This window comes from Streptomyces spiralis, assembly GCF_014654675.1.
Lineage (GTDB): Bacteria > Actinomycetota > Actinomycetes > Streptomycetales > Streptomycetaceae > Streptomyces > Streptomyces spiralis.
This window is the reverse complement of the sequence record NZ_BNBC01000055.1, coordinates 1-57671: the sequence shown is the minus strand read 5'-3', so window position 1 is coordinate 57671 and position 57671 is coordinate 1. Positions and strand designations below refer to the sequence as shown.

Below are 57671 nucleotides of genomic sequence, written 5' to 3'. Positions count from 1 at the left end.
GCAGGGTCTCGGTGACGACGCGCAGGCCGCCCGGGAGGGTGGTCTTGCGCACCGTGCCGATGCCGCTCGTGCCCTTGATGAGGGTTTGGGTACGGGCGACGGCCCGCGCCTCCGAGGAGGTGCGGGCCGTCGCCTTGAAGCCACGGGACGTCACTTGGCGGCTTCGTCCTTCTGCTCTTCGTCGGCCTCCTCGCCCTCGATCACGGGGACGAGGGAGAGCTTGCCGCGGGAGTCGATCTCGGCGATCTCGACCTGGACCTTCTGGCCCACGCCGAGCACGTCCTCGACGTTCTCCACGCGCTTGCCGCCGGCCAGCTTGCGGATCTGCGAGATGTGCAGCAGACCGTCCTTGCCGGGCAGCAGGGAGACGAACGCGCCGAAGGTGGTCGTCTTCACGACCGTACCGAGGTAGCGCTCGCCGACCTCCGGCATCGTCGGGTTGGCGATGCCGTTGATCGTGGTGCGGGCGGCCTCGGCGGAGGGGCCGTCGGCGGCACCGATGTAGATCGTGCCGTCGTCCTCGATGGTGATCTCGGCGCCCGTGTCCTCCTGGATCTGGTTGATCATCTTGCCCTTGGGGCCGATGACCTCACCGATCTTGTCGACCGGGATCTTGACGGTGATGATCCGCGGGGCGTGCGGGGACATCTCGTCGGGCCGGTCGATGGCCTCCATCATCACGTCGAGGATGTGGAGGCGGGCGTCACGGGCCTGCTTCAGGGCGGCGGCCAGGACGGAGGCCGGGATGCCGTCCAGCTTGGTGTCGAGCTGGAGGGCGGTCACGAAGTCCTTGGTGCCGGCGACCTTGAAGTCCATGTCACCGAAGGCGTCCTCCGCACCGAGGATGTCGGTGAGGGTGACGTAGTGCGTCTCGCCCTCGATCTCCTGGGAGATCAGGCCCATGGCGATACCGGCGACCGGGGCCTTCAGCGGCACACCGGCGTTCAGCAGCGACATGGTGGAGGCGCAGACCGAGCCCATGGACGTCGAGCCGTTGGAGCCGAGGGCCTCGGACACCTGACGGATCGCGTACGGGAACTCCTCGCGCGTGGGCAGCACCGGCACCAGGGCGCGCTCGGCGAGGGCTCCGTGGCCGATCTCGCGGCGCTTGGGGGAGCCGACGCGGCCGGTCTCACCGGTGGAGTACGGCGGGAAGTTGTAGTTGTGCATGTAGCGCTTGCGGGTCACCGGGGAGAGGGTGTCCAGCTGCTGCTCCATGCGGAGCATGTTGAGGGTGGTGACGCCCAGGATCTGGGTCTCGCCACGCTCGAACAGCGCCGAGCCGTGCACCCGCGGGATGGCCTCGACCTCGGCGGCCAGGGTGCGGATGTCGGTGACACCGCGGCCGTCGATGCGCTTCTTCTCCTTGATGACGCGCTCACGGACCAGGGTCTTGGTCAGCGAGCGGTACGCGGCGGAGATCTCCTTCTCGCGGCCCTCGAACTCCGGCAGGAGCTTCTCGGCGGCCAGGCCCTTGACGCGGTCCAGCTCGGCCTCGCGCTCCTGCTTGCCGGCGATGGTGAGCGCCTGGGCGAGCTCGGGGCGGACGGCGGCGGTGAGCGCCTCCAGGACGTCGTCCTGGTAGTCCAGGAAGATCGGGAACTCGCCGGTCGGCTTGGCGGCCTTGGCGGCGAGGTCCGACTGGGCCTTGCACAGCACCTTGATGAAGGGCTTCGCGGCCTCCAGACCGGCGGCGACGACCTCCTCGGTCGGCGCCTCGGCGCCGCCCTCGACCAGCTTGATGGTCCGGTCGGTGGCCTCGGCCTCGACCATCATGATCGCGACGTCGCCGTCCTCCAGGACGCGGCCCGCGACCACCATGTCGAAGACGGCGTCCTCGAGCTCGGTGTGCGTCGGGAAGGCGACCCACTGGCCGTTGATCAGCGCGACGCGGACGCCGCCGATCGGGCCGGAGAAGGGCAGGCCGGCCAGCTGCGTGGACGCGGACGCGGCGTTGATCGCCACGACGTCGTACAGGTGGTCGGGGTTGAGGGCCATGACCGTGCAGACGACCTGGATCTCGTTGCGCAGGCCCTTCTTGAAGGACGGGCGCAGCGGGCGGTCGATGAGGCGGCAGGTGAGGATGGCGTCCTCGGAGGGCCGGCCCTCACGGCGGAAGAAGGAACCGGGGATCTTCCCGGCCGCGTACATCCGCTCCTCGACGTCGACCGTCAGCGGGAAGAAGTCGAGCTGGTCCTTGGGGTTCTTGGAGGCGGTGGTGGCCGACAGCACCATGGTGTCGTCGTCCAGGTAGGCCACGGCCGAGCCGGCGGCCTGCTTGGCCAGACGGCCCGTCTCGAAGCGGATGGTGCGGGTGCCGAAGGAACCGTTGTCGATCACGGCTTCGGCGTAGTGGGTCTCGTTCTCCACTAGCGTTTTCTCCTCGTCCTCGTCCCACTCGCCCGTGTGGCGGAGGGACGGTGGCGGAGAAGCGCTCCGTCTGGTGCGGGCCGGTCTTCGATCGAAGCACCCGGGACTCACTCCCCGGGGGCCACTACCGAGGACCGGCGGCGGCGAGGCGCGCTTCTCCTCGTTCGTCGTGCGTGACGGCGCGCTACCTGCTGTCGGTAGGCACTGTCACGCTGTGTCATACGTATGGCGTTGTGCTACCACACTACAAAGGGGCACTGACAGTCCGCACGTTTCCGTACCTTCCGCCGAGCCTCCTCTGCATACGGCGAAGGGAGCGGCCCCCTGTCGTACGGGAACCGCTCCCTTCACGGCGTCTTACTTGGCGCCCGCCGCACCACGGCGGATGCCGAGGCGGTCGACCAGCGTACGGAAGCGCTGGATGTCCTTCTTCGCCAGGTACTGCAGCAGGCGGCGGCGCTGACCGACCAGGATCAGCAGGCCACGGCGGGAGTGGTGGTCGTGCTTGTGGGTCTTGAGGTGCTCCGTCAGGTCGGAGATCCGACGGGAGAGCAGAGCGACCTGGACCTCGGGGGAGCCGGTGTCACCCTCCTTGGTACCGAACTCGCCGATGATCTGCTTCTTCGTAGCGGCGTCGAGCGACACGCGTACTCCTCATGGTTTGTGATGGGCCACCGAGTGCCCCAGGTCTTCGTCTCTGGGGAGCTTCCGTGACTCGGGAGGCGGGGATCCGCTGGGCGCGGCCTCCAGGGCCCGCAGGCTTGCCTGCGACCGGGCTCCGGGGGTGCGTACACAAACGGCCGTCACTCAGGGTACCAGGCGGTCACGGGCGCTCTCACCACGGTCCGTGAAGCCTCCTGCCGGGACCGCGCGGACCACTAGGGTGAGCGTCGATCCAGTACCCGAGTCCGTACTGGGTCCGTACTGGGTCCGTACCACGTCGGGAAGGGGTCGCTGCGCGATGGCGGAGACGGAAGCGGAGATCAAGGCACGCAAGGAACGCGAGCGCGACGAACTGTACGCCCTCGACATCTCGGGCGTGGAGTGGCACTGCGCGCCGGGCACGGAGGAGCACGAGGAGCGCGTCGAGATCGCCTATCTTCCCGACGGCGCCGTGGCCATGCGGTCGTCGCTCGACCACGACACGGTGCTGCGCTACACGGAGGCGGAGTGGCGGGCGTTCGTGCTGGGCGCGCGGGACGGCGAGTTCGACCTGGAGCCGACACCGCGGGACGGGGGCGTCGCGGCCGAGTGACCGGCGTGCGGCGGTGAACGACGGTGTGAGGGGGCGCGGCACGCGCGGTGCCGCGCCCCCTCACACCGTTCGAGTGCTCCAGTGCTTCGGTGCTTCTTCAGCGCCTCAGTGCCTGAGTGCTTCAGTGCTTCAGTGCTTCAGTCCGGCGCTGCCGTAACCGATGGCCATCAGCACCTTGTCCTTGGGGGCGTCGTCGTCGCGGACCAGTTCGCGCCGCGAGAAGAAGATCCGGCCCTGCTCCACGACGATGTCCGACTGCTCGGGGTCGCTGAGCTCGTACGCGTCCTCCTCCGGGAGCTGGAACAGCAGCAGCGGGGTCTCCTTGTCCGTGCGCGGGTTCCAGCTGACCAGGGCGGCGGGGGCGAGGGTGTCGGCGCCCGCGCGGTAGATCAGCAGCTCGTCGCCGCTCATCCGGAGCGGGTAGACCATCTGCAGCTCGCGGCCTTCGAACTTGCCACGCGTCTTGCCGGTCGTCAGGTCGAAGGCCACGATCCAGTCCGAGGGCTGGCCGCTCGCGACGTTCTCCTTGCTCATGACGTAGACCTGGGTGGGTCCCACGACCATGCCGTCGCAGTTCTCCACCACACCGAAGTACGGCCCGGCGTAGGACCGGCTGTCGCACTTGGCGTCGTATCCGGTCAGGGAGACGGTGGCGAGGCGGCGGCCCTGGTCGTCCAGCGTGATCAGGTCGGTGACCCTGCTGTCCCCGGCCGCGACGGCGAGGACGGGCGGGTCGGAGGAGGGCAGGTAGACGTCCTCGACCCCGGCCGCGACCTTGTACGTCCACAGGTTCTTGCCGGTGCGCGGATCCAGCCTCTGCACCTTGTAGGTGGTGTCCTGCGCCTCTCCGCAGCCGACCAGGGCGAGCAGTGCGCCTCCTCCGGCGAAGCCCTTGTCCTCGCACGGTGACGTCATCGTGCTGTTCCACAGCTGCTTGCCGGTCTTCATGTCGTACGCCACCGAGCCGCGCCCCCAGGCCACCGCGACGACGCCCTTGGTCAGGGTGAGGTTGGTGTTCGTGACGTAGGCGAAGGTGGCCGCGGGCATCTTGCGCTGCCACAGCTTCTTGCCGGTGTTCAGGTCGAGGAACACCACCTGGTCGCAGACGCCCTTGTCGTCCGCGCCTTCACCCTTGGGCGGCTGGATGACGACCGCGGTGCGGCCGTCGGCGGTGACGTGCCTGCTGCTGGCGCAGATGTAGCCGCCGAGGTCGAGGGTCCAGGCGGTCTCGTCGTAGTGCGGCTTGATCCGGTAACCCTCCACGCGGTTGGCGACGGCCTTGGCGAGGATCTTTCCGGTGGCCCATGTGCCGGGCGCGTAGCGCGGGTTGGCGTCGGTGGTCTTCTCCAGGTGTTCGGCGTAGTGCTCGATCACCTCCTGGCCCTCAGGCGAGGTGGGGACCTTCTCGACCGTGCTGCGGACGTCGTCCGGGCTCTGCGGGGCGGCTGCCGCCTTGTGGTCGGCGGGCGCGCCGTGGTCCCCCGCGGACCACAGGAGCCCGCCACCGACGCAGAGCGCGACGACCAGGAGGACGGCCACCGTCCCGCCGGCGACTCTGTTGCGGCGGCGTCTGCGCGCCTGGTCGGCGGCGACGGCGGACTGCGTGTAGGGGGAAGGGGGTGGGCCGAAGCTCACGTGTCGGGTACCTCTCGTCACCGAACCGGACAGCCACCACCATGGCTGCCTCGGCCGTCGTCTTGGACCGGTCACCCGGCCTGTCGTCTTGGGCCGGTCACGCGGCCCGTCGGTCTTGGACCGGTCACGCGGCCCGTCGGTCTTGGGCGGGTCACCCGGCCCGTCGTCTTGGGCCGGTCGCCCGGCCCGTCCTGTGCCGGCCGTCTCGGCCGGCCTTTTGCGGCTGGACCTCTACGGCCTGCCTGACGTCCCGGCCGGTGTTCTACGGCCGGTCGTCCCGGCCCACCACGCCGGTGCCGGTGACCTGGCTGTTGACTCGGCCGGTCACCTGACCCGACACGTCGGCCGGTCGTCTCGGCCACCGCATCAGCCGGTAGCCCGGCCCGCCGCACCAACCGGTCACTCCGCCCGCCGTCTCAGCCGGTCACCCCAGCCCGTCATACCCGCCGGCACCCGGGCCTCTTGGCTCGGCCGGCCGCTCCGGGCGGCACAACGCCCAGTTGCTTCCGGTCTGTTCTGGCCGACCGGCCCGGCCGGCGGTTCGGGCCCGGGGAGTGGTGTCGGGGCGGGGCCCGGTGCGTCGGCTCAACCAGGCGGTGTTTCCTCCTCGTTGTCTGTCCGTCAGCTCGGCTCGAGGCGCGCTGTCGTATCAGCTCGTCATCGCGCGTACGGTCGCGTAGACGTCGAAGACGGCCAGGGTCAGCGGGACCAGGGTGAGCAGGACGAAGCTCTCCGCGATCTCGAGGAAGCGGCCCCAGAAGGGGGTGACGCCGCGCCTGGGGGTGATCAGGCCGATCGCGGTGACCAGGGCGGCCGCCGCGGCGACGGCCGCCGCGAGCCAGAGGCTGCGGATGTCGAGCGCGGTGGTGTCGCCGTGCAGCGCGTCGCGCACGTACTCCAGGGGCGGGTTGAGCGCGAGGCCGATGCCGAGGAAGACGAGCGCCGCCAGGCCCGCGGACAGGGTGGCGGCGACCTGCGCGGTGTAGCGGAACAGGCCGGCGCGCATGAGCATCGCCACTCCGGTCGCCAGCGCCAGGAGCTCCGCCCAGACGTTGCTGGAGAAGCCGAGGACGATCGAGGCGCCGACGGAGACGAGCGCGCAGCCACCGACGAGGCCGACGAGCAGTTCGTGGCCGCGGTGGGCCTGCGCCGCGACGCGCTCGGCGTCGACGGGCTCGGGCGCGTTCGGCTCGCCCTCCGCGTAGCCGCCGCGCGAGGCGCTCGGCGCCTCGAAGCCGATGGGCAGCCGCGCGAAGCGCATGGACAGTCCGGGCAGGAAGGCGAGCGCGCCCACGGAGAGCGGGGCGCAGACGGCGGCCGTCTCGATGGGCCTGAGGTCGGTGAGCATCCCGATGAACGTGGTGACCAGACCGATCGTCGAGGCGGAGACGAACGCCACGAAGGGACCGTCACCGCCCGGCGAGACCAGGGTGAGCACGACGGAGGCGATCAGGACGGCCGCGCAGGCGAGCAGGAACTGGAGCCGTCCGATGCCCTCCCCGGCGGCGAGGGGCAGCAGTCCGGAGCCGCCCACGGCGATGTTCGGCAGGGCGCCCAGGCCCAGGGCGACTGCGGAGCCCCGGTCGTCGTACACCCGGGCGCGGACGCACGCGAAGACGGTCAGGAGCACTCCGGTGACGGCGGCGAGGACGCCCTGGAGGCTGTGCATGTCGTGGCGGAGCTGCGAGCTCCAGACCACGAACGCGAGCAGCGCGGGCAGGATGCCGCCGGCGACGAGGCCGGCCACGCGGGTCAGGTCGCCGTCCCACAGGGCGCGGTCGCTGGTGACGGCGGAGGCGACGGCCTCGGAGACGTCGTCGAAGACCGCGGGCGGCAGCGACTCGGCGAACGGGCGCAGCGTGAGCAGTTCGCCGTCGAGGATGCGCTGCGCGGCGAAGGAGCGGGAGCTGTCGAGGACCGTTCCGTCGCGGCGGACGAGGTGGTAGCCGACGGGCGCGCCCTCGCCGGGGCTCTGCCGGGCGAGCCGCAGGATCTCCGGGTACAGGTCGGCGACCGGTACGTCGTCGGGCAGTGCGACGTCGATGCGGCTGTCGGGCGCCACGATCGTGACCCGGCAGAAACCGAAGCCTGTGCCCGCCCCGGAAGGGGCTCCGGTGCCCGGTCCGGCGTTGGCGCCGGCCGGCGCGGAGGCCGTCATGCTCACCTGTCTGTTCCCCCTCGTCGGTGGTGGGGCCGGTCGGCACGTCGCCGCACACACCCGGCCGTGAAGATCATGTGCATGTTCCGGTGGGAGTTCGTGCGGCGTCTCCCCCGCTGCCGGCCGACGGCGCCGTCAGGACCGGAAGGTACGAGAGGCACGCGCATCGAACGTCGCGAATTGCCCTGTTTCACCAGGCGGATTCGCAACTGCTCACACAACTCCTCACGCGTCTCTCCGGCACCCTACCGCCCGCCGGTGTCAGTGGTTGTCAGTAGGATCGCGGTGCGCGATCGGCGTCCGCCTGACACGGGGCGGCGGACAGAACACCTCGGTCGGGCTAGGGAATTGGTGCGTAGTGAGCCATATCGTCGTCAAGCGCCCGCCGCGGGCACTGCCGAAGGACGTGCCCACGGACGAGATCGTGCTGCAGCCCCCGCCGGAGCTGCCGCGCGGGCAGCAGGAAGGCGCACTGATGCAGCTCCTGCCCATGCTCGGCATGGGCGGCTCGGTGGTGTTCTTCTTCAACCCGCAGGCCCAGCCCTTCATGAAGATCATGGGCATGGTGATGGTGGCCTCCACGGTCGCCATGGGCATCTCCATGCTGGTGCGCTACCGCCGTGGCAACCAGGGGCAGATGGCCGACATCCGCCGCGACTACCTGCGCTACCTGGGGCAGACCCGGCGCGCGGCCCTGGACACCGCGCAGGCCCAGCGCGACGCCCAGTACTACCTGCATCCTTCGCCTGAGCAACTGTGGGCGCTGGTCGCCGAGGGCAGCCGGGTGTGGGAGCGGCGCACCGGCGACGAGGACTTCGGGCAGGTGCGCGTGGGCCTCGGCCCGCAGTCCCTGGCCACCCCCCTGATCGCGCCGGAGACCGGCCCGGTGGACCAGCTGGAGCCGCTGACGGCCGGTGCGATGCAGCGCTTCCTGGCCACGCACAGCACCCTCGAGAGCCTGCCCATGGCAGTGTCGCTGCGCGCGTTCTACCACGTGACGATCAGCGGCGAGCCGACGACCGTGCGCGGTTCGGCCCGTGCGCTGATCGGCTCCCTCGCCTCGCTGCACTCCCCCGAGGACATGCTCGTCGCCGTGGCCGCCCACCGGGACACCGCACCGGAGTGGGAGTGGTCCAAGTGGCTGCCGCACAGCCAGGCCCCGGGCGTCGCGGACGGCGCGGGCAGCCGCCGGCTGATCACCACCGACCCGGCCGAGCTGGAGGACCTGCTCGGCACCCGCCTCCAGGGCCGGCCGCGGTTCCACCCGGCCGGGCCGCCCGTCCCCGAGCAGCCGCACCTGGTGATCGTCCTCGACGGTGTCTCCCTGTCGCCCACGTCGCTGCTGGCCTCCCCCGAGGGCCTGCAGGGTGTGACGGTGATCGAGGTCGTGCCCGGCGAACTCACCGCCGGACGCGGCGACCTCTCCGTCGTCGTACGCCCCAGGGAGCTGAGCCTGGAGTCCGCCCACGGCATGGTCTACGAGGGCACGCCGGACGTGCTGTCGTACGAGGCCGCCGAGGCGCTGGCCCGGCAGCTGGCGCCGCTCCGGGTCGCCTCGGGCGGGGACGACGACGAACCGCTGCTGGCCAATCTGGAGTTCACCGACCTGCTGAACCTGGGCGACGCGGCCTCCGTCGACCCCCAGCGCACCTGGCGGCCGCGCGCGCAGGCCGAGCGGCTGCGGGTGCCGATCGGTGTCGGCGAGGACGGCCGGCCGGTCATGCTGGACCTGAAGGAGGCTGCCCAGGAGGGCATGGGTCCGCACGGCCTGTGCGTGGGCGCGACCGGTTCCGGAAAGTCGGAGCTGCTGCGCACTCTGGTCCTCGGCCTGGCCGTGACCCACTCCTCCGAGACGCTCAACTTCGTCCTCGCCGACTTCAAGGGCGGTGCGACGTTCGCGGGCATGGCGCAACTCCCGCACGTCGCGGCGGTGATCACCAACCTCGCCGACGACCTCACGCTCGTGGACCGCATGGGCGACTCGATCCGCGGTGAGCTCAACCGCCGCCAGGAGATGCTGCGCGACGCGGGCAACTACGCCAACATCCACGACTACGAGAAGGCGCGCGCGGCGGGCGCCCCGCTCCAGCCGATCCCGTCCCTCGTGCTGGTCATCGACGAGTTCAGCGAACTGCTGACCGCCAAGCCGGACTTCATCGACATGTTCGTGCAGATCGGCCGTATCGGCCGGTCGCTGGGGGTGCACCTGCTGCTGGCCTCGCAGCGCCTGGAGGAGGGCCGCCTGCGCGGCCTGGAGACCTATCTGTCGTACCGCATCGGTCTGCGCACCTTCTCCGCTGCGGAGTCGCGTGCCGCGCTCGGCGTGCCGGACGCCTACGAGCTGCCGAACATCCCCGGTTCGGGCTTCCTGAAGTTCGGCACCGACGAGATGGTGCGGTTCAAGGCCGCGTACGTCTCCGGGGTGTACCGCACGAGCTCCCAGCAGGCGGCGGCCGCGATCGGCGGGCCGCTCCCGGTGGACCGCAGGCCGGTGCTGTTCACGGCCGCCGAGGTGCCGGTGCAGTACGTGCCGGTGCCGCAGCAGCGGCAGGAGCCGCAGCGCGAGGAGAAGGACGACGCGCTCGCGGACACCGTGCTCGATGTGATCGTGCGCCGGCTGGAGGCCCAGGGGCCGGCGGCCCACCAGGTGTGGCTGCCGCCGCTGGACAGCCCGCCGTCGCTGGACTCGCTGCTGCCCGGGCTCGCCCCGGTGCCCGGCCGCGGCCTGACCCAGCCGGGCTACGAGGGCGCAGGCCGGCTCGTCATCCCCGTCGGCATCGTCGACAAGCCGTACGAGCAGCGGCGCGACCCGCTGTGGATCGACTTCGGCGGCGCGGCCGGCCACATGCAGATCCTCGGCGGTCCGCAGTCCGGCAAGTCGACGCTGGTGCGCTCCCTCGTCGCCGCCTTCGCGCTCACCCACACCCCGCACGAGGTGCAGTTCTACGGCCTCGACTTCGGCGGCGGCGGCATGGCCGCCCTGGCCGGTCTGCCGCACGTGGGCGGCGTGGCCTCGCGCCTGGACCCGGAGAAGGTGCGGCGCACGGCGGCCGAGGTGTACGGCGTGATGACCCGGCGCGAGGAGTACTTCCGCGCCTCGGGCATCTCCTCCATCGCGGAGTTCCGCACCCGCCGCGCCCGCGGCGACATCTCGGTCACCGACCAGCCCTGGGGCGACGTCTTCCTGGTCATCGACGGCTGGGGCAACTTCCGCTCCGACTACGAGGCGCTCGAGCCGCTGGTGCTGGACATCGCGGCCCGCGGTCTCGGTTACGGCATCCATCTGGTCCTGACCGCCTCACGGTCGATGGAGGTCCGCTCCAACCTCAAGGACCACCTGATGAACCGCCTGGAGCTGCGGCTCGGCGACCCGATGGACTCCGAGTTCGACCGCAAGGTCGCGGCGAACGTGCCCACGGGCGTGCCGGGACGCGGTCAGACGCCGCAGAAGCAGCACTTCATGGCGGCGGTCCCACGGATCGACGGCCTGTCCTCCGACACGGACCTCGCGGACGCGACCACGGCCCTCGCCGTCGAGGTGACGCGCCACTGGCAGCAGCCCGGAGCCCCCGAGGTCCGCCTGCTCCCCCGCGAGTTCCCGGCCGCCCAGCTCCCGCCGGGCGACCGCTTCCCGAACCGCGGCGTCTCCTTCGCCCTGGACGAGGACAACCTCGAGCCGGTGTTCGTGGACTTCGACCAGGACCCGTTCTTCCTCGTCTTCGGCGAGAGCGAGTCCGGCAAGTCGAACCTGCTGAGGCTGCTCATCCAGCGCCTCACCGAGCGCTACGACGGCGACAGCTGCAAGCTGTTCGTGGTCGACAACCGCCGCTCGCTGCTCGGGGTGACCCCGTCCTCGCACCTGGCGGAGTACATCCCCATGTCGAGCCAGATGCAGCACCACATGGACGCCCTGGCCGACCTGATGCAGCGCCGCACACCGACCTCGGACGTCACCCCCGAGCAGCTGCGCGACCGCAGCTGGTGGCGCGGCCCCACGGTCTACGTGATCATCGACGACTACGACCTGGTCTCCACCTCCAGCGGCAACCCCCTCGCCGTCCTCACGGAGATGCTCCCCTTCGCCCGCGACGTCGGCGTCCGCTTCATCATCGCCCGCTCCACGGCGGGCGCGAGCCGCGCCGGCTACGAGAACTTCATGCAGCGCATCAAGGAACTCGGCGCCCAGGGCGTGGTCCTCTCCGGCGACCCGAACGAGGGAGACCTCCTGGGCGGCATCCGCCCGCGGCCGATGCCCGCGGGACGCGGTGTGTTCGTGTCGCGGCGGCAGGGGAGGCCGTTGGTCCAGGTGGGGTTGATGCACGGCGCGGACTGAGCGGTCCGGACACACGAACGGGGTGGGCGCCTCCCGTGCGCGCCCACCCCGACGTGTTTCTCGGCTGCCGGCCTACCGGAAGTAGCTCGCGGCCTGCTTGTCGCCCTCCATGTAGTCACCGCCGGCCGTGTGGACGACGTGACCGATGCCCGTCAGGGCGGTGTGGATGTCGTTGGCTTCCTTGTCCCACTTCTGCAGCTTCTCGTGGAAGGTGCCCTGGGCCTCGCCCTCCCAGTACTGCAGGCTCTGCACGACCAGCTGCCGGAGCTCGTGCAGGTCCCGCTCGAGCGTCTTGGCCTGGTTACCGATCTGCGTGGCCGCGACGTCGAGCCCGTTGTAAGTGACGCTCAGCCCGTCGGCGTTGTTTCCCATCTCTGTCTACCTCGTCTCGCTCGTGTCTGCCTGATGGATGCCGGCTGCCCGGCCGATTCCGTGTAGCCGCCCGTGTCAGTACGAGCTGAAGGGAGAGACCGTCGGCGCGCCGTCGTGAACGTCGATCCGGTTCACCGACGCACGCACGTCGTCTTCCTTGCTGTCCTTGATGTGACGCGTCTTGGTCATCGCCTCGATGACGTCACCCAGGATCTTGCCGATGTTCTGCAGGGACTCGTTGATCTCGTACTGCTTCTTGTCGAACGCGGCACGACCGATGCCCTGCCACTGTCCCTCGAGACCGTCGATGACCTGCTGCAGGCTGTGCACCCGGCTGCGGATGCCGTCGTACTTCGTGTACATGTCGTTCTGCAGCTTGACTACTGCGGCGTCTTCGAGCTTCTGCTTGCCGGCCATGACCAGCCCGCCCTTCCTCTGTCTGTTGTCCGGTCCAACTGTGTCGGCTCAGCGCCCGGATTGGCGAAGAGCACGCATGGGGTGCCTGTCGGCACGTTCTCTCTCGAGCCCGGTCCGACGGGCTGCCGAAGTCTGTCGTCCGTCCCCGGCACGCTCAACGTGCGCGCCGTGCCCGCATGACGGCGAAGCCACCGCCACCGATCACGACGACCGCCGCGGCCGCGCCGAGTGCGATCCAGAGCGTGCTGCTGTCGTTCGACGATCGCGCATTTGATCCTGCCGCAGATGTGCCGCCGCTCGTACCGTTTTCCGGGGCCTGTGACGAGGCTGATGCGGAAGCGGGGGCGGAGGCGGACGCCGAGGGTGCCGGGCTGGCCCCGGCCTTGGCCAGCAGGTCACCGCCGCCGTTCTCCTCGGCGAGAGGGTCGACGTCCGGAGGGCCCGGGTCGTAGTGGGGGTTCTTGAGAACGTTCTTCGGCCGAACCGCTCCGTAGCCGAGGTACGAACTCGGGTTGTTCCTCGCCCAGCTGCGTCCGGCCGTGTCGAGCAGGGCCCGGGTGACCTGGTTCACCGTCCAGTCGGGGTGGGCGGACCAGATCAGTGCGGCGGAGGCGGAGGCGATGGCGGCGGCGGCACTCGTACCGTTCTGGTTGTCGCAGTAGGAGCGGAAGGTGGCGTCGCACCAGCCGGGGAATCCTTCGCCCGGCGCTGTCAGATCCACCCAACTGCCGTGTGAGGAGAACTTCGACACGTTGCCGGATGCGTCCATCGAGGAGACGCCGATGACGTAGGGAAAGCCGGCGGGAAAGTCGACCTGCCCCTTGCCCCGCCCATCGTTGCCGACCGCCGCGATCAGCAACTTGCCTTTGGAGGCCGCGTACTTGACTGCCTCTTCCTCCGTCGGGTCGGGCACTCCTCCGTACGACATGCTGATGATCTTGGCATCGGTGTCGGCGGCCGCTCTGATCGCCTGCCAGGACTCGGGGCTCTTCTTCGCCTCCGCGCCTTTCAAGCCCTTGATGTCGATACGGTAGGGAACGATCTTCGCACCCGGAGCCAGCCCCTTGATGCCGCCGCCGGCTCCCGTGCCGGCGATCAGCTCGGCCATGGTCGTCCCATGGCCGGCGAAGTCGTGCGTGGCGTGGTAGGCGACCGACTTGGGGACCTCGTCCGCCAGGACCTGTCCCCTCAATGAAGGCGTGTCCGGATTCACACCGGTGTCTATGACAGCCACCTTCACGCCCTTACCCGTGCTGACCTTCCACATCTGTTCGGCCTGCATGGGCTTCAGGTACCACTGCTTCGACTGTTCGTCGGCGGTCGCGCTCGGGGCGAGTCCCACGCTCAGGGCGGCCAGGGTGCCGACGATCGCACCCACCGCACGCACGCGGCTGCCGCGGCGCCCCCCGCGGAGCCTTGCTCGCTCGGTTCGTCGGCTGGTCCCTGACTTCATGCTGCTGTACGTCCTTGTCCGCGCTCAGTTGCTGACCGGCGGCACGTCGCGCCGCGGCTGGGTGGGCAGATGTCGCTCGTTCTCTTCGTCGTCCCCGTGGTCAGGGCGCGGCGCTCGCTCCGCCTTCCGCCCGTCATCACCCTGTCGGTGGCTGCCCGAGCCGCGTACGAGACCGGCGCCACCGCGCGTCATGCCATTGCGCTCGGCCCGGGCAACGGAATTGCGTGTGGCGGGCCTTCCGCTGATGTCCTCGGCTCCGGCCCCTCCGGCGCGGCCACGAGACGCCGACGCGCCCGCCCCCGTGCCCGGCCGCTGAGTGGACTCAGGTGTTCCGAAGACACCACGTGCAGTGGCCCGCCCGGTCGCCGACCGGGATCCCGCCGTTTCCTCGGCTCCGATGACCGTGCCGCGAGGAAGCCTCGATCCGCTGCCCTTCGCCGATGCACCGGGTGACGCCGTGGGGCGCCCCCCTACGACACCGTTCGCACGCCCGGCACCGGTGGTCGGGCCGCCGGTGGCTCGCGGCGCTGCGCTGCCGCCGACGCGCGGGGTGCCGCCGGTGACAGCTCGTTCGGAAGGGGTCGAAGGCTTGGCTCCGGTCGGTGTCGCCCTGCCGATCGACTGACCGGCGGACGTTGCGCGACCCATCTGATTCAGGGGTCCCCGTGCCAAAGAGCGCCCTGAGCTCTGAGCACCCGGGCCGGATACGCCGGTTCGGCCCGGTGCGGACACAGGGTTCCGGAACCCGCCCGCTCCACCGGGGCCCCTGCCCAGGATGCCGTTGGGCAGCGGGGCCCCGGGGCCGCCGAACACATTGGTGGGACCGCCGTCGGAGACCGGCATGCCAGTGGCGGGCGGTGTGTGAGGGGCCGGAGGGGTCGTCACGGGGGGAGGCAGGGTGCCCACATTGTCGATATTGGTGCCGACCGGCGTACCGACAGGGACATCGGGTGGTGCGGTGTGCTCCGTGATGTGCCGTGCCGGATTCGTGGGGTCGACAGCACCGTGACTGATGGCAGGGAGAGTTGACCCGACCTCAGTGTGCCGGCTGGGAGCGGTGGCCGAGCCCGTCCCTTCTGTCCTCGGGCTGGAAACGGGCCCCCCGTCATCGTGGTCGGTCTTCCTGGGCTTCGGCACTCCCACGTTCGGCATGGCATCGAACGTCGGAGCCTTCTCGCGCACGGCAGTCAGCTGCTCGTTCGAGACCGCGTAGTAGGACGCCAGCCGGTTCATCTGGTTGATGGCTTCCTGGCGGTCCTTCTCGACCCGTACGGCGGTGGCGTAGCCCTCCTTGTCCGCCGCCTTCTCGACCTCGGTGAACTGATCGGGTCGCTTACGGTTCGCCTGTGTGTCACGAGCGGGCATCGCGCCCCGCACGGACGCCAGACCCACGGCGGCGGCGGTGAGCTGGTCGCCGGCCCCTCCGGCGAAGTCGCTGAGCTGATGCGCCTTGCCGACAAGCGTGCCGCCCCACTTACGGAAGGCGTCGCCGGACTCTCCGACCCAGTGGACGTGGTCGATGTGCCCCGACAGCTCCTCGGCGGCCGACTTGATGGCGTCGCGCGCGTCCCACAGCGCCTTGCCGGACGACTCCAGGTCCTCCGGGTCCGTCTGCTCGACCATGTCGAGCAACTGGTTGAGGCCGAGGTGGGTGCCGCCGAAGTCGGTGCTGTGCGACACGACGCTCGCGTACGGGCTCTGCTGGGCGGCCGCCCGCAGGGCACCGTTCACCAACCTGGTGAGAAACCCTCCGCCTTGCGGGAGGTCGTCGGCGGTACGGGTGAAGTCCGTGTAGTTGTTCTGCGTGGAGACCCGGTCCAGGTCGGCCTTGTGGTCGTCGGTCATGAGAGCGTCGCACCGCCCTTCGCGTCGTTCGAGCCCGGCTTCGCCTGGATATCCCTGATGTGCGCCTGGATTTCCCAGAAGCGCCGACGCTGGTCCTCTTCGAGTTTGTCGAAGCCGTGTTCCGCACCCCGCACGGCGATCCCGATCGCCTCGATCTGCAGATGCAGGACCTTGGACAGTGAGGTGAGCTCCGTGTGTACGCCGTGGTACTGCCAGTACAGGTCGTGCGCCTCAGGGAAGACGCTCTCGCTCCCCGCGCTCAGAGACGACAGCTTGATCGTCTGGGCGCCCACCTTCGTCGGGTTGCCCGCCGACTCCTCGAGGTTGCGCAGGACGGCGTCGACCCGACTCACGAACTTGCTCAGCGCTTCGCCGCTGGCCTCCAGGTTCGCCTGCCGGGTGGGCGACACACCCCCCACCATGTCTGCCGGAAGCACGACGCTCCTCCCCGTTTCCCCGTTCACCACATCGGCCGACGTGGCCGGCCAACCTCCGTACGATCGCAAACCGAGCCACGCGTCACAACGTGTTTCCCACTCTAGTCAGCATGCACATGGGGACCAACCGGGCTATGTCTCAACCCAGTTGCAAGACTGACTCAGACACGATGCTTTGCCCGGTTTGTCGTCAACGACGGAACAGGTCGATGCAATCTCCACCAAATTTCCACATGCGAGGCCGGCATCGGTGGACTCCTCCCGGCGAAGCTCCCCGTGGCCTCGGGGATCCCCCGAACCTTCACGGTCGACATTGGGTGCACAACGGACGTGACGCGGATTTTCCTCGAGGCAGGTTGCTAATTTGACCGAACACTGCAGCATCGGAACGGCAGCATCCGCCCGCACGTACAGCGAAGGCCAGGCACACGGGGGAAGGGGACCACCATGGCGTGGGACGAGTGGGAGCAGCTCAAGTCACAGGCGGCCGAGCGACAGTCGACCCACATGCGCATCAACCATGTGCCGGTCGAACCCGGTGGCGGAGGAACCGGATCGGGTGATCTGGTGGCCCACGAGGATGACTTGGGCGCTGTCGGGCACGAGGCGTTCATCCTGTTCGACAAGCTCGACAAGCGGGCCAACGTCCCGGTGACCGGCAAGGGCGGAACCGGCTCCACGTCGCAGGCGGCCGCCGCGCTGAAGTCGCACACCTTCGCCACGGGCGCCGCCCTGGACAAGACCGCCGAGATGTGGACGTCTCAGGTCAAGTCCGTGCTGCAGGCCTGTGCGCACATCTCCAACCACCTGGACTACAGCAAGAAGCGTCACTCGTCGGACGATGTCCAGATCGCCGCCGCCCTGCGCAACAGCGACGGCTCCACCGTGTCCGTGTCGAAGCTCAACGAGTACTTCAAGTAGGGGAAGCACCGATGGCTGTGAACTTCACGGACCTCATGGAAGTCGACCTCGGCAAGCTCGAAACCGCGGTCACGGACTGGAAGAAGACCGTCGACAGTCTGAAGACGCTGGCGGAGGACGCCCGCACGGGGATGCAGGCCAAGTCGGACAAGGCCCGCTGGGCCGGGGTCAACGCGACGGTCACGCGGGAGTTCATCACCAAGACCACCAAGGAGGTGTCGGACCTTCACACCGAGGCGAACAGCATCTACCAGGTGCTGGACGACGGGCACAGGGAACTGGTCTCGCTGCAGAAGCAGCTCCAAACCGCCGTCAGTCATGACGCGACCCAGCTCGGGGTCCGCGTGGAGGACATCGGCGGCGGGAAGGTCCGATGCTTCTTTCCCCATGTGCGTGGTGACACGGACGAACGAACGCAGGAGCAGCTCGACTCCAGGCAGAACCTGGAGAACCGGATCAACGACATCCTGTCGCACGCCGACGAGATCGACGCCTCCGTCGCCCGCGCGCTGGCCAAGAGCCACGGCAACGACGCGCACAACGCCGGCCACAGCACGTACGAGTCCCTGAACGACGCCGAGGTCGAGCGCGCCCTGGAACTCGCCCGCAAGGGCGACAAGATGTCCGACGCGGAGCTGACGGAGCTCAATCGCCTGCTGCGCTTCAACTCCCGGGAGAAGGACGGCGAGTTCGCCACCGAGTTCTACCAGGGGCTCGGCGGTCCGGAGAAGGCTCTGCAGTTCTACGCGGAGATGTCCATCGACGGCACCGACGCGGACGCGACGAAGACGCGCCTGAACGAGGTGCGGGACCTGCAGAAGGTGATGGGCTACACGCTGGCCAACGCCACCGACCCCGATCACAAGCAGCATCTGTCGTCATCGTGGAACTCGGAGTTCCGGCGTCTGGGCACCCAGCAGATCGGCTGGCAGCCCGGCCAGATGAACAAGCCGTACGGCTATCAGGTGCTCGGCGGCCTGCTCCGTTACGGCAACTACGACGCGCGGTTCCTCACACCCATTGCGGAGCACATCACCCAGCTCCACAAGGAGGACCCGTACCGCTTCCTGATGAACAAACCCGCGGGCAGCCCGGACATCTACGGCTTCAACCCGTCGGGGAAGCTGGGCACCGGCAACGACCCGCTCAACAGCGTCCTGGAAGCGCTGGGGCACAGTCCCGAGGCCTCCGAGAAGTTCTTCACCCAGACGCCGACCGCCTACAACGAGGACGGCACGGTGAAGACGGGCGGCCACCTCGGCTTCGACTCGTACCTCGATCTGTTCACCGACAAGGACTTCGAGTGGACGATCGACACGAACGACACGAACGTCCTCGCGGACGAGGACAAGACCAAGCGCGCCCTGGGCTTCGGCCCCGAGGCCCTCGGCCACGCCCTGGAGGCGGCGACAACGGGCCGGCCGTACGACAGCGACGCGGCCGCCGACGCCATCAAGCACACTGAGGCGCGGGCGCAACTCGTCAGCCAGATCGTCGACAAGTTCGGTCAGCATCCTGAGCTCATTCGCCACAATGAGAATGGTGATCTGGAAGACGCCAAGACGGGGCCTCTCTACGCAATGCGTGGGAGCCTTGGAGATATCACTGCGGAGTACATGGCCGACTTCCAGCAGTCGCTCGCACGGTCCAAGGGCGATCCGTTTGATACGTTCGGGGTTTCCGCGGAGCTGGATCCGACCTCGGCGCACCGTTTCCTGGCGGAAGTCGGCCAGGATCCGCACGCATACGCGTCCATCACCACAGCTCAACAAGCGCAGACAGCGCACATCGTGAATGAAGTGATGAACGGGAGTAGTCACTCATCAGTCTCCGACGCCGAACGACTCAGGGATGCGACATATCCGGGTGGCGTGATCGCGGGCATCATGAGCGAGTCGCGGGCTGACGCCGTCCTTGACTACCACGCGGCCTCGGACAAGGAGTTCAACGAGGCTGCGGCAGACAAGCAGAAGTGGGTAAATCGCATCTTGGGCATGGGGATCGAGAAGGTCGGCGAGCGGGTTCCCATCGCCGGCGCCCCCCTCGAATGGGCCTCGGAGGACATTCAGGAGTCCATCATGAAGAGTATCGAAAAGGACTCGTCGGAACAGGCCGAGGCGGATGCTACGGCAACGTACGATTCAGGGCGACAGGCAGCAAGGGACTCGGCAATGACCGCCGTTGACATCGCCACACGCGGTAAGGGACTGGACGCAGACACCCGCAACGACCTTATGAATGCCGCAGCGAACGGCGCGGACACGGGGCACACTACTGGTGCGAAGATGGAGAGCGCAGGAGACGCATCGTGATCCGCGACAAACGAATCGTCATGCTAGGTGTTCTCGTGGGACTGCTGCTCAGCGGCTGCTCCGAGGGAGAGAAGAAGAGCTACACCGTGCCGGAGAAGCTTTGCGGCGCAGCCGTGGCTCCTGATCTCACCAGTGCTCTGCTTCCCGCAGGCGACAAACTGCGAGTAACGCAGTCAAGCTCAGGCGGGCCCGCGACGCACGAGTTCTGCGACGTGCTGGTGGACGGAAATATTGAGCTGGCGATCAAGGGAGTGTGGCGGCCGTCCGGGACCACTGCAAAGCAGGCGGCGGACAAGGAGCTGGTGTTCAATTCCCGCTCGACCGACGGTGGCCGATTCGCACTGTCTGACGACAAAGCCTTTACCGTGGTCGACTGTAAGAACACGGAGCACAAGGCCGAGAGGTTTTCGTTCGAGGTAACTGTGGCCCACCCCACGGGGGATATCAGCCAGAAGATGCAGCGTTTTCTGGCCGCGTTTTCCGAGGCCTATCACACGACACTTCCCTGCCAAAGCTGACATGCGAGGCGGCAATCCCAAGCTGTTTCCTTGCCGGAAACGTCAATCGTATGTCCTGCGCGGTGTGTCCGCTTTTGCCGTGATGACGGTGGCAGTCGGTTGTTCGTCAGGCGAGGCGACCAGGGAATTCACCATTCCCAAGAACCTGTGCGGCGTGTCGGTGCCGACCGATGCGCTCTCCCGTCTGCTGCCCGCCTCCGGCGAGAACCTCGACGTGCAGCAGGACGGAGACATCGATGAAGGGAACGAGCTGTGCGTGCTCTCCGTCGACGACACCCAGGTACTCATGGTCAGCCGCGAACGAATCAACACGGGTGACTCGGCCGAGCACGTTCTGATCAGTCGAGCACGTGTCTCACAGCAGAAGACTGCGGACGACGGCGCCATCGCGTATGCGAATCGCGCGGCCGTGTCGCTGATCAAGTGCCGGGGTGCCGGCATCGAGGTCGAGGACATCAGCACTTTCATCAAGGTACTCAAACCGGCCCGGTCCGACGAGACGGCGATGAAGGACCTGATCACTGATTACACAGCGACTTACAAGAAGCAGCGACCATGCCTACCGGGCTCTTGAACCACCAGCTCTTCGCCGGCCGCTAGGTCACGCAGGCACATCTACTTCGAACCTTCGTATCGGACAATCCGCCCACAAAGAATCCCGTCCCCGGCAGGAAGCGCTGTCAGGTCAATGTCGACGGCAAGATCGCATTGATGGCCAGTCAAAAATGGTGGCCCATACGGACTCGCGGCGACGCTCAGCACTCCCCCGCCCGGCTGGATACCGCATACGAGTACTCGGGCATCGTCACCTTCGCCTCGTCCCCCGGTAGGCCCGGGGCCACTGTTTCCGCGTCGTCCGTGTGTGTGCGGGTGATGTGCACGCAGAAGGTCTTCGCGGCACCGCCGGCCGTGACGCGGTAGGACGCCTCAGTGGCTGTCGTCGGACCGGTGAGGGAGGCGTCCACGCCGTACTGGGGGGTCGGGGACTTCGGGGGCCGACGGGTTGATCGATGTGCGCCAGGCACGTACTCGGAAGGCTTTGACGCAGGCCATCGCCACCAGGACGGCGAACAGGATGAAGCTCGTGGTCGCCATCGTCGTCACGAGACACCGCCCGCGCGGCCGCGCCTCCGTCGTGCGTCTCGTACCGCCACCGCTGTTCCCCCCAGGCCCGCCACCGCGACCAGGCCGCCGATGACCACGTAGGTGCCGAGGCGGGTGTCGCGTTGTTCGGGGGTTTCGCCGAAGTGGAGAGGGGGGACGGAGGGGGCCTCGGCTCGGGTGACGCCGCCTTCGGGGTGGGGGGACTGGACCGGGTGGGCCGGGTCGACGTCGGTGAGGGCCTTGACCGGGTCGACCACGCCCCAGCCGACCAGGCGGTCGTGGCCGGGGATGGAGCGTTCCGCGGTCTGTTCGATCTGGGCGACGATCTCGCGGGCCGTCCACTTCGGGTACTTGGCCTTCAGGAGGGCGGCCACCCCGGCGACGTAGGGGGCCGAGAAGCTCGTGCCGTTGTCGGAGCAGTGGCCGCCGCCGGGAACCGTGGAGATCATGTCCACGCCGGGGGCGGCCACGCCGACGAAGTCTCCGGACTGGGAGAAGGAGGCGCGTTCGTTGTTGCGGTCGGAGGCGGCCACCGCGAGGACGCCCCGGTAGGACGCCGGGTAGGTGATCTTGACGTTGCCGCCGAGGCCGTCGTTGCCGGCCGAGGCGACGACCACCACCTGGTGGGCGAGGGCGTCGTCGACCGCCTGTTCAAGCCTGGAGTCGGGTCGCACGGCGTTCGCCGTGTCCTGGGAGATGTTGATGACGTCGGCACCCACGTCGACCGCGTGCTTGATGGCCTGCGCGAGGGTCGCGGCCGTGCCGTCGCCCTCCGCGTCGTTCTGTTTGATCGGGATGATCGTGGCGCCGGGTGCCAGGCCCACGAAGCCGGTGCCCTTGGCGGGGCGGGCGGCGATGATGCCGGCGACGCGCGTGCCGTGGCCGACGGTGTCCGTGGTGCCGTGAGGGCTTCCGCGGTCGATCTTCTCGCCCTTGGCGTTCTTGGTGGGGAGGTTGTTCATGCCTTTCGAGGCGTCCACCGCGTGCCGCAGTTGCGGGTTCTTGACGTCGACTCCCGTGTCGATCACCGCGACCCGGACGCCCTTGCCCGTGGACTGGGCCCACAGTTCGTCGAGGTTGACGCGTTGCAGTGCCCAGGGGCGGCCCGTGTACGGCTTGGCCGGGAACGTGCACTGGCCGTCGTCCGCGTGGGCGGCCGTCGCGGGCAGGGCGATGGCCGAGGTCGTCGCCGTGAGGGCGGTGGCGGCCGTGATCAAGGCCGCCCTTCGGCCTGCCGTGCCTGCCGTGCCTGCCGTGCGGGGTTCCTGTGCCTTGCGGAACGGGCGTACCTTCAGCATCAGTTCGTCTCCTCTGCCGCTACGAGCCCTGCGGCTGGCGGGCCGCCGCCTCCGAGAGGCGCGGGCCGGTCGGCAGGAACGTCGACCACTCGATGGGCACGGGAGTGGGGTTCACCTGGGCGTAGCCGAGCCGGGTCTGGGCGATCCGCGCCTCGTTCAGCTCCGACTGGCGCTGCTGGGCGGAGGTGCCGATGCCCTTGTCGTCGGTGGCGCTGTCGCTGTTGGACTGCAGGGCGTAGCGCAGGCCCGTGTCGGTCACCAGGAAGACGCCGCCCGCGTTGGTCTCCTGGCCCTGGAACTGGCGGAAGAGCAGGCCGGAGCCGGCGGTGACGTAGGCGCTGGAGGAGCCGGTGGGCAGTTGTGCCGGGAAGTCGGTGCCCACCCAGGTGGACAGGGTCGTGCGGCCCTTGGCGCCGACCGCGCGCAGGACGTTGCAGACCGTGTTGCGGCCGGTGGTGGCGCTGGTGCCGTCGTTCACCGTGCGCGGCTTGTACGTCGGCCAGGTCTTGTCCGCCATGAACGTGGTGCTGTCGGTGACCGCGCCGGGGCTGACCTGCTGGGCCTCGCCGGCCTGGCCGACGGCGACCAGGGCGCGGCTGTTGAGCAGCAGTGTGGCGGTGAACTCCGAGATGCGGGCCACGTGGCCGCGCAGCACCACGTAGTACTGCATGCGCCGGCCGTCGTAGGCCTTGATGACCATGCCGACCTTGTCGTAGCGGTCGTACTGCTGAAGGCCGCTGAAGGCGCCCGCCTTGGCGCCGGGTGTGCCGTCGCTCGTGGGGATGGTGGGGATGGCGATGCGGTCGCCCGGGTGGAGGGTGTCCAGCCATTCCTGGGAGACCCGCTGCGGGGCGCGGCCCTGGGTGTCGAGGGCCTTGAGGAGTTCCTTGTCGGCCGGGTCGGCCAGTTGGTAGCGGTAGCCGCGCGCGTCGACGACGTACTGGCTCTTGCCGTCGGGGCCGACGACGTACATCAGGTCGCCGCCCTTGAGCCGGGCGCTGCCCTCGGTCCTGGACCACTCCTTCTGGGCGAAGACGAACGCCGCCTTCTGGATGGCCCGGCCGCCGGCGCCGGGGCGTTCGCAGACCGCCCAGCGCTTGGCGGTCTCGGCCTCCTGCGGGGAGGGCAGGCGGTCGGGTGCGTAGGGGATGCCGATGGTGGCGCCGTGCGGGGGTTTGCCGCTGTCGAGGACCTTCTCGTCGACGGTGATGACGCTGTCCTTGTTCGGGTCGAGGAGAAGCTTGGCGGAGGCCATGTTCAACACCGGGTGCAGCTGGGTCTGTTTGCCCGTCTTGAGCACCACGTACCGGGTCGTGGAGTCGCTGGCGACGATGACGTGCTCCCCCGGTGTGTCCCAGCCCTTGGGCGCGGTCGGGCTGAACAGGCCGATGCCGCCGAACACCGCGAGGACCACGACGCCGACGACGACTCCGGGCACCACGGCGCCCAGCGGCTTGGGAGCGGCCTCCTCGGAGCCCGACGGCGAGGGCCGGAGGAAGGACGCGAGCATGCGCCGCTTCGCGAAGGTGTAGGCGTTGAGTTCGTCCCGCCGTGATGCCATCTGTTTTCGCTCTCTCCCCGTGCAGAGCTGTGAAGGGGTGGTGGAGAATGCGCGCGCTCCGTGCCCCGCCCCTTGGCTGCCTCTGGTGCCACGACTGTCAGCACCGGCCCCTACTATGCCTGTTGTGGGGTGCTGCCCGTGGCACGGGTAGGGTGCAGGGGCCCGGAAGGGGCCGTGCACGAGAGTTTTCGGGAGAGTTCGGGGGTTTTGCAGTGATGGCTTCCGCAACACGGGCCCGGTCGCGATCGCAATCGGGATCACGATCGGGCGACGGCAGGCGGTCGGGCTCGCGTGCTCCCCGCTCCGCCGGGCCGTCCGGGGCGCGGTCGCACGGTCCCGTCGCGCCCTCCGGGACGCGGTCCTCCGGCTCCCAGGGTCCCTTCGCACCGCATCCGACATCGCGCTCGGGGCGTGGCGGTTCCTTCGTGCGCCAGCGGCTGGTGCTGCTTGAGCTGGCCGCCGCCCTGGTGCTGTGCGGCTGGGTGGTCGGCCCGTTCGCGCTCGTGCCGTCGGCCGTGGTCGCCGTCGTCCTCGTGGCGCTCGCCTTCGTCCGCCGCCGGGGGCGTTCGCTTCCGGAGTGGCTGGGCACCGTGCTCGCGCTGCGGGCGCGCAAGCGGCGGGCGGCGAGCACTCCGGTGCCGCCGGGCACCGAGTCCGGTTTCGCGCCGGCCTTCGAGTGCGACCCCAGTCTGCGGACGTGTTCCTACGGCGGCCGGGACCGGCGGCCGGTGGGGATGGTCGGGGACGGGACCTTCGTCAGTGCCGTGGTGCAGGTGGAGGCCGATGTCACCGCGCTGCGGGCGGAGCGGGGGCGGCAGCCGCTGCCGGTCGGGCTGGTGCGGGACGCGCTGGAGGTGGACGGGATAAGGCTGGAGTCGGCGCAGGTGGTGCTGCACACCCAGCCGGCGCCGGCGCTGCACCTTCCGCAGCACTCGGTGGCCGTGACCAACTACGCGCCGCTGCAGGAGCAGACCGGCGCCCCCGCGGTGCGTATCACCTGGATCGCGCTGAAGCTCAATCCGGAGCTGTGCCAGGAGGCGGTGGACGCGCGGGGCGGCGGGCTGGTCGGGGCGCAGAAGTGCCTCGTGCGCGTGGCCGATCACCTCGCGAGCCGGCTGACCGGCGCCGGGTTCCGTGCGACCGTCCTCAACGAGGAGGAGCTGACCGCCGCCATCGCCACCTCCGCGTGCGCCAACCCGCTGGTGACGGCGGAGGCCGGGCGGACCGAGACGCGGGAGCGGCGGACCGAGGAGTCCGGGCGCAGCTGGCGCTGCGACAACCGCCGGCACACCACGTACTGGGTGCGGCGCTGGCCGCAACTCGGGGGCCGCGGGCCGTCGTTGCCGCAGCTTGTGGCAGCCGTCACCAGTGTGCCCGCGCTTGCCACCACGTTCAGTCTGACGCTCTCCCCCGGCGAGCGGCAGGCGACGGCGCTGTGCGGGCATGTGCGGGTGACCGGACGCAGCGACGACGAACTGGTGGCCGCGCGGCGGGCCTTGGAGGACGCCGCACGGCAGGCGAGCGTGGGGCTCGCCCGCCTCGACCGGGAGCAGGTGCCCGGCATGCTCGCCACGCTGCCCCTGGGAGGCGCCCGGTGAGTTCCAGTACCCCCATGACTCCCATGACCTCCACGACCTCCACGACCTCCATGAACTCCATGAGTCCGGCGAGCCCGAGCAGTCCGGTGAACAGCCCGGTGAACAGCCCGATGAGCCTCGTGAACCCGCAGGCACCCGGTGCGCCGGATCCCACCGCGTCCTCCGTCGCCGAGCGGATGGGCGGGCGGCTGCGCACCGGTCTCGGGCTGATCGGTCCGCGGCACGGACGGCACGCGCTGTCGGCGGAGCAGGTGGACGCGCTCGCGCTGCCCATCGGTGACGACGGTGTCGTCATCGGCGTGGACCCGGAGGGACAGCCCGCGGTGCTGGGGCTGAACCGGCCCACGCCGTACGACGTCGTGCTCATCGGCAGCCTGTGGACGGCACAGGTCCTCGCCCTGCGGGCGGCGGCCACCGGAGCGCGCGTGGCCGTGGAGACGGGCCGGGCACAGGCCTGGATGCAGATGGTGCACGCCATGGGCGGCGGGCAGAACGGCCTGGCGGTGTACGAGGTGGGCCGGGTCCCCCCGCAGGGCGCGTCGGCCGGCACGCCCGTGCTGGTGGTGCGCGACTGCGGCATGCGACCGCCCCGGGGCCGAGTGGTCTCGGGTCCCTGGCAGTCGGTGGTGACGCTGCTGCCGTACCTGAGTCCGGTCGCGCCCCGGCTGATACGGCAGGCGCGGCTGGTCGGCGTGCAGCGGATCTCGCCGGACGAGGCGGCCGAGCTGGGCCGCACGATGGCGCTGCCGCGCACGGACGTCGAAGCCCTGCCGACGCTGCCCGACGGCGTCACGCTGTGGTGCGGCGACCGGGACCGGCAGTACGTGATGACGCAACCCACCGACGCCGAGATCGGACTGCTGGGCACGCCCCGCCGCATGGACTGAGCGGGTCCACCGCATGAACGTGGACTGAACGGGTCCACCGCTGACCGGCGTTGTCGACCGACAGTGTCGGGAGACTTTTTCCGTCGACCTTGTTGACCGACATTGGGGGATGTTGACCGGTTTGGCCGGTCGTCCGTGCGCGTCCGCGGGCGAGTTGGGACCGGGCCGGGTTGGTGTGGAGGGGCACGGAGCGCCGGACGGGCCTGCCATGAGCCTGCCCGTGGTGATTAGGCTGGGACCGGGCGCCACATCAGAACCCGCGGCTGGGCCGTCGGCGCTCCGGGGGAGGACCGGGCGGACCACACGGCCGGACAGGCCGGAATGGTTCCGGTTCGGTCGACGTACGACCGCTCGCGACCGATCCCGTACGACACGAACGGTCGCCCCAGCACGGCATGAGGGTGCTCGACCACACCAGGAGGAACTGTGAACAGCGATCGGGACGGGATCCGCGGGGGCTGGGCCACACCCGGCGATGACCAGTCCGACGCGGAGTCCGCCATCGAGACGACGGGCGAGTTCACCATCGACTACGCGCCACCCGCCTGGTACACGCAGAACGCGTCGGGCCCGGCCGGCGAGGCGCCGCAGCCCCCGGCACCGGCCCCGGCGCCGCCCGCGACCCCTGCGCCGCCTCCGCCGGTCGGTCCCCCGGTCGAGCTCCCGGGTCCGCCGCCGAGCAGCGGCTTCCAGTCCTCCTGGGCGCCCACGCCCGCACCCGCCGCCGCCCCTGTGGCGCCGGAGGCGGAGGACGCCGCCGGGAGCGGTGACGTCGTCAGCGGTGCCACGATGCGTATCTCGGCGGCAGCTCTCAAGCGGGAGTTCGCGGAGCGCGACGCGGCGCAGCAGGCTGCCGCGCAGGGCGCGGGGGCCGAGGAGGGCGCTGCGGAGCGCGAGGGCCGGGGTGGTACGGAGGCGCCGGTTCCCGGAACGTCCGACGGCGGCACCGAGGGCGCGGAGGACGAGCAGAGCCCGGAGGGTTCGGAGGTCCCGGAGAGCTCGGGGGACGCCTCGGTGGGGGCCGACGAAGAGCGTTCGGACGACGACTCCGAAACCGAGCCCGCTCCGGCCGCGGGTACCGACGCGGACGCGGAGACGGCTACGGATGTCGAGGCGGACGGCGACACCGACGCCGACACGGACGCGGCCTCCGGCATCACCGACTCCGATTCCGGCGTTCCTGAGCCCGTGACCGCCACGGCCGATCCGGCCACCGGCATGGACACCGGCACCGGCACCGGCACCGAAGGCAGCACCGACGGCGACCGCGAGGGCGGTGACCCGGAGGCAGCCGGCCGACCCGCCGACGACGTGCAGGACGCCGTCGCTCAGGCGGCCGCCCCCGCCGACGCCACCGCGGGCGGCGACGTCCAGGACGCTCCGGCTGCCTGGGGTCCCCCGCCGGCGCCCCAGGACGCGGTTCCGCCGCTGCCGCCGTCGTACCAGCCCGCCGCTCCCGCTCCCGCGGCCCAGTGGCCCGCGCAGCCCCAGCCGCAGGCCCCCGAACAGCCCCCCCAGCAGGCCCAGCAGCCGATGCCGCCCCAGCAGCCGCCCTTCCAGCCGCAGGCGCCGCAGCCCGCGCCCGCCGCCTGGAACGCGCCCGCGGCACCGCAGCAGGGTGACGCGCCCACTCCCCCGCCGCCTCCGGCGGGTTACGGCTTCCCGCAGCCGACGCCGCCCGGCCCGGCGGCGCAGGGCGGCGGCTACGGCTTCCCGCAGAGCGGTCAGCCCGGCGTCGGCCCCGGTCCCGGCGCGCAGGCTCAGGGTGGTTACGGCTTCCCGCAGCCCGGCGGTTACGGCTTCCCGCAGCCGCCCGCACAGCCGGGGCACCCCGCACAGCCCCCGCAGCCCGGACAGCCCGGACAGCCGCAGGCCCACCCCCCGCAGCCCTCCCAGCCCTCCCAGCCGGGTCAGCCGCAGCCCCAGCAGCCCGGCGGGCAGCAGCAGCCCGAGACGGCGCACCCCCCGGCCGATGCCCCGCAGGGTGCACCCCAGCCCGGGCAGCCCCAGGGCTCCGTACCGCAGCCTCCGCAGCAGCCCGTCGATCCGCGGGCCGGTGCCGGGTGGCCGCAGCCCATACAGCACGACCAGCGGCAGCCGACCAACCCCGGGGCCGCACCGCTCGGTTACACGGCGGCCGTGGAGCTGTCCTCAGACCGGCTGCTCAACAACAAGAGGCAGAAGGCCCGCAGCGGCCGCCCGGCCGCGGCCGGCTCCCGTTTCCGCATCGGTGGCAAGAAGGAGGAGGCCGAGCGCCAGCGGAAGCTGGACCTGATCCGGACGCCGGTGCTGTCCTGCTACCGGATCGCGGTGATCAGCCTCAAGGGCGGTGTCGGCAAGACGACCACCACCACCGCGCTGGGCTCCACGCTCGCCACCGAGCGGCAGGACAAGATCCTCGCGATCGACGCCAACCCGGACGCCGGTACGCTCGGCCGCCGGGTGCGCCGGGAGACCGGGGCCACCATCCGTGACCTCGTGCAGGCGATCCCGTACCTCAACTCCTACATGGACATCCGGCGGTTCACCTCCCAGGCCCCGTCGGGTCTGGAGATCATCGCCAACGACGTCGACCCGGCGGTGTCCACGACGTTCAACGACGAGGACTACCGCCGCGCGATCGACGTGCTGGGCAACCAGTACCCGATCATCCTCACCGACTCCGGCACCGGTCTGCTCTACAGCGCCATGCGCGGCGTGCTGGACCTCGCCGACCAGCTCATCATCATCTCCACGCCGTCCGTGGACGGTGCCTCCAGCGCCAGTACGACGCTGGACTGGCTGTCCGCGCACGGCTACGCCGACCTCGTCGCCCGTTCCCTCACCGTGATCTCGGGGGTGCGCGAGACCGGCAAGATGATCAAGGTGGAGGACATCGTCGCCCACTTCGAGACGCGCTGCCGGGGCGTCGTCGTGGTGCCCTTCGACGAGCACCTGGCCGCCGGTGCCGAGGTCAACCTCGACATGATGCGGCCGAAGGTGCGCGAGGCGTACTTCAACCTCGCGGCGATGGTCGCGGAGGACTTCGTCCGCCACCAGCAGTCGCACGGGCTGTGGACCTCCGACGGCAACCCGCCTCCGGTCGCGGCCCCGCCGCTGCCGGGCCAGCCCTTCCCGGGCCAGCCGGGCCAGCCCTTCCCCGGACAGCCCGGCCAGCCGCAGCCCTACGCCGCCCAGCCCCACCCGGGACAGCCGTACCCAGGGCAGCCGCAACAGCCGTACCCGGGACAGCCGCAGCAGCCGTATCCCGGACAACCGGGCCAGCCGGCGCCGGGTCAGTACGCCCCGCAACAGCCCGGACAACCCGGTCAGCCGTACCCGCCGCAGCCCGGACACCCCGGTCACCCCGGACAGCCCATCCCGGGCCAGCCCCCCGCCCCTGGCGCCCAGCCGGGGCAGCCGGGCCAGCCGGGCCAGTTCGCGACCCCGCCGCACCCCGGCCAGCCGTACGCCCCCGCACCCCACCCCGGCTACCCGCAGGCTCCGCAGCCCGCGCAACCTCCGCAGGGCCAACAGGGCCAACAGGGCCAGCAGGGCCAGACCCCGCCCCCTCCCCCGCCCGCACCCCAGCAGTGACCCGGCGGCCTCCCGCAGGCCGCCGCTCACCCGCCCACACACTCCCGAGGCCCGTGCCCTTCCCCAAACGGCGCGGGCCTTCGCGCGTTCGCAGACAGAACCGGCGGAAATCCGCCGCCACGCCCTCACCAGGGAGGCGTCAGAGGTCTCCACCAATGTGGGTGACATCGCGGTCAACTCGTTATTTCCGCAGGCCACATGGGGTTTGACATACCGTTGACGCGCGCAGACTGCCGCTGATAGACACTCAATCCATCCCGCCGGCGTCAACCGATCAAGCTCAAACAAGCACGTTCAAGCCTGTTCACAACTGTTCAAGCCGCCCCGCGCGGGGCCACACCTCCGCGCGTGCGATGACGCGAGGTCACCGAGCCATGAACACACAAGATCAGCACGGCAGAGGACGCACAGGCCCCCGCCCGAGGAGGGCACGGCTTCTCGCCGCCACGGGCGCCGCCGCGCTCGTCCTCGCGTCCGGGCTCGCGACCCCGGCGGCCTCGGCCGCGCCGCAGGCCCGGGCGGCGCAGGGCGCTCAGGCCCAGGAGGCCGCGAAGGCCCAGAAGGACGACAAGAGCGGCGGCAAGGTCCTCACCGTCGCCGTCGCCCAGAGCGTCGACTCGCTCAGCCCCTTTCTGGCGGTGAAGCTGGTCAGCACCAGCATCAACCGGCTGATGTACGAGTACCTGACCAACTACGACCCCAAGGACGCCCACGCCATTCCGGGTCTCGCCACCAAGTGGGAGGCGTCGCCGGACAAGCTGACCTGGACCTACACGATCCGCAACACCAAGTGGTCGGACGGGCAGCCGGTCACCGCCGAGGACGCGGCGTGGACGTTCAACAAGATGATGACCGACGAGGGCGCCGCCACCGCCAACGGCAGCTTCGTCGGCAACTTCGAGAAGGTCACCGCGCCCAGCCCCACCCAGCTGGTGATCAAGCTGAAGAAGCCTCAGGCCACGATGACGGCGCTGGACGTGCCGATCGTGCCCAAGCACGTGTGGGAGAAGGTCACCGACTTCTCGAAGTTCAACAACGACAAGAGCTTCCCGATCGTCGGGGACGGGCCGTTCGTCCTGACCGACTACAAGGCGGACAGCTATGTGCGGCTGAAGGCCAACAAGGACTTCTGGCGGGGCGCGCCGAAGTTCGACGAGCTGGTCTTCCGGTACTACAAGGACCAGGACGCCGCCGTCGCCGCGCTGCGCAAGGGCGAGGTCTCCTTCGTCGCCGGCTCGCCGTCGCTGACGCCCGCGCAGGCCGCCTCCCTCAAGAGCGACAAGAACATCCACGTCAACGAGGGGCCCGGCCGCCGCTTCTACGCGCTGGCCACCAACCCGGGCGCGCAGGCCAAGAACGGCACGAAGTTCGGTGACGGCGACCCGTCCCTGCTCGACGAGCGCGTACGGCACGCCCTGTTCATGGCCGTGGACCGCAAGGCGATCGTCGACAAGGTCTTCCAGGGCCACGCGGTCGAGGGCCAGGGCTACATCCCGCCGCGCTTCTCGACGTACTTCTGGAAGCCGTCGTCCGGGCAGGAGCTGGCGTACGACCCGGCGAAGGCCGGGCAGCTGCTCGACGAGGCGGGGTACAAGAAGAACTCCGACGGCAAGCGCGTCGGCAAGGACGGCAAGCCGCTGAACTACCGGGTCCTGTGCCACGCCACCGACCCCAATGACAAGGCGGTCGGCAAGTACCTCCAGGAGTGGTGGGCCAAGCTGGGCATCGGGATCACCCTGGACTGCCTGGACAACGTGACCGACCCGTGGCTGGCGGGCAAGTACGACCTGGCCTTCGACGGCTGGTCCGTCAACCCCGACCCGGACTTCGTGCTCTCCATCCACACCTGCGACGCCCGCCCGCAGACCCCGAAGGACACCGGCGCCACCGACAACTTCATCTGCGACAAGGCCTACGACGACCTGTACGCCAAGCAGCTCGCCGAGTACGACCCCGCCAAACGGGCGGACCTGGTCAAGCAGATGGAGTCGCGGCTGTACGACCTGGGGTACATGAACGTCATGGCCTATCCGAACGCGGTGGAGGCCTACCGCACGGACCAGATCAAGTCGATCACCACCATGCCGTCGTCGGCGGGCAACATCTACGGGCAGGACGGCTACTGGAGCTGGTGGTCCGCCGTTCCGGCGGACTCCGGGGACTCCTCGGACGGCTCGTCGTCGACGGGCGTCGTGATCGGGATCGTCGCGGGTGTCGTCGTGCTCGTGGGCCTCGCCGTGCTCTTCACGGTGCGCCGCCGGGCCACGGCAGAAGACCGCGAATAGGTGCAGGTATCCATGACCGCTGAAGCAACACCCTCGCTGGTCGAGGACGCGGCCGCCACCGGCCCGGCGAAGTCCGGGCCGGCGGGGGCCGGGCGCGCGCCCCGGGCGCGCACCACCACCGCGTATCTGCGGTATGTGGCGGGCAAGCTGGTCGGTGCGGCCGTCTCGCTGCTCGCCGTGCTCGTCACCAGTTTCTTCCTCTTCCGGCTGATCCCGGGCGACCCGGTGAAGTTCATGACCGGTGGCCGCCCGGTGTCGGCCGAGCAGATCGCCGCCTACCGGCGGGAGTTCGGGCTCGACCTGCCCATGTGGCAGCAGTTCACGGAGTACTGCGGCAAGGCGCTGACCGGGGATCTGGGCACCTCGTACCAGTTCCACGTCCCCGTGATGGACAAGATCACGGAGGCGCTGCCCAACACCCTGGTGCTCACCGGCACGTCCTTCCTGCTCTACACCGCCCTCGGTATCTTCCTCGGCACCCGCTCGGCCTGGCGGCACGGCGGTCTCGGCGACCGCCTCAACACCGGGCTGGCGCTGACGCTGTACTCCATCCCGTCGTTCTGGCTGGGGCTGCTGCTCATCATCGTGCTGTCGGTCGGCGCGGGCCCGGTCCCGGGCCTGTTCCCGACCGGGGGCATGGAGTCGGGCGGCAAGGAGGGCTTCGCGTACATCGTCGACGTCGTCCACCATCTGGTGCTGCCGGTGGTGACGCTGGTCGCGGTGGAGTACGGGCAGACGCTGCTGGTCACCCGGTCGGCGCTGCTGGACGAGATGGGCAGCGACTATCTGACGACCGCGCGGGCGAAGGGCCTCAGGGACGACCTGGTGCGGCGCCGGCACGCCGTGCCGAACGCGCTGCTGCCGACCGTGACGCTGATCTTCGTCAATCTCGGCCGGACGGTGGCGGGTGTCATCCTCGTGGAGACGGTGTTCTCCTGGCCGGGGCTGGGCGGCCTGTTCTACCAGGCGCTCAGCGTGCCCGACCTGCCGCTGGTGCAGGGTCTGTTCTTCGTCTTCGCCTCGGCGGTGATCCTGATGAACACCCTCGCCGACCTCCTGTATCCGCTGCTCGATCCGAGGGTGGGCCGATGACGACCGCCGAGACCACCAAGACCCCCGCGGCACTCGGTCCGCGCGCGCTCGCCTGGCGGCGGCGCCGGGCCTCCGCCGCGCGGTTCTGGAAGGAGTACCGCCGGCACCGCGCCGGTGTGTTCGGGCTGGCCGCGCTGGTGCTGTTCGCGCTGGTCGCGCTGACCGCGCCGCTGACCGTCGGCTCGGACGTCTCGAGCGTGACGGACGCGCCGGGGCGGCCGCTGGAGAGTCCGAGCGGGCACTTCCCGCTGGGCACCGACCAGTTCGGGCGGAACCTGCTGGGCCTGGTGATCTGGGGATCGCGGGTGTCGCTGCTCGTGGGGCTGCTCGCGGCCGTGCTGTCGGTGGCGATCGGGGCGGTCATCGGGATCACCGCCGGGCACTTCCGCGGCTGGTACGCCACGGTGATGATGCGGGTCACGGACTGGTTCCTGGTGATGCCGACGCTGGTGCTGGCCATCGCGCTGGCCACCGTGATGTCCCGCTCGCTCGGCACGATCGTCCTGGCGATCGGCGTGACCACGTGGCCCACGACGGCCCGGCTGGTGCGGGCGCAGACGCTGGCGGTGGAGTCACGGCCGTACATCGAGCGCGCCAAGGCGCTCGGCGGCGGGCACTGGCACATCATGTCCCGCCATGTGCTGCCCAACGTCATGCCGCTGGTGCTGGCGCAGACGACCCTGATCATCTCCTCCGCGATCCTCGCCGAGGCGACGCTGGCCTTCCTCGGACTCGGGGATCCGACCGTCGTGTCCTGGGGCGGGCTGCTGCAGGACGCGCGGGAGGCGGGGGCGGTGAGCTCGGGCGACTGGTGGTACCTGGTCCCGCCGGGCGTCGCGATCGCCGTCGTGGCCCTGGCGTTCACGCTGTGCGGGCGTGCGGTGGAGTCCGTTCTCAACCCCAGGCTGGGGGTGTCCCGTTGAGCCTGCTCGACGTCCGGAACCTGGAAGTCACCTACCCGGGCGGTGCGGCCGCCGTCCGCGGGGTCGATCTGACCGTCGCGGCGGGTGAGAAGCTCGGCATCGCGGGCGAGTCCGGCTGCGGCAAGTCCACGCTGGCACTGGCGCTGTTGCGGCTGCTGCCGGTCGGGGCCCGGGTCGGCGGGCAGATCCTGCTGGACGGCGAGGACGTGCTCACGATGAAGTGGGGGCAGGTGCGCGCGGTCCGCTGGGCGGGCGCGTCGATCGTCTTCCAGGGCGCGATGCACTCCCTCAACGCCGTGCACCGGGTCGGCGACCAGATCGCCGAGCCGATCCTGCTGCACCGCAAGGCGACCCCGGCGGGTGCGAAGAAGAAGGCCGGTGAGCTGCTGGAGCAGGTGGGCCTGCCGGCGGCACGGGCGAGCGCGTATCCGCACGAGCTGTCCGGAGGGCAGCGGCAGCGGGTGATGATCGCGATGGCACTGGCCTGCGATCCGCGGCTGATCGTCGCCGACGAGCCCACCACCGCGCTGGACGTGATGATCCAGGCGCAGATCCTGCGGCTGATCGAGGAGCTGGTCAGCGAGCAGGACGTGGGCCTGATCATGATCAGCCACGACCTGGCCGTGCTGTCCGACACCTGCGACCGGCTCGCGGTGATGTACGCGGGCCGGGTGGTGGAGGAGGGCCCGGCCCGCCAGGTCTACGACGGCGCCAGGCACCCCTACGGCAGGGCCCTGTCGGAGGCGTTCCCGAGGATCGGGGACCCGGCGTCGCGGTTCGCGCCGCGCGGTCTGCCCGGTGACCCGCCCGACCCGGCGGCGGTGCCGGCGGGCTGCGCGTTCCACCCGCGCTGCCCGGTCGCGCTGGATGTGTGCGCGACCGAGGACCAGATGCTGCGGGAGGCCGGAGAGGGCCGGCGGGCGGCGTGCGTGCACGTGGGTGGCGACGGCGTCGCCGCGCCCGCGCGCCCGGCGACGGCGCAGGACGAGCAAGTGAGGAGCAGCACCACATGACGGGCACGATGACGGCCACGCCACCGCTGCTGAGCGTCGAGGGCCTGCGCATCACCTTTCCGGGCCGCAACGGCGCGCCGCCGGCCCGGGCCGTGGACGGGGTGGACCTGGACATCCGGCCCGGCGAGATCGTGGCGCTGGTCGGCGAGTCGGGCTGCGGCAAGACGACGCTGGCCCGCTCCCTGCTCGGGCTCGTCCCGCCGACGGCGGGGCGTGTCACCTTCGACGGCGCGCCGCTGGACTACTCCTCGCGGGCGCTGAAGGCGTACCGCAAGCGGGTCCAGCTGGTCCTCCAGGACCCGAGCGGCTCGCTCAACCCACGGCACACGGTGTACGACGCGGTCGCCGAGGGGCTGCGCATCCACGGCTACGGCGGGGACGAGCGGGCGGCGGTCGCCGAGGCGCTGTCCCGGGCGGGGCTGCGGCCGCCGGAGCGTTTCTTCCTGCGCTATCCGCACGAGTTGTCCGGCGGGCAGCGCCAGCGGGTGGTCATCGCGGGCGCGCTGGTCCTCCAGCCCGAACTCGTCGTCGCCGACGAGCCGGTGGCCTCCCTCGACGCCTCGGTACGCGGTGAGATCCTGGCGCTGCTGCTGCGGCTGCGCGACGAACTCGGGCTGTCGGCACTGGTGGTGACCCACGACCTGGGTCTGGCGTGGAACATCGCGGACCGGGTGGCGGTGATGTACCTGGGCCGGATCGTGGAGACGGGCGAGGTCGAGCAGGTGCTGACGGCACCCCGGCATCCGTACACCCAGGCCCTGCTGTCCGTCCTGCCCGAGGCCCCGGGCGATCCGGTGGTCCTCACCGGCGAGCCGCCCGACCCGTCCCGCATCCCCTCCGGCTGCCGCTTCCACGCACGCTGCCAGATCCTGGCCGGCGGCGAGGCGGCCCGGGCGGGCGTCGCCGACGCCTGCCGCACCCAGGATCTGCCCGTCCTGACCGGGACCGCCGGGACCCAGGTGGCCTGCCACTGGGCCCGAGCCCGGACAGGCGAGGAAGTGGTCGCGGGGGCAGGAACCGAAGCAGGGGCCGGGACGGCCGCCGAACAGCAGTGAACGGGGGTGGGGCCCACTCGGGCCCCACCCCCCTGGCTGCTGTTCGCCTACGACTGCTGTCCGTCTACGGCTGCGGTCCGTCTACCGCTGCAGTCCGTTACCGCTGCAGTCCGTCTACGGCTGCTGTTCGTCCGCCGCGATGATCTCGCGGCACTTCTTGACGTCCTCGGCCATCGTCTCGAGCAGGGCGTCGAGCGAGTCGAACTTGGCCTGGCCGCGGACGAAGGCGAGGAAGTCGACGGCGACGTGCAGGCCGTACAGGTCGAGGCCGACGCGGTCGATGGCGTACGCCTCGACGGTGCGCTCGGTGCCGTCGAACTGCGGGTTCGTGCCGACGGAGATGGCGGCCGGCATCGCCTCGCCCTGGGCGTGCAGATAGCCGGCGTAGACGCCGTCCGCGGGGATCGCGGTGTGCGGGAGCGTCTCGACGTTGGCGGTGGGGAAACCCAGATCGCGGCCCCGCTGGGCGCCACGGACGACCACGCCCTCCACGCGGTGCGGGCGGCCCAGGATCTCCCTGGCGCCCGTGACCTCGCCCTCGGCGACGAGACGGCGGGTCAGGGTCGACGAGAAGGGCTCTCCGCCGCCCGCCTCACCGGTGACGTAGAGGTCGACGACCTCCACCTCGAAGTCGTAGAGCTTGCCCTGCTCGGTGAGGAACTCCACGTTCCCCGCCGCCTTGTGGCCGAAGCGGAAGTTCGGGCCCTCGACGACCGCCTTGGCGTGCAGCCTGTCGACCAGCACCTTGACCACGAAGTCGGCCGGGGACAGCTTCGAGAACTCCGTGGTGAACGGGAGGACGAGCACCGCGTCCACGCCCAGCTCCGCCATCAGTTCGGCACGGCGGTGGTGCGGGGCGAGCAGCGGCGGGTGGCTGCCCGGGCGCACCACCTCGCTGGGGTGCGGGTCGAAGGTGACGACGACGGTGGGGACGCCGAGCTGTCGGCCACGGTTCACGGCGTGCTCGATGATGAGCTGGTGGCCGCGGTGGACTCCGTCGTAGGAGCCGATGGTGACGACGCTGCGCCCCCAGTCCTGGGGGATGTCCTCCAAGCCACGCCAGCGCTGCACTGTGACCGCTCCTCGTCGAACCCGTGTCCGTGTTGTTTCGGTTGCCTTGTTGCGTTGCCGCTTCGGTTGTCCGCAGGTCTAAGGGTGCCATGCCCGGCGTTCCCCGCCCGCATCGGCATCGAGGCTGTGACGGGGCGCACGTCCCGGCGCCGCGCGGCTCAGGCGAGGACGGACACGCCCGCCAGGTTCTCGAGCGTCCGGCGGGCGCTGGGGCCCACCACCGCCGCCCAGTCCTGCGGGGTCTCGGTCAGCCAGCCGATCACCCGGACGGCGAAGCCCGGCAGGTACCGGCCCAGCTCCACCAGGGCGCGGTCGAACACGGACGCGCCCTCGGGCGTGCGCACCAGGAGCAGGCCGACGCGGTGCACGAGGTCGCGGAGGTCCTCCTCGGCGCTGGGGGCCGCGGCGTGCAGCACCGCGTCCAGCACGGCCGGGTCGTCCTCATGGGCCAGGAGGAAGTCCAGGAGTTCCCGGCGTGGCGCGGGGTCGGCCGGAACAACGGGAGCCCGGGTGGCCGCCCCGGGCGTGCGGAGGGTGGTGCCCGGGGCGGCCAGCACGCCGCCCAGGGCCGCGCGCAGCCGCACCGGACCGTCCTCCAGGAGGCCGGTGACCAGGGGGAACAGCACCGCGCGGGCCGCCGCTCCGGCCGGTGCGTGGTGCAGGCGCCGGTCCACGTACGCGGCCACGTGCCCCGTGATGCCCGGCCTCCGCCTCACCGTCTCGCGGACCAGGGCGGCGATCCGGCGGGCGAGCGTGGGCGTGGTGACGTCGACGAGGGCGCGCAGCACCTCGGCGGCGTCGGCGTCGGGACCGCGCCGCAGCCGCTCGCCGAAGGCGGCGAGCACCGCCTCCGGGTGCGTGGTCAGGGCGGGGGCCAGCGCGCCGGGCGGCAGGTGCGGATCGCCGGCCGCGAAGTGCCGCAGTGCCTGTGGCAGGTGGCCGGCGCGGGTGTGCGGATCCCCTACGAGCAGGGCGAGCGCGGCGCCGTGCAGGGCCGAGTCGGCGGGACGGGCGAGCACGGTGAGGGCGGCCCGGCACAGCAGTTCCCGGTCGGCCTCGGTACGCGTGTGCGGGGCGGTGCGCAGTGCGTGGGCGACGGCCGCGGCCCGCCGGTCGGGACGCTCGTCGTGCGCCCACCGGTCGACGGCCCGGCACAGCGCGGCCGGCTCCTCCTCGGCGAACACGGCCAGCAGTTCCTCGGCCCGCCGGTGCGCGCAGTCGGCCAGCACCTCGGTGAGGTCGTCCAGGGCACGGTCGCGGTGCGTGTACAGCAGCGCCTGGGCGGCCGTGGCCACGGTGGCGTGCGGGGCGCCGGGCAGCGGCCGCTCGTCGTCGAACCAGCGGATCAGATGCGGTTGTACGGCGGCGGGGTCGGCGGCGAGGAGGTGCGCGACGGCGTCGAGATAGCGGGCGGGCGCGGCGCCGGGGCGGTGGGCCCGCGGCGGCTGGGGCTCCTGGGACACCCGATGCGACGCGGAGGTCCCCCCTGAGTCCGTGTTCCGTGGGGCGCCGTCGGCGAGCAGGAGGCGCCGCAGCAGGTCACAGCGGTCGGCGTCCGGGAGGTGCAGCGCGGTCCAGAAGCCGGGTCCGAAGCCACGTGGCTGCGGCAGGTCGCACTGCGTGCGGACCACGATCCGCTCGGCCAGCAGCCGCAGCACACCGGTGTACGGCGACGCGTCCGGCACCCGCAGCAGCACACCGGCGAGCAGCCGGGACGCCCACCAGGAGTGCGGGTCGGTGTCCAGGGCGCACACCAGCTCCTCCAGCCGGACGGCCAGTCGGCGCGTGCCGTGCTGGCGGGCCAGCAGGAGCAGGGCCTGGACGACTGGGCCGATGCGGTGGTGCGGGACGGGCAGCGGATGACGCGGCTCACCGGGGATGTGCCGCCGGTGGACCAGGACCCGCAGCGCCTCGTCCAGGTCGAGGTGGATGCCCTGGATCCAGTCGGCGAGTTCCTCGTGCGCGAAGCGGTAGCCGTCGCCGGCCGGGACGAGCAGGCCCTCGGTGAGAACAGCGGACGCCCAGCCGGTGCCGCCGCCGAGGTGGGCGGGCGCGGCACCCCACGGGAACACGGCCTCGAACGTCTCCCGGTCCACCTCGCCTCTGCCCGGTCCGAGGCTGCGGCGGGCGGCCTCGTGCACCTGTCCGGAGACCTTGGCCGCCAGGCGCCGTACGGCGGTGCCGCGCAGGCCGTTCTGCGCGGCGAGGCGGACGGCGACGCGCAGGCACATCAGGTCCAGATGGGCCGCGAGGACGTCGGCGCGGTCGAGCCGGGGGTGGGCCGGGGAGTCGGGCAGGGCCGCGCGTACCTCCCCGAGGAGCCGGATGGTGAGGGGGTGGCGGGCGTCGGCGTCGACGAGGGATCCGTCCGGGAGGCCGTACCGGTCACGGGCCTCGCGGGCCTCCTCGGAGGTGAGGTCGCCGAGGCGGAGACAGGGCGGGAGGCCGGGGGTGGCGTCGGGGCCGTGGCCGGCCGCAGCGGCCTCGCGGATCGCGCCGGCGGTGCCGGGTGCGAAGGGGATGTGGAGCAGGTCCGGCGGGAACTGCGCGCCCGCGCCCTCCCAGTACTCCTCACGGCAGGCCACCACCAGGCGCGCCCCCGTGCCGCGCAGCCACCTCGCGGTGCCCTCGGTCCACTCGGCGAGCCGGTGGGCCACGGCCGAGGGCATCTCCTCGGGGCCGTCGAGCAGGAGCAGCAGCGGCCGGCCGTGGTCGCGGGCGAGGCGCGCGACGCGCTCCGGGGTGAGGTCGGTGAGCTGGGTCGGCAGGGGCGCCCGGGCCGCGGCGACGATCCGGGCCGCGCGGTCCAGCGCCCGGCGCGCCGCGTCGGCGATCGAGACATCGGCGCCGTCCAGGTCGGCCCCGCGCAGCCAGATGGTCGGCGCGGGCGCGTCGCCGCGGGCCCTGCGCCCGGCGAGCGCCGCGAGTTCGGTCGTACGGCCGCTGCCGGGCGAGCCGACGAGCCCGAGGACGAGCGCCGGGCTGTCATCGAAGGCGCCCAACTCCCGGACGACGGCCGAGCGTTCGACGGGCCGTGCGGCGGGACCGGGCGGCGTGGAGGAGTGTGAGGCCCATGCGATCGGAGAGGTCCATGTGGCAGGCGGTGCCGACGGTGCCGACGGTGCCGACGGCGGAGTTTCGCCGGCCTGCGGTGGGCGTACGGGGGCTGGGACCGGCTCCGGTGCCGTCGGTTCGCCGGGGAGCGCGGTGGAGGCGGCCCGGCCAGGAGTCGTCGCCTGGGCGGGATGTGGGTCCGCGGCCGTATCGGCCGGCCGCACGGCGTCGCCGGGGCGCGGGGAGGCGGCAGCCCGGCGTGGCGCCCTCGGCCGGGTCGCGCCGGGCTCGGGAGCCGACCGGTCCGCGACCGTCAGGCCGGTCGGTGCCAAAGGGCCCGGCCGGCGGCCGGGGCTCGCCGGCCCGACGAGGCCGGACGCGGACGTGAGCTGACGACTCCGGGGGTCGCCCGAGGAGGGGTCCGGAGGCGGGGCGTGGTGCGGGAGGGCCCCCCGGGGGCCGTCCTGGGCCACCGAGGTGGCCGTGAGTTCGAGTACGCCCGCCAGGTTGAGGTCGGGGCCGTAGGCGGGAACCGTGGCCGCGTTGCGGGCGAGCAGATCGGCGAGCGGGTGCCCGGCGGTGCCGTCCTCCTCTGTCCGGGCGGGGCCGGGGGCGCGCGGGCGCAGCGGCACCGCGAAGCCGGTGTCGCGGTGGCCGCTCTGCAGCGCCGTACCGAGGACGGCTACCACGGTGCCGGTCGCCAGGTCGAGCACCGGTCCCCCGGCCGCCCCTCCGCCCAGGCGGAGGGCGTCCTGGCCCGCCGTGCCGATCGCCAGGTCCAGTGCGCCGTCCAGGAGATGGAAGCGGTCCGTGGCCGAGTACGTCACGGTGGCCGTGCCCAGCACCCGGGCCTCGCGCCAGCCGCCGGCCGCGATCCGGACGTAGGCGCCGGTCTCCACACCGTCCCGCACGGTGACGGGCAGCGGCTCCAGGCCGAGTCCCTCGGTCCGGACGAGCGCCAGGTCCAGCTCGGGCAGCGGGATCACGTCGGCGGCGGTCACCACGCAGGACCGGTCTCCGGCCCCCGCGACGTGGAGCACGAGGCGGGCGAGTCCGTCGACGGCCTCGTGGCTGGTGATCACCGTGCCGTGGTGGTCGGCCGCGAAGCCGGTGCCCCGGGGCCGCCCCGCCAGGTCGCGCACGCGGACCAGGGAGGCGTCCAGGAGACGGTCACGGGCCGCGGCGGTGTCCCGCTGCGCGGTCGCGGCCGCCGGCTCCGGGCCGCTGCGGGCCGCGCGGACCGCGGCGTGCCGGCCGGGGCCGCTCCCGGGGGTCCGTGCCGCCATGGTCCAACCTCCCCGCCCGTGCCGTCGTACGGCTGTGCCCTCCTCTTCGGCGGTGGGCACCGATTCGACGGTAGGCACCGAATGATCAGCGGGAAAGATCGCGTGGTGAACGCGCCCCCTTGCACTCCCTCGGTTCACTCCGAGCGCCTGCACGGTCGGGTGAATAGCCGAGGCCGGCTGGATACACCCTAGGGGTGGGGGAACCGAGGGGGGACCGTGGAGCGGCGGCTTGGAACACCCCGTGTCCGCCGCTCCACGGGCAGAGATCCACTCGGTGCGTCAGCCGAAGACGGCCAGGCTCTTGGCCTTGCCCCGCTGCTCCTCCACGAGCGCCAGGAAACGGCCCTCGGGGCCGAAGACGGCCACGGCGCCGGTGCCCGCGTACTCCTCGGGCATCTCCAGCCGTACACCGTTGGTGAGGAGCTTGGCCCGCCGGGCGTCGACGTCCCAGCGCGGGAAGGCGGCCGCGGCGGCCTCGGCGATCGGCATGACGGTCAGCTCCTGCTGGAGCTGGTCCAGCGTCTTCGCGGCATCCAGCTTGTACGGCCCCACCCGGGTGCGGCGCAGTGCGGTGAGGTGGCCGCCGACACCGAGGTCGGCACCCAGGTCGCGGGCGAGGGCGCGGATGTAGGTACCGGAGGAGCAGACCACCGAGACCACCAGGTCGAGCACGGGAGTGCCGTCCTCGGCCACGGCGTCCCGGATGTCGTACACCGTGAACGAGGAGACGGTCACCGGGCGGGCCGGGATGTCGAACTCCTCGCCCTCCCTGGCCCTCTTGTACGACCGCACGCCGTTGATCTTGATGGCGCTGACCCGGGACGGCACCTGCATGATGTCGCCGGTCAGCTTGGCGATGGCGGTGTCGACGGCCTCCCTGGTGACCTTGGAGGCGTCGGTGGAGGAGGTGATCTCCCCCTCGGCGTCGTCGGTGACCGTGTTCTGGCCGAGCCGGACGGTGCCGAGGTACTCCTTCTCGGTCAGCGCGAGGTGGCCGAGGAGCTTGGTGGCCTTCTCCACTCCGAGGACGAGCACGCCGGTCGCCATCGGGTCGAGCGTGCCGGCGTGGCCGACGCGGCGGGTCTTGGCGATCCCGCGCATCTTGGCGACGACGTCGTGCGAAGTGAAGCCCGACGGCTTGTCGACGATGACAAGGCCGTCGGGCGGGGTGGGCTTGCTGGTCATTCGGTGGTGTCGTCCGTCTCGTCGGTGTCGTCCTCGGAACCCGGCTTCCGGTACGGGTCGGCTCCACCGGCGTACGCGGCGCCCGCGGACGCCTCGCGCACCTTGGCGTCGGACTGCCGCGCCTTGTCGAGGAGGTCCTCGATGGTCCGGGCGGTGTCCGGAAGGGCGTCCGCGACGAAGGTGAGGGTCGGGGTGAACTTCACTCCGGCGGCCCGGCCGACCTCGGAGCGCAGGATGCCCTTGGCGCTCTCCAGGCCGGCGGCGGCGGCCTTCCGCTCCTCGTCGTCGCCGTAGACCGTGTAGAAGACGGTCGCCTCCCGCAGGTCACCCGTGACCCGGGTGTCCGTGATGGTGACGTGCGAGCCGAGCCGCGGGTCCTTGATCCCGCGCTGCAGCTTCTGGGCCACCACCTCTCGGATGAGGTCCGCCAGCCTTTTCGCCCGCGCGTTGTCGGCCACTGGTCCGTCTCCCGTTCTTTCCTGTCATGGTGCTGTGGTCTGGTCGTCAGTCGTCTTCGCCGTGGAAGCGCCGCCGTACGGACAGCAGCTCCACCTCGGGGCGGCCGGCGACCAGCCGTTCGCATCGGTCGAGTACGTCTGTGAGGTGCGCCGCGTCGCCGGAGACCGCGGCGAGACCGATGATCGCTCGCCGGTAGAGGTCCAGATGGTCCACCTCCGCCGCGCTCACCGCGTACTTGCGCTGAAGCTCGGCGACGATCGGGCGGACGACGGAACGCTTCTCCTTCAGCGAGTGGACGTCGCCGAGGAGCAGGTCGAAGGACAGAGTCCCCACGTACATGTGTGTAACCGGTTCACCCGCCGGTACGGGATCGATGGCCCCTTCAGCCGTGCGGCCGGGGACATCAAGAAACGGTACCGCGTACCCGCCGATGGCTCGAGAGGGTTTCGGCGCCGTGGGTGCGGCCGCTGCCGGGGGGTTTCCGCCCCCGGCAACGGCCGACCGGCCGGCGGAACCAGGTTCCGCCGGCCGGCCGGTGCCGGGGCGTCACGCCCGCGGCTTCTCGCGCATCTCGTACGTCGCGATGACGTCGTCGACCTTGATGTCGTTGAAGTTTCCGAGGTTGATACCACCCTCGAAGCCTTCGCGGATCTCGGTCACGTCGTCCTTGAAGCGACGCAGGCCCTCGATGGTGAGGTTCTCCGCGATGACCTTGCCGTCGCGCAGCAGGCGGGCCTTGGTGTTCCGCTTGACCTCGCCGGAGCGGATGAGGACACCCGCGATGTTGCCCAGCTTGGACGACCGGAAGACCTCGCGGATCTCCGCCGTGCCGAGCTCGACCTCCTCGAACTCCGGCTTGAGCATGCCCTTGAGGGCCGCCTCGATCTCCTCGATCGCCTGGTAGATGACCGAGTAGTAGCGGACGTCCACGCCCTCGCGCTCCGCCATCTGCTGGGCACGTCCGGCAGCGCGGACGTTGAAGCCGATGACGATCGCGTCGGAGCCCATGGCCAGGTCGATGTCGGACTCCGTGACCGCACCGACGCCGCGGTGCAGGACGCGGATGTCGACCTCTTCGCCGACGTCCAGCTGGAGCAGGGAGGACTCCAGCGCCTCGACCGAACCAGAAGCGTCGCCCTTGATGATCAGGTTCAGCTGCTGGACCTCGCCGGCCTTCAGCACCTTGTCCAGGTCCTCCAGCGACACGCGGCGCGTGCGCTTGGCGAACGCGGCGTTCCGCTCGCGGGCGGCGCGCTTCTCCGCGATCTGGCGGGCCGTACGGTCCTCCTCGACCACGAGGAAGTTGTCACCCGCACCCGGGACGTTGGTCAGGCCCAGGACCTGGACCGGCGTCGACGGGCCGGCCTCGGCGACGTTGTTGCCGTTGTCGTCGAGCATGGCGCGGACTCGGCCGTAGGCGTCGCCGACGACCATGGTGTCGCCCACGCGGAGCGTGCCGCGCTGGACGAGGACCGTGGACACGGCACCACGGCCGCGGTCCAGGCGGGACTCGATCGCGATGCCCTGTGCGTCCTGGTTGGGGTTCGCACGCAGGTCCAGCGCCGCGTCCGCGGTGAGGACGACGGCCTCCAGGAGGCTGTCGATGTACAGACCCTGCTTGGCGGAGATGTCGACGAACATGGTGTCGCCGCCGTACTCCTCGGCCACCAGGCCGTACTCGGTCAGCTGACCGCGCACCTTGGTCGGGTCCGCGCCCTCGACGTCGATCTTGTTGACCGCGACCACGATCGGCACGTCGGCCGCCTTGGCGTGGTTCAGGGCCTCGACCGTCTGCGGCATGACGCCGTCGTTGGCCGCGACGACCAGGATGGCGATGTCCGTCGACTTCGCACCGCGGGCACGCATGGCGGTGAACGCCTCGTGACCCGGGGTGTCGATGAAGGTGATCGCCCGGTCCTCGCCGTTGACCTCGGTCGCGACCTGGTAGGCACCGATGTGCTGGGTGATGCCACCGGCCTCGCCCGCGATGACGTTCGTCTTGCGGATCGCGTCGAGCAGTCGGGTCTTACCGTGGTCGACGTGACCCATGACGGTCACCACCGGCGGACGGACGACCAGGTCCTCCTCGGTGCCCTCGTCCTCGCCGAACTCGATGTCGAAGGACTCGAGCAGCTCACGGTCCTCCTCCTCCGGGCTGACGATCTGAACGGTGTAGTTCATCTCGCCGGCCAGGAGCTGCAGCGTCTCGTCGGAGACGGACTGCGTGGCCGTGACCATCTCGCCCAGGTTCATCATGACCGCGACGAGCGACGCCGGGTTGGCGTTGATCTTCTCCGCGAAGTCGGTGAGCGACGCACCGCGCGACAGGCGAATGGTCTCGCCGTTGCCGCGAGGCAGCATCACGCCGCCGACCGACGGGGCCTGCATGGCCTCGTACTCCTGACGGCGCTGCCGCTTCGACTTGCGGCCACGCCGGGCCGGACCGCCGGGACGGCCGAAGGCGCCCTGCGTGCCACCACGGCCGCCGGGACCACCCGGACGACCGCCGAAGCCGGGACGGCCACCGCCGCCACCGAAGCCGCCGCCACCGGGGCCACCGCCGCCGGGACGGCCGGCGAAGCCGCCGCCACCGCCCGGACGACCGCCGCCGCCACCACCGGGACGGCCGGCGAAGCCGCCGCCGCCGCCGGGACGACCGGCACCGCCGGGACGGCCCGCACCGCCCGGACCGCGACCACCGGGGCCGGGGCGCGGGCCGGCAGCGGGACGCTGCGGCATCATGCCGGGGTTCGGACGCGGACCGGCCGGGCCGGGACGCGGACCGCCCTGCGGACGGGGCATCGAGCCCGGAGTCGGGCGCGGACCACCGGGAGCCTGCGGACGCGGACCGCCGCCCTGGGCGCCGGGCGCCTGCGGACGGGGACCGGCACCGGGACCGCCGGGCCGCGCGCCCTGCGGACGGGGCGCCTGCGGGCGCGCCATGCCGGTGGAGCCACCGGAGGTGAAGGGGTTGTTGCCCGGGCGCGGACCGGCCGGACGGGCACCGGGACGCGCGCCCTGGCCACCGGGACGCGGGGCGCCCTGGCCGGGACGGGCAGCCTGGCCCTGGCCGCCGGGACGGCCGGTACCGGGCTTGGGGGCACCGGGACGGGCGCCGGGGCGCGGACCCTGTGCGGCGGCCGGGGACGGAGCCGACGGCGGAGCGGTGAACTCCGGGGTGGTCGGCGCGGCCGGGGCCGGACGCGGCGCGGGCTTGGGGCCCGGCACCGGGCGCGGGCCGGGGGCCTGCGCGGGAGCAGCAGGAGCCGCCGGCGGCTGCGCCGCGGCGGGCTTGGGGGCGGCCGGCGGCTTCGGGGCAGCCGGACGGGCCGCCTGCGCCGGGGACGGCGCGGCGGGCCTGGGGGCGGCCTTCTTCGGGGCACCCGGCTTCGCGGCGGACCTGCCGCCACCGTTGCCCTGCTGGAAGGCGTCAGTCAGTTTACGTACTACAGGCGCCTCGATCGTCGAGGACGCCGATCGGACGAATTCACCGAGTTCCTGGAGCTTGGCCATGACGACCTTGCTCTCCACACCGAACTCCTTGGCGAGTTCGTAGACCCGGACCTTAGCCACTTCGCTCCTTTGAGGTCCGGGTTGCGGCCGGACCGTCGCTAGTTCATGGGCGTACTCATCGCGTACTCATCGAGTGCTCATCGCAATCTCGACCTGCTTTCGACTCGCGAGGTACCAGGCCGCACGGGGTTCCGTGCGACACGTCTTCCTTACCGTGTTGCCTGCTCGGCAACTGTTGCCCGCTCGACGTACCGGCGCAACGCCTTTGTGTCGAGCGCTCCCGGGGCGCGCAACGCCCGCGTGAACGCCCGGCGGCGCACCGCCTGGTCGAGACAGACCAGGGCGGGGTGTACATACGCACCCCGGCCGGGCAGCGTACCGCGAGGATCAGGGACGCACGCGTCCTTGATCGCCACGATGCGCAGCAGATCCGTCTTGGCCGCTCGTTCCCGGCACCCCACACAGGTGCGCTCAGGGCATGCTCGGGCCTCGGTCCGGCCAGACACCGCTAAGTCTACCTCCCCGTACGCACCTCACCCCTTTGGGGCAGGAATCGAACGGTTGTTGTTATGACTACGTCAGCACTGTGCGGTCCGGATCTATTCCCGGACCGCACAGCTCGATCTTCGGCTCTACTCGGCGGTCTGCTCGGTGTCCGGGCGGATGTCGATGCGCCACCCGGTGAGCCGGGCCGCGAGGCGGGCGTTCTGGCCCTCCTTGCCGATCGCCAGCGACAGCTGGTAGTCCGGCACGGTCACCCGGGCCGACCGGGCCGCCATGTCCACGACCTCCACCTTGGAGACCCGGGCCGGGGACAGCGCGTTCGCCACCATCTCGGCGGGGTCGTCCGACCAGTCCACGATGTCGATCTTCTCGCCGTTCAGCTCGCCCATGACGTTCCGCACCCGGCCGCCCATGGGGCCGATGCAGGCGCCCTTGGCGTTCAGACCGGAGCGGGTGGAGCGCACGGCGATCTTCGTACGGTGACCGGCCTCACGGGCGATCGCGGCGATCTCGACGGAGCCGTCCGCGATCTCCGGCACCTCCAGCGCGAAGAGCTTCTTCACCAGGTTGGGGTGCGTACGCGAGAGGGTCACCGAGGGACCGCGCACGCCCTTGGCCACCCGGACGACGTACGACCGCAGGCGCATGCCGTGCGGGTAGGTCTCGCCGGGGACCTGCTCCTGCACCGGCAGGATGGCCTCCAGCCTGCCGATGTCGACGAGCACGTTCTTCGGGTCGCGGCCCTGCTGGACCACGCCGGTGACGATGTCGCCCTCGCGGCCGGCGTACTCGCCGAGCGTCGCGTCGTCCTCGGCGTCGCGCAGCCGCTGCAGGATGACCTGCTTGGCGGTGGTGGCGGCGATACGGCCGAAACCGGACGGGGTGTCGTCGAACTCGCGGGGCTCCTGCCCCTCCTCGAGGTCCTCCGGGTCCTCCTTCGCCCACACGGTCACATGCCCGGTCTCCCGGTTGAGCTCCACGCGCGCGTGGCGGCGGCTTCCCTCGGTGCGGTGGTAGGCGATGAGGAGGGCCGACTCGATCGCCTCGACGAGCAGGTCGAAGGAGATCTCCTTCTCCCGGACCAAGCCCCGCAGGGCGCTCATGTCGATGTCCACGGCTACGCCTCCTCCTCTTCCTTCATGTCCTTCTTGTCCTTGCGGTTGAACTCGACCTGCACGCGCGCCCTGGTCACGTCCGGGAAGCCGAGTCTGCGGGTGGTGGCCTTGCGGCCCTTGACTCCGGGCACTTCGAGGTCGAGGCCTTCGTCGTCGACCTTCAGGATCCTGGCCACCAGCTCGCCGCCCTCGGTCAGCTGGAAATTCACCAGCCGGCCGGTGGCGCGCAGGTAGTGCCGGTGTTCGGTGAGGAGGCGCTCCGCGCCCGGGGTGCCGACCTCGAGGGTGTACTCCCCCTCGCCCATCGCGTCCGTCTCGTCGAGCTTCGCCGAGAGCGCGCGGCTCACATCGGCGATCTGGTCCAGGTCGGCCCCGGTGTCGGAGTCGACGACGACGCGCAGCACACGCTTGCGTCCGACGGAGTCCACGGCGATCTCTTCGAGATCCAGGCCCTGGGATGCGACGAGCGGTTCCAGCAGTTCTCGCAGCCTCTCGCTCTGGGTGGTGCTCATCCGGGTGACTCCTCGGCCGCGTGTGCTGTTGTGGGATGGTCGCGTGTCTGGTCAAAGGGTATCCGGTTCGAAGGGGTGTTGCCGTCCACCTGGCCAGGGGTGGTGCCGCTGAGTCCTGCCCGTGGGGTGCGCGGGTACGGTGATCACGGGCAAGGGCCTGCCTGCTCCGTTCCGTACGCACCCGAGGACGTCTGCCGTGCCGTTCCCCTCACCCTCGCGCGCCGCCGCCGGGCCGCGCAGAAGGAGCCTGCTCGCCTCGGCGGCGGGAGGCGCCCTGCTCGTGGGCTCCTCTGCCGGAGGCCTCGTCGGCTGTTCCGCCGGGGGCGACGACTCCGGCGGGGCGGGCAGCGGTCCGTCGCTCGCCGACCGGGTCCGCGCGGATGCGGCCCGGGACAGCCAGGGGCTGGTGCGGCGGTACGACGCCGTGCTCGCCGCGCATCCGGCGCTCGCGGAGCGGCTGCGGCCGCTGCGGGCGGAGGTGGTGCGGCACGTGGCCGCCTTCGGCGGTGCGGGGCCGGAGTCGCCCGCGGCCTCGTCGCCGACGGGTACGGCCCCGCCGGCGCCCTCCGGGACGGAGGGGATCGAGGCGGCGGCCGGAGCGGAGGGGTCCGAGGGGCCTTCCGGCACCCCCGCGGCGTCGTCCGCGGTGCCCGCGAAGCCGAAGGACGCCCTCGCCGAACTCGCCGCCGCCGAAAGGTGGCTCGCCGACCGGCGGACGGCCGCGCTGCTGGAGGTGCCGGGCGAGCCGGCGCGGCTGCTGGCCTCGGTGGCGGCGGCCGGGGCGGCGCACGCGTTTCTGCTGACGAACGAGGACGACGGGGGCCGGGACAAGTGAGCACGGCGACGCAACAGCAGCTCAAGGCACTCCAGGCGGCGCTGGCCGCGGAGCACGCGGCCGTGTACGGCTACGGCGTGGTCGGCGGCCGGATCCACAGGGAGCGGCGCGCGGACGCCCGGGCGGCGTACGACGCCCACCGGGCGCGGCGGGACGCGCTGGTGCGCGAGGTGAGGGACCTGGGCGCCCGGCCGGTGGCCGCGGCGGCGGGTTACGCGCTGCCGTTCCCGGTGCCGGACTCGGCCGCGGCCGTCCGGTTCGCCGCCGAGCTGGAGGACCGGGTGGCCGGGGTCTACTCCGACCTGGTGCGGGCCTGCGACGGCGAGCGGCGGCGCGAGGCCGCCGGGGCGCTGCGGGAGGCGGCGGTCCGGGCGGTCCGCTGGCGCGGCGAGAGCGTAGCCTTCCCTGGTCTCGCCGAACGGGCGGGGGCCGGTACGGCGTCGTCCGGCAGCCCGTCGGCGACCCCGGCGCGGTGAGGCGGACGGGCGGCGCACACCGGCGATGCAGGAGGCGCCCCGGCGCACGGCGACAGGAAACACGTCCACGCGTCCACGCGTGGCGGACCGCGGTCCAGGAAGGAACGACTCGCGCATGGCTTTCGAACCGCCGCAGCGGCTGGTGCGGGCGCTCGGTGAGACGGCACCGGACGGTGACGACTGGTTGGAGAAGCTGCCCGAGTTCGCGGGGCAGGCCGTCGCGGCCGGCGAGTTGACCGCCGAGCGGGTGCAGGTGCCCGGCGGGCGCAGCAGTCTGGTGGTCCTGGTGCGCACGGCGGACGGGACTCCCGCGGTGCTGAAGCTGGCTCCGCCCCGGGCCCGCCCGGAGAGCGAGCGGGCCGCGCTGGCGCACTGGGCCGGGCGGGGCGCCGTACAACTCCTGGCGGCGGACCTGGGCGAGGGGGCGCTGCTGCTGGAGCGGCTGCACCCGGACGTCTCGGTGCGGTCGCTGCCGGAGGCGCGGGCGCTGCTGGAAGCGGCGGGCACACTGCGGCGGCTGTGGGTGGAGCCCCCGGCGGGCGAACTGGCGCACTCCTTCGAGACGGTCGAGGAGCGGACCGGGCGGCAGGCCGGGGCGATGCGCACGAGCGCGCGGACGGACGACGAGGTCGCACCGCTGGTCGACGCGGCGCTCGCGGCCCGCGACGAGCTGCTGGCGGCGCCGCCCGAGCGGCTGCTGCTGCACGGCACGTTCCGGCAGAGCAAGGTGCTGGCCGGGGACCGGATGCCGTGGCTGGCCGTGGGGCCCGATCCGGTGGTCGGGGAGACCGCCTTCGACCTGGCGCGGCTGGTCCGCGACCGGGTGGAGGACCTGATCGCCTCACCGTCCGGGGCGGCCACCACCCGGCGCCGGATCAAGCGGCTGGCCGAGTCCCTGGAGGTCGACCGGGACCGGCTGCGGGGGTGGACGCTGTTCCGGGCGGTGGAGTCGGGGGTGCGGGCCCGCCGGGTGGGACGCCGGAAGGACGCGGAACTCCTGCTGGAGTTCGCGTCCTGGCTGTGAGTCCGGGGCCGGTGCCGCTGCGGGACCTGCCCGCGGCGGCACCGGTCGCCCGACGCGGCGGAGCCGTCAGGCCGTGAGGCGGGCGATCGCCTCGGCCACCGGGAGTTCCTCGCGTTCGCCGGTGCGGCGGTCCTTCAGTTCCACGACGCCCTCGCCCGCGCGCCGGCCGGCCACCAGGATCTGCGGGACGCCGATCAGCTCGGCGTCGGTGAACTTCACGCCCGGGGAGACACCGGCGCGGTCGTCGACGAGGACGCGGACGCCGGCGGCGGCCAGCTTCTGCGACACCTCGAGCGCCAGCTCGGTCTGCAGGGCCTTGCCCGCGGCGACCACGTGCACATCGGCCGGGGCGACCTCCTTCGGCCAGACCAGGCCGTGCTCGTCGGCGTGCTGCTCGGCGAGCGCCGCGACCGCGCGGGAGACGCCGATGCCGTAGGAGCCCATGGTGACCCGGACGGGCTTGCCGTTCTGGCCGAGGACGTCGAGCTTGAGGGCGTCGGTGTACTTGCGGCCGAGCTGGAAGATGTGGCCGATCTCGATGGCGCGGTCGAGCTTGAGGCCGGTGCCGCACTTCGGGCAGGGGTCGCCGTCGCGCACGACCACGACGTCCACGTACTCGTCGACCTCGAAGTCCCGCCCGGCGACCACGTTCTTGGCGTGCGTGTGCTCCTTGTTGGCGCCGGTGATCCACGCGGTGCCCGGCGCGACGCGCGGGTCGGCGATGTACTTCACCTTGGCCAGGCCCTGCGGGCCGACGTAGCCGCGGACCAGGTCGGGGCGGCCGACGAAGTCCTCCTCGGTGACCATCTCGACCACGGCCGGGGCGAAGTGCGCCTCGAGCTTGCCCATGTCGACCTCGCGGTCGCCGGGCACGCCGACGGCGACGATCTCGCCGTCCACCTTGACCAGAAGGTTCTTCAGGGTCGCGGAGGCGGGGACGCCGAGGGAGGCGGCCAGGGTCTCGATGGTGGGGGTGTCGGGGGTCGGGATGTCCTCGGCAGCGGGCACGCCGGAGGCGTCGACCGGCTTCACCTCGTACGTGATCGCCTCGGTGTTGGCGGCGAAGTCGCCGTTCGGGCAGTCGGCGAAGACGTCCTCACCGGCCTCGGCCGGGGCGAGGAACTCCTCGGACTTCGAGCCGCCCATCGCGCCCGCGGTGGCCGCGACGATGCGGTAGTCCAGGCCGAGACGCGCGAAGACGCGCTGGTAGGCCTGGCGGTGCAGGGCGTAGGACTCGGCGAGGCCCTCGTCGGCGAGGTCGAAGGAGTAGGAGTCCTTCATCAGGAACTCGCGGCCGCGCAGGATGCCGGCGCGGGGCCGGGCCTCGTCCCGGTACTTGTTCTGGATCTGGTAGAGGATGACCGGCAGGTCCTTGTAGGAGGACGCCTGGTCCTTCACCAGCAGGGTGAAGATCTCCTCGTGGGTGGGGCCGAGGAGGTAGTCGCCGCCCTTGCGGTCCTTCAGGCGGAACAGCTCGCCGCCGTACTCGTCCCAGCGGCCGGTCGCCTCGTACGGCTCCCGGGGCAGCAGGGCCGGCAGCAGCACCTCCTGCGCGCCGATCGCGTCCATCTCCTCGCGGACGATCCGCTCGACGTTCGCCAGGACCTTCTTGCCCAGCGGCAGCCAGCTCCAGACGCCCGCGGCGGTGCGGCGGACGTAACCGGCGCGGACCAGCAGCTTGTGGCTGAGGACCTCGGCGTCCGCCGGGTCGTCGCGCAGAGTCTTCGCCATCAACTGGGACATGCGCTGGACCGGTGCGTTCGCCATCGTTCTCGTACTCCTGCCGGATGCGGGTCCCCCCGCTCGAGCGGTGCCCGGAGTGGGGGAAGGTGATGGCTAGGAGGTTAGCCGGGTGGGCTGCGGCGGTGGAAATCCGTTTAGCCGCGACCGCCCGTCCGGCGGCGCAGCGGCAGCGGGGCGCCCATCACGGCGTAGGGCTTCGGCGCGCTGGGGAAGAAGACCTGCCGGGCCAGGTCCACGTAGCCCAGGGAGTGGTAGAGGCCGCGGGCCGGGCTGTCGGTGTCGATCGCGGAGAGGATCGAGCGGGGCTCGTCGGCGGTGTCGGTGATGGCGGTGATCAGGGCGCGGCCGATGCCGCGGTTCTGGTGCCGGGGGTGGACGTGCAGCTCGGTGATGACGAAGGAGTCGTCGAGCCAGTCCTCGTGACCGCGGGCGCGCAGATACGGTTCGACGACGGTGGACCACCAGTGGGTGCGGTCGTTGGGCATTCCGTAGACGAATCCGGCGAGCCGCCCGTCGGCGGTGGTGGCGCCCAGCGCGCGGGCGCCCCGGCAGGTCATGTGGCGCAGCACGATCTGGCGGCGTACGGCGACCTCGTCGGGACCGAGTCCGAAGGCGACGGCCTGCACGGCGAGCGCCTCGTCGACGCGGGCCGGGAGGTCGAGCGGTCCGATCACGACGTCGTCGGGGCGGTGGAGGCCGTGACCGGGAAAGTGCACCATGCCGGGGAGACTACCCGGCTCGCACCGGCCCCAGAACAGCGCGGCGACGCACGGCCGGAACAGCGGGCGCAGGAAGCCGCGGCCGGAACCGCAGGCACGGAGAGCCGCGGCCGGAACGGCGGGTGCAGGCAGCCTCGGTTCAGAACAGCACGCTCATGAACGCCCCGACCTCCTGGAAGCCCACGCGCAGATACGTCCGCCGGGCGGCCGTGTTGAAGTCGTTGACGTAGAGGCTGACCACCGGGGCGACGTCGGCCAGGGCGTAGCGCAGCACCGCCGCCATGCCGGGGGCCGCGAGGCCCCGTCCCCGGTACTCCGGCGCGACCCAGACGCCCTGGATCTGGCAGGCCCGGTCGGTCGCCGCGCCGATCTCCGCCTTGAACACGACCTTGCCGTGCTCGTCGAGGCGGGCGAAGGAGCGGCCGGAGCCGACGAGTTCGGCGACCCGGGCCTGGTAGAGCAGGCCGCCGTCACCGGCGAGCGGGGAGACGCCGACCTCCTCGGTGAACATCGCCACGCAGGCCGGCATGATCGTCTCCATCTCGTCCTTGCGGACGCGGCGGACCAGGGGGTCCGGGGCGATGTCGGCCGGCATGCGATCGGTGACCATCAGCGGCTGGTGGGCGCGCACCTCGCGGGCGGGCCCCCAGCTGGGTTCCAGCAGCCGCCACAGCTGGGTGGTGGGTTCGGCGGGGCCGACGATGGAGGAGCAGCGGCGGCCGGTGCGCCGGGCGCGGTCGGCGAAGGCGCGTACGGCGCGCGGGGTGGCGCAGATCGGGACGAGGTTGGCGCCCGCGTAACACAGGGACGTCAGCATGCCGTCCTCGTACCAGCCCCACATCTCACCGCCGAGCCGCCACGGGTCGAGGCCGGCGACCTGGACCCGGGAGCGCACGAAGGCGTTCGCGACCGGCTCGCGGTCGAGGACGGCGAGCGCGGCGTCCAGGTCGCTCGGTTCGAGCACCCGTGAGGTGGTCTGGGTCAACACGTGTGGGGGCCTCATGCTGGGGTTCCGCTGATCTCCGCACTGTACCTGGCGAATCCGAGCGGCGCTGCCCCCCATGAATGCCGGGGCCACTGGCCCTGGAATGTAGCAGTTCATCCTGTTTTGGGTATGCGTTCCTCAGGCGCAGGCTTGGTCAGGCGCGGCTTGCGGATTGCGGTGATCACGGTGGCATCTCGCCGGACGACGGTCCGGGACGACGAAGGGGTGGGGCCATGAGCGCGGCGAGCGCGGCACTGGAGCCCGACTTCCCCCTCGCGGTCCTGCACGACCTGGGCACCGGCGTCCTCACCATCGACCCCGAGGGCCGCATCACGTACGCGAACCCGTGGGCCGAGCGGCTGCTGGACCGGCCGGCGGAGCGGATGCTCGGCGAGGACGCCCACGAGCTGCTGCACCGGCGCCTGGACGGCAGCCCGGTGCCGCGCGAGGAATGCCTGATGCGGATCCCGCTGGAGGACGGCCGGTCCGCCCAGCAGGGCAGCGAGGAGTTCTTCCTGCGCGCCGACGGCACGACCGTGCCGATCATCTGGACGACCACTCCCCTGCTGATCCAGGGCCGCCGGGCCGGGCTGGTGGTCGTCTTCAACGACTTCAGCATGTATCGCGCGGCCGAGGAGCAGGCCGCCGCCCACACCGCGGCCCTGGAGGAGCTGACGGCCCGGCTGAACCTGCTGGCGGACGTCTCCTCGGTGCTGATGTCGACCCTGGACGCCTCCGGGAGGATGCGCCGGCTGCTGCGGGTGCTGGTCCCGGGGCTGGGCGACTGGGCGTCGGTGGCCCTGTGCTCCGAGCGGTCCGGGACGCTGGAGCGGGTCGCCGTCCTCTCTCCCGGGCATCCGCGCCGGGCCCGGCGGCTGGAGGGGTCGCTGCCGCTGCTGTCCTCCGCCTCCCGTGAGGCGGTGGAGCGCCTCATCGCCGCCGACGAGCCCGTGGTGCTGACCGCCGAGGAGCTGCTGGATCCACAGGCCCCGCTCGCCGCGACGCACGGGAAGCTGTTCGAACGGCTCGGCGGCCACTCGGCCGTGGTGGTGCCGCTGTGCGCCCGCCGGAACCGCTACGGGATGCTGACCGTGGGGCGCGCCGAGGACTCGCCCGCCCCGGCCAAGGCCGAGATCCGGCTGCTCGCCGACATCGGGCGCCGGGTGGGGCTGGTGCTGGACAACACCCGGCTCTACCAGGAGCAGCGCAACGTCGCCGAGACCATGCAGCGCCAGCTGCTGGCGCCGCTCCCGCAGGTGGACCATCTGCGGATGGCGGCCCGCTATCTGCCCGCGCAGAGCGCCATGGAGATCGGCGGCGACTGGTACGACGCGTTCCTGCTCGCCGAGGGCGTGATGGCCCTGGTGATCGGCGACGTGGTCGGCCACGATCTGAAGGCCGCCGCGCACATGGCGGAGGTGCGCAACATGCTGCGCGCCCTGGCGTGGGACCACCAGAAGCCGCCCAGTCTGATCATGTGCCGCCTGGACGAGGCGGTGACGAACACGAGTGACGCGCCCATGGCCACGCTCGTCTTCGCGCGGATCGAGGGTCCCGAGGGCGGCCCGTGGCGGCTGAACTGGGTCAACGCCGGGCATCCGCCGCCGCTGCTGGTCACCCGGGACGGCGACACCCGGTTCCTGACCGCCGGGCACGGCCCGCTGATCGGGATGAGCGCCACCCTGCACCTGGGCCTGAGCTGGCCGGACGCGTACGAGTACCTTCCGCCCGAGTCCACGCTGCTGCTCTACACCGACGGTCTGGTGGAGAGCCGCGGCCGGCCCATCGACCTGGGCATGGCCACGCTCCGCCACCACGCGTCGGTGCTGGCCCGGCGGCTGACCGAGAAGACGGTGGACGACTTCTGCGACGCGCTGCTGGAGCGCGTGAGGCCCAGCGGCGACGACGCGGCCCTGCTCGCGCTGCGGCTGCCGGCGACCGGCGCGGGCGCTCCCGGCGACGTGAGTCCGCCGCCGCCCCCGCAGTCGCCGTTCACCAGTCCGGCCACCCCGGACCGGGCCGCGCCCGGCTCCGTCCAGGAGGACGCTCCGGTGGAGGACCCGACGAGCCGCGTGCGGGAGGAGTGAGCATCTCGGGAGCGCGGACCCGGGCCGGTGCGCGGTACGGGGCTCAGCCCGCAGCCGTGCATCTGGCTCGGCCCGCAGCCGTGTACGGGGGTCAGCCCGCGACCGAGACCTCCGGCTCGCCGGAGGCCACGCCGTCGGCCTCCATCTGCTCGGCGATCTTCATGGCCTCCTCGATCAGGGTCTCCACGATCTTCGCCTCGGGGACGGTCTTGATGACCTCGCCCTTCACGAAGATCTGCCCCTTGCCGTTGCCGGAGGCCACCCCGAGGTCGGCCTCACGGGCCTCGCCGGGACCGTTGACGACACAGCCCATGACGGCGACCCGCAGCGGCACCTCCATACCGGTCAGCCCGGCCGTGACCTCCTCGGCGAGCTTGTAGACGTCGACCTGGGCGCGGCCGCAGGACGGGCAGGAGACGATCTCCAGTCCGCGCTGGCGCAGCCCCAGCGACTGGAGGATCTGGAGGCCGACCTTGACCTCCTCGACGGGCGGGGCCGACAGGGAGACGCGGATGGTGTCGCCGATGCCCTGCGAGAGCAGCGCGCCGAAAGCGACGGCCGACTTGATGGTGCCCTGGAAGGCCGGACCGGCCTCCGTGACACCCAGATGCAGCGGATAGTCGCACTGGGCGGCCAGCTGCCGGTACGCCTCGATCATCACGACCGGGTCGTTGTGCTTGACGGA

Annotated in this window: 43 protein-coding genes (1 of these 43 running past the window's edge); 18 read left to right on the top strand and 25 right to left on the bottom strand. The window is 71.5% G+C overall.

Annotated features, from left to right (window positions below):
• The 3 genes from IE318_RS37515 to rpsO form a co-directional block, all read right to left on the bottom strand.
• Positions 1–154: the beginning of a M16 family metallopeptidase gene (locus IE318_RS37515; RefSeq protein ID WP_030177467.1), read on the bottom strand. Its footprint begins 1226 nt before the window's first position; only the first 154 of its 1380 coding nucleotides appear in the window; it begins with the start codon at positions 152–154; the stop codon falls past the left edge of the window.
• Positions 151–2370: a polyribonucleotide nucleotidyltransferase gene (locus IE318_RS37510; protein ID WP_189907395.1), complete on the bottom strand. Its 2220-nt coding sequence runs from the start codon at positions 2368–2370 to the stop codon at positions 151–153. The genes IE318_RS37515 and IE318_RS37510 overlap by 4 nt, the downstream gene beginning before the upstream one ends.
• A 357-nt stretch (positions 2371–2727) precedes the next feature.
• Positions 2728–3015, bottom strand: coding sequence for a 30S ribosomal protein S15 (gene rpsO, locus IE318_RS37505; RefSeq protein WP_053664877.1), 288 nt, complete (start codon positions 3013–3015; stop codon positions 2728–2730).
• A 316-nt stretch (positions 3016–3331) separates the two neighbouring features.
• Here rpsO and IE318_RS37500 point away from each other — a divergent pair, with 316 nt between their 5' ends.
• Entirely contained in the window at positions 3332–3625 is a 294-nt protein-coding gene (locus tag IE318_RS37500; RefSeq protein ID WP_189907394.1) for a DUF397 domain-containing protein, read from the top strand.
• 129 nt (positions 3626–3754) lie between these two features.
• Here the strand turns inward: IE318_RS37500 and IE318_RS37495 are convergent, their stop codons facing one another.
• Both IE318_RS37495 and eccD read right to left on the bottom strand, forming a co-directional pair.
• Positions 3755–5260, bottom strand: coding sequence for an outer membrane protein assembly factor BamB family protein (locus IE318_RS37495; protein WP_189907393.1), 1506 nt, complete (start codon positions 5258–5260; stop codon positions 3755–3757).
• Positions 5261–5909: 649 nt separating this feature from the next.
• Positions 5910–7418: a type VII secretion integral membrane protein EccD gene (eccD, locus tag IE318_RS37490; protein ID WP_189907392.1), complete on the bottom strand. Its 1509-nt coding sequence runs from the start codon at positions 7416–7418 to the stop codon at positions 5910–5912.
• A 358-nt stretch (positions 7419–7776) separates the two neighbouring features.
• Between eccD and eccCa the strand changes: the two genes are divergently transcribed.
• Positions 7777–11751, top strand: a complete 3975-nt coding sequence (eccCa, locus tag IE318_RS37485; RefSeq protein ID WP_189907391.1) for a type VII secretion protein EccCa — start codon at positions 7777–7779, stop codon at positions 11749–11751.
• Positions 11752–11823: 72 nt separating this feature from the next.
• Here eccCa and IE318_RS37480 read toward each other — a convergent pair whose 3' ends face one another.
• From IE318_RS37480 to IE318_RS37460, 5 genes are all read right to left on the bottom strand, one after another.
• The gene (locus IE318_RS37480) at positions 11824–12123 is read right to left on the bottom strand and encodes a WXG100 family type VII secretion target (protein ID WP_030177479.1); all 300 of its coding nucleotides are present in this window, start codon (positions 12121–12123) and stop codon (positions 11824–11826) included.
• Positions 12124–12198: 75 nt separating this feature from the next.
• Entirely contained in the window at positions 12199–12540 is a 342-nt protein-coding gene (locus tag IE318_RS37475) for a WXG100 family type VII secretion target (RefSeq protein WP_030177481.1), read from the bottom strand.
• Between the two features lie 154 nt (positions 12541–12694).
• Positions 12695–13927 carry a S8 family serine peptidase gene (locus IE318_RS37470; RefSeq protein ID WP_373311396.1) on the bottom strand — a complete coding sequence of 411 codons (1233 nt, stop codon included), beginning with the start codon at positions 13925–13927 and terminating at the stop codon, positions 12695–12697.
• 90 nt (positions 13928–14017) lie between these two features.
• On the bottom strand, positions 14018–15838 hold the full coding sequence (locus IE318_RS37465) for a hypothetical protein (RefSeq protein WP_189907389.1): 1821 nt from the start codon (positions 15836–15838) through the stop codon (positions 14018–14020).
• The gene (locus IE318_RS37460; protein ID WP_373311395.1) at positions 15835–16248 is read right to left on the bottom strand and encodes a DUF2563 family protein; all 414 of its coding nucleotides are present in this window, start codon (positions 16246–16248) and stop codon (positions 15835–15837) included. The genes IE318_RS37465 and IE318_RS37460 overlap by 4 nt, the downstream gene beginning before the upstream one ends.
• A 474-nt stretch (positions 16249–16722) precedes the next feature.
• Between IE318_RS37460 and IE318_RS37455 the strand changes: the two genes are divergently transcribed.
• The 4 genes from IE318_RS37455 to IE318_RS37440 all read left to right on the top strand — a co-directional run bounded on the left by IE318_RS37455 (position 16723) and on the right by IE318_RS37440 (position 20600).
• The gene (locus tag IE318_RS37455) at positions 16723–17196 is read left to right on the top strand and encodes a hypothetical protein (RefSeq protein ID WP_189907387.1); all 474 of its coding nucleotides are present in this window, start codon (positions 16723–16725) and stop codon (positions 17194–17196) included.
• An 11-nt stretch (positions 17197–17207) separates the two neighbouring features.
• Positions 17208–19508, top strand: coding sequence for a hypothetical protein (locus tag IE318_RS37450; RefSeq protein ID WP_189907386.1), 2301 nt, complete (start codon positions 17208–17210; stop codon positions 19506–19508).
• Positions 19505–20026 (top strand): hypothetical protein, encoded by a 522-nt coding sequence (locus IE318_RS37445; RefSeq protein ID WP_189907385.1) that lies wholly within the window; start codon positions 19505–19507, stop codon positions 20024–20026. Before IE318_RS37450 ends, IE318_RS37445 begins: the two co-directional genes overlap by 4 nt.
• 64 nt (positions 20027–20090) lie before the next feature.
• On the top strand, positions 20091–20600 hold the full coding sequence (locus IE318_RS37440; RefSeq protein WP_229904012.1) for a hypothetical protein: 510 nt from the start codon (positions 20091–20093) through the stop codon (positions 20598–20600).
• A gap of 526 nt (positions 20601–21126) precedes the next feature.
• Here the strand turns inward: IE318_RS37440 and mycP are convergent.
• Together mycP and eccB are read right to left on the bottom strand one after the other, a co-directional pair.
• Positions 21127–22428 carry a type VII secretion-associated serine protease mycosin gene (gene mycP, locus IE318_RS37435; protein WP_189907384.1) on the bottom strand — a complete coding sequence of 434 codons (1302 nt, stop codon included), beginning with the start codon at positions 22426–22428 and terminating at the stop codon, positions 21127–21129.
• Between the two features lie 19 nt (positions 22429–22447).
• Positions 22448–23989 (bottom strand): type VII secretion protein EccB, encoded by a 1542-nt coding sequence (eccB, locus tag IE318_RS37430; RefSeq protein ID WP_189907383.1) that lies wholly within the window; start codon positions 23987–23989, stop codon positions 22448–22450.
• Positions 23990–24204: 215 nt separating this feature from the next.
• Here eccB and eccE point away from each other — a divergent pair, with 215 nt between their 5' ends.
• From eccE to IE318_RS37390, 8 genes are all read left to right on the top strand, one after another.
• Positions 24205–25587, top strand: coding sequence for a type VII secretion protein EccE (gene eccE / locus IE318_RS37425; RefSeq protein WP_229904011.1), 1383 nt, complete (start codon positions 24205–24207; stop codon positions 25585–25587).
• A gap of 176 nt (positions 25588–25763) precedes the next feature.
• Positions 25764–26474 (top strand): hypothetical protein, encoded by a 711-nt coding sequence (locus IE318_RS37420; RefSeq protein WP_189907400.1) that lies wholly within the window; start codon positions 25764–25766, stop codon positions 26472–26474.
• Between the two features lie 426 nt (positions 26475–26900).
• A complete protein-coding gene (locus IE318_RS37415; RefSeq protein WP_189907382.1) occupies positions 26901–30050 on the top strand; it encodes an SCO5717 family growth-regulating ATPase in 3150 nt (1049 codons plus the stop codon).
• 374 nt (positions 30051–30424) lie between these two features.
• Complete coding sequence (locus IE318_RS37410; RefSeq protein ID WP_189907381.1) at positions 30425–32335, top strand: ABC transporter substrate-binding protein; 1911 nt, start codon at positions 30425–30427, stop codon at positions 32333–32335.
• A 12-nt stretch (positions 32336–32347) separates the two neighbouring features.
• On the top strand, positions 32348–33427 hold the full coding sequence (locus IE318_RS37405) for an ABC transporter permease (protein ID WP_189907380.1): 1080 nt from the start codon (positions 32348–32350) through the stop codon (positions 33425–33427).
• Complete coding sequence (locus IE318_RS37400) at positions 33424–34350, top strand: ABC transporter permease (RefSeq protein ID WP_189907379.1); 927 nt, start codon at positions 33424–33426, stop codon at positions 34348–34350. Before IE318_RS37405 ends, IE318_RS37400 begins: the two co-directional genes overlap by 4 nt.
• Positions 34347–35363, top strand: a complete 1017-nt coding sequence (locus tag IE318_RS37395; protein WP_189907378.1) for an ABC transporter ATP-binding protein — start codon at positions 34347–34349, stop codon at positions 35361–35363. Before IE318_RS37400 ends, IE318_RS37395 begins: the two co-directional genes overlap by 4 nt.
• Before the next feature lie 8 nt (positions 35364–35371).
• Positions 35372–36418: an oligopeptide/dipeptide ABC transporter ATP-binding protein gene (locus tag IE318_RS37390; RefSeq protein WP_189907399.1), complete on the top strand. Its 1047-nt coding sequence runs from the start codon at positions 35372–35374 to the stop codon at positions 36416–36418.
• A gap of 114 nt (positions 36419–36532) precedes the next feature.
• Here IE318_RS37390 and IE318_RS37385 read toward each other — a convergent pair whose 3' ends face one another.
• The 9 genes from IE318_RS37385 to rimP all read right to left on the bottom strand — a co-directional run bounded on the left by IE318_RS37385 (position 36533) and on the right by rimP (position 49117).
• Positions 36533–37489 (bottom strand): bifunctional riboflavin kinase/FAD synthetase, encoded by a 957-nt coding sequence (locus tag IE318_RS37385; RefSeq protein ID WP_189907377.1) that lies wholly within the window; start codon positions 37487–37489, stop codon positions 36533–36535.
• Positions 37490–37647: 158 nt separating this feature from the next.
• Positions 37648–41829 (bottom strand): trypsin-like peptidase domain-containing protein, encoded by a 4182-nt coding sequence (locus tag IE318_RS37380; RefSeq protein WP_189907376.1) that lies wholly within the window; start codon positions 41827–41829, stop codon positions 37648–37650.
• A gap of 279 nt (positions 41830–42108) precedes the next feature.
• A complete protein-coding gene (gene truB, locus IE318_RS37375) occupies positions 42109–43014 on the bottom strand; it encodes a tRNA pseudouridine(55) synthase TruB (protein ID WP_189907375.1) in 906 nt (301 codons plus the stop codon).
• On the bottom strand, positions 43011–43472 hold the full coding sequence (gene rbfA, locus IE318_RS37370; RefSeq protein WP_030177507.1) for a 30S ribosome-binding factor RbfA: 462 nt from the start codon (positions 43470–43472) through the stop codon (positions 43011–43013). The genes truB and rbfA overlap by 4 nt, the downstream gene beginning before the upstream one ends.
• A gap of 46 nt (positions 43473–43518) precedes the next feature.
• A complete protein-coding gene (locus IE318_RS37365) occupies positions 43519–43812 on the bottom strand; it encodes a DUF503 domain-containing protein (RefSeq protein WP_030177508.1) in 294 nt (97 codons plus the stop codon).
• Positions 43813–44019: 207 nt separating this feature from the next.
• A complete protein-coding gene (gene infB / locus IE318_RS37360; protein ID WP_189907374.1) occupies positions 44020–47046 on the bottom strand; it encodes a translation initiation factor IF-2 in 3027 nt (1008 codons plus the stop codon).
• A gap of 149 nt (positions 47047–47195) precedes the next feature.
• Positions 47196–47492, bottom strand: coding sequence for a YlxR family protein (locus IE318_RS37355; RefSeq protein WP_078917310.1), 297 nt, complete (start codon positions 47490–47492; stop codon positions 47196–47198).
• Positions 47493–47618: 126 nt separating this feature from the next.
• The gene (gene nusA, locus IE318_RS37350) at positions 47619–48605 is read right to left on the bottom strand and encodes a transcription termination factor NusA (RefSeq protein WP_030177510.1); all 987 of its coding nucleotides are present in this window, start codon (positions 48603–48605) and stop codon (positions 47619–47621) included.
• 2 nt (positions 48606–48607) lie between these two features.
• Entirely contained in the window at positions 48608–49117 is a 510-nt protein-coding gene (rimP, locus tag IE318_RS37345) for a ribosome maturation factor RimP (protein WP_189907373.1), read from the bottom strand.
• A 196-nt stretch (positions 49118–49313) separates the two neighbouring features.
• Between rimP and IE318_RS37340 the strand changes: the two genes are divergently transcribed.
• From IE318_RS37340 to IE318_RS37330, 3 genes are all read left to right on the top strand, one after another.
• Positions 49314–49952, top strand: a complete 639-nt coding sequence (locus IE318_RS37340) for a hypothetical protein (protein ID WP_189907372.1) — start codon at positions 49314–49316, stop codon at positions 49950–49952.
• A complete protein-coding gene (locus tag IE318_RS37335) occupies positions 49949–50428 on the top strand; it encodes a ferritin-like domain-containing protein (RefSeq protein ID WP_189907371.1) in 480 nt (159 codons plus the stop codon). Before IE318_RS37340 ends, IE318_RS37335 begins: the two co-directional genes overlap by 4 nt.
• Before the next feature lie 115 nt (positions 50429–50543).
• The gene (locus tag IE318_RS37330) at positions 50544–51452 is read left to right on the top strand and encodes an aminoglycoside phosphotransferase family protein (RefSeq protein WP_189907370.1); all 909 of its coding nucleotides are present in this window, start codon (positions 50544–50546) and stop codon (positions 51450–51452) included.
• 66 nt (positions 51453–51518) lie between these two features.
• On the opposite strand, the gene IE318_RS37325 is transcribed toward IE318_RS37330, so the two are convergent.
• From IE318_RS37325 to IE318_RS37315, 3 genes are all read right to left on the bottom strand, one after another.
• Positions 51519–53219, bottom strand: coding sequence for a proline--tRNA ligase (locus tag IE318_RS37325; protein ID WP_030177517.1), 1701 nt, complete (start codon positions 53217–53219; stop codon positions 51519–51521).
• Between the two features lie 110 nt (positions 53220–53329).
• Positions 53330–53914, bottom strand: coding sequence for a GNAT family N-acetyltransferase (locus IE318_RS37320; RefSeq protein WP_030177519.1), 585 nt, complete (start codon positions 53912–53914; stop codon positions 53330–53332).
• Between the two features lie 139 nt (positions 53915–54053).
• Entirely contained in the window at positions 54054–54902 is an 849-nt protein-coding gene (locus IE318_RS37315) for a GNAT family N-acetyltransferase (RefSeq protein ID WP_189907369.1), read from the bottom strand.
• Positions 54903–55132: 230 nt separating this feature from the next.
• Between IE318_RS37315 and IE318_RS37310 the strand changes: the two genes are divergently transcribed.
• Complete coding sequence (locus tag IE318_RS37310; RefSeq protein ID WP_189907368.1) at positions 55133–56986, top strand: SpoIIE family protein phosphatase; 1854 nt, start codon at positions 55133–55135, stop codon at positions 56984–56986.
• 91 nt (positions 56987–57077) lie between these two features.
• Here the strand turns inward: IE318_RS37310 and IE318_RS37305 are convergent.
• Positions 57078–57671, bottom strand: a 594-nt coding sequence (locus IE318_RS37305; RefSeq protein WP_189907367.1) for a flavodoxin-dependent (E)-4-hydroxy-3-methylbut-2-enyl-diphosphate synthase, incomplete at its 5' end; no start/stop codon positions are given.

Excerpts from the sequence above, each read along its gene's own strand:
- IE318_RS37500 (WP_189907394.1), top strand. The coding sequence starts at position 3,332 with ATGGCGGAGACGGAAGCGGAGATCAAGGCACGCAAGGAACGCGAGCGC.
- eccD (WP_189907392.1), bottom strand. The coding sequence starts at position 7,418 with ATGACGGCCTCCGCGCCGGCCGGCGCCAACGCCGGACCGGGCACCGGA.
- IE318_RS37480 (WP_030177479.1), bottom strand. The coding sequence starts at position 12,123 with ATGGGAAACAACGCCGACGGGCTGAGCGTCACTTACAACGGGCTCGAC.
- IE318_RS37475 (WP_030177481.1), bottom strand. The coding sequence starts at position 12,540 with ATGGCCGGCAAGCAGAAGCTCGAAGACGCCGCAGTAGTCAAGCTGCAG.
- IE318_RS37465 (WP_189907389.1), bottom strand. The coding sequence starts at position 15,838 with ATGACCGACGACCACAAGGCCGACCTGGACCGGGTCTCCACGCAGAAC.
- IE318_RS37455 (WP_189907387.1), top strand. The coding sequence starts at position 16,723 with ATGGCGTGGGACGAGTGGGAGCAGCTCAAGTCACAGGCGGCCGAGCGA.
- IE318_RS37450 (WP_189907386.1), top strand. The coding sequence starts at position 17,208 with ATGGCTGTGAACTTCACGGACCTCATGGAAGTCGACCTCGGCAAGCTC.
- mycP (WP_189907384.1), bottom strand. The coding sequence starts at position 22,428 with ATGCTGAAGGTACGCCCGTTCCGCAAGGCACAGGAACCCCGCACGGCA.
- eccB (WP_189907383.1), bottom strand. The coding sequence starts at position 23,989 with ATGGCATCACGGCGGGACGAACTCAACGCCTACACCTTCGCGAAGCGG.
- eccE (WP_229904011.1), top strand. The coding sequence starts at position 24,205 with ATGGCTTCCGCAACACGGGCCCGGTCGCGATCGCAATCGGGATCACGA.
- IE318_RS37420 (WP_189907400.1), top strand. The coding sequence starts at position 25,764 with ATGGGCGGGCGGCTGCGCACCGGTCTCGGGCTGATCGGTCCGCGGCAC.
- IE318_RS37410 (WP_189907381.1), top strand. The coding sequence starts at position 30,425 with ATGAACACACAAGATCAGCACGGCAGAGGACGCACAGGCCCCCGCCCG.
- IE318_RS37405 (WP_189907380.1), top strand. The coding sequence starts at position 32,348 with ATGACCGCTGAAGCAACACCCTCGCTGGTCGAGGACGCGGCCGCCACC.
- IE318_RS37400 (WP_189907379.1), top strand. The coding sequence starts at position 33,424 with ATGACGACCGCCGAGACCACCAAGACCCCCGCGGCACTCGGTCCGCGC.
- IE318_RS37390 (WP_189907399.1), top strand. The coding sequence starts at position 35,372 with ATGACGGCCACGCCACCGCTGCTGAGCGTCGAGGGCCTGCGCATCACC.
- IE318_RS37380 (WP_189907376.1), bottom strand. The coding sequence starts at position 41,829 with ATGGCGGCACGGACCCCCGGGAGCGGCCCCGGCCGGCACGCCGCGGTC.
- truB (WP_189907375.1), bottom strand. The coding sequence starts at position 43,014 with ATGACCAGCAAGCCCACCCCGCCCGACGGCCTTGTCATCGTCGACAAG.
- IE318_RS37365 (WP_030177508.1), bottom strand. The coding sequence starts at position 43,812 with ATGTACGTGGGGACTCTGTCCTTCGACCTGCTCCTCGGCGACGTCCAC.
- rimP (WP_189907373.1), bottom strand. The coding sequence starts at position 49,117 with ATGAGCACCACCCAGAGCGAGAGGCTGCGAGAACTGCTGGAACCGCTC.
- IE318_RS37330 (WP_189907370.1), top strand. The coding sequence starts at position 50,544 with ATGGCTTTCGAACCGCCGCAGCGGCTGGTGCGGGCGCTCGGTGAGACG.
- IE318_RS37325 (WP_030177517.1), bottom strand. The coding sequence starts at position 53,219 with ATGGCGAACGCACCGGTCCAGCGCATGTCCCAGTTGATGGCGAAGACT.
- IE318_RS37320 (WP_030177519.1), bottom strand. The coding sequence starts at position 53,914 with ATGGTGCACTTTCCCGGTCACGGCCTCCACCGCCCCGACGACGTCGTG.
- IE318_RS37310 (WP_189907368.1), top strand. The coding sequence starts at position 55,133 with ATGAGCGCGGCGAGCGCGGCACTGGAGCCCGACTTCCCCCTCGCGGTC.